The organism is Streptomyces sp. NPDC127177, assembly GCF_042672475.1.
Classification (GTDB): domain Bacteria; phylum Actinomycetota; class Actinomycetes; order Streptomycetales; family Streptomycetaceae; genus Streptomyces.
Genome location: NZ_JBHXUW010000001.1, coordinates 458076 through 515746, shown reverse-complemented (window position 1 = coordinate 515746; position 57671 = coordinate 458076). Strand labels below are relative to the sequence as shown.

44 protein-coding genes and 4 pseudogenes (2 of these 48 cut by a window edge) are annotated in these 57671 nt (G+C 69.1%); 21 read left to right on the top strand and 27 right to left on the bottom strand.

Annotated features, from left to right (window positions below):
• Positions 1–278 carry the 3' portion of a winged helix-turn-helix transcriptional regulator gene (locus ACFVJX_RS02250; protein WP_384124987.1) on the top strand. Its footprint begins 127 nt before the window's first position, so only the last 278 of its 405 coding nucleotides appear in the window; the start codon falls outside the window, past its left edge; its stop codon occupies positions 276–278.
• Positions 279–677: 399 nt separating this feature from the next.
• Here ACFVJX_RS02250 and ACFVJX_RS02245 read toward each other — a convergent pair whose 3' ends face one another.
• The 3 genes from ACFVJX_RS02245 to ACFVJX_RS02235 all read right to left on the bottom strand — a co-directional run bounded on the left by ACFVJX_RS02245 (position 678) and on the right by ACFVJX_RS02235 (position 3139).
• Positions 678–1691 (bottom strand): zinc-binding dehydrogenase, encoded by a 1014-nt coding sequence (locus ACFVJX_RS02245; RefSeq protein WP_384124989.1) that lies wholly within the window; start codon positions 1689–1691, stop codon positions 678–680.
• Positions 1678–2121, bottom strand: coding sequence for a MerR family transcriptional regulator (locus ACFVJX_RS02240; protein ID WP_384124991.1), 444 nt, complete (start codon positions 2119–2121; stop codon positions 1678–1680). Before ACFVJX_RS02240 ends, ACFVJX_RS02245 begins: the two co-directional genes overlap by 14 nt.
• A gap of 397 nt (positions 2122–2518) precedes the next feature.
• Complete coding sequence (locus ACFVJX_RS02235) at positions 2519–3139, bottom strand: TetR/AcrR family transcriptional regulator (protein WP_384124992.1); 621 nt, start codon at positions 3137–3139, stop codon at positions 2519–2521.
• Between the two features lie 50 nt (positions 3140–3189).
• Between ACFVJX_RS02235 and ACFVJX_RS02230 the strand changes: the two genes are divergently transcribed.
• A complete protein-coding gene (locus tag ACFVJX_RS02230) occupies positions 3190–3741 on the top strand; it encodes a GNAT family N-acetyltransferase (protein ID WP_384124994.1) in 552 nt (183 codons plus the stop codon).
• 85 nt (positions 3742–3826) lie between these two features.
• Complete coding sequence (locus tag ACFVJX_RS02225; protein WP_384124996.1) at positions 3827–5830, top strand: helix-turn-helix domain-containing protein; 2004 nt, start codon at positions 3827–3829, stop codon at positions 5828–5830.
• A gap of 610 nt (positions 5831–6440) precedes the next feature.
• Here the strand turns inward: ACFVJX_RS02225 and ACFVJX_RS02220 are convergent.
• Positions 6441–7403, bottom strand: coding sequence for a D-alanyl-D-alanine carboxypeptidase family protein (locus ACFVJX_RS02220; RefSeq protein ID WP_384124998.1), 963 nt, complete (start codon positions 7401–7403; stop codon positions 6441–6443).
• A gap of 257 nt (positions 7404–7660) precedes the next feature.
• Between ACFVJX_RS02220 and ACFVJX_RS02215 the strand changes: the two are divergent.
• Positions 7661–7915: pseudogene (locus ACFVJX_RS02215) on the top strand (hypothetical protein); the annotation flags it as partial.
• A 473-nt stretch (positions 7916–8388) separates the two neighbouring features.
• Here the strand turns inward: ACFVJX_RS02215 and ACFVJX_RS02210 are convergent.
• Together ACFVJX_RS02210 and ACFVJX_RS02205 are read right to left on the bottom strand one after the other, a co-directional pair.
• Positions 8389–8514, bottom strand: a pseudogene (locus ACFVJX_RS02210) (IS5/IS1182 family transposase); the annotation flags it as partial.
• A 237-nt stretch (positions 8515–8751) separates the two neighbouring features.
• Positions 8752–9675 (bottom strand): SDR family NAD(P)-dependent oxidoreductase, encoded by a 924-nt coding sequence (locus tag ACFVJX_RS02205; RefSeq protein ID WP_384125000.1) that lies wholly within the window; start codon positions 9673–9675, stop codon positions 8752–8754.
• A gap of 122 nt (positions 9676–9797) precedes the next feature.
• Between ACFVJX_RS02205 and ACFVJX_RS02200 the strand changes: the two genes are divergently transcribed.
• Positions 9798–10463: a TetR/AcrR family transcriptional regulator gene (locus tag ACFVJX_RS02200; RefSeq protein ID WP_384125002.1), complete on the top strand. Its 666-nt coding sequence runs from the start codon at positions 9798–9800 to the stop codon at positions 10461–10463.
• A 276-nt stretch (positions 10464–10739) separates the two neighbouring features.
• Here ACFVJX_RS02200 and ACFVJX_RS02195 read toward each other — a convergent pair whose 3' ends face one another.
• Positions 10740–11279, bottom strand: coding sequence for a hypothetical protein (locus tag ACFVJX_RS02195; protein WP_384125004.1), 540 nt, complete (start codon positions 11277–11279; stop codon positions 10740–10742).
• 469 nt (positions 11280–11748) lie between these two features.
• Here ACFVJX_RS02195 and ACFVJX_RS02190 point away from each other — a divergent pair, with 469 nt between their 5' ends.
• Entirely contained in the window at positions 11749–12129 is a 381-nt protein-coding gene (locus ACFVJX_RS02190; RefSeq protein WP_384125006.1) for an FKBP-type peptidyl-prolyl cis-trans isomerase, read from the top strand.
• Between the two features lie 62 nt (positions 12130–12191).
• Here the strand turns inward: ACFVJX_RS02190 and ACFVJX_RS02185 are convergent, their stop codons facing one another.
• On the bottom strand, positions 12192–13451 hold the full coding sequence (locus ACFVJX_RS02185; protein WP_384125008.1) for a cation:proton antiporter: 1260 nt from the start codon (positions 13449–13451) through the stop codon (positions 12192–12194).
• Between the two features lie 310 nt (positions 13452–13761).
• On the opposite strand from ACFVJX_RS02185, the pseudogene ACFVJX_RS02180 reads away from it, so the two are divergent.
• Positions 13762–14331: pseudogene (locus tag ACFVJX_RS02180) on the top strand (zinc-binding dehydrogenase); the annotation flags it as partial.
• 47 nt (positions 14332–14378) lie between these two features.
• On the opposite strand, the gene ACFVJX_RS02175 reads toward ACFVJX_RS02180, so the two are convergent.
• Together ACFVJX_RS02175 and ACFVJX_RS02170 are read right to left on the bottom strand one after the other, a co-directional pair.
• Positions 14379–14525 carry a hypothetical protein gene (locus ACFVJX_RS02175; protein WP_384125010.1) on the bottom strand — a complete coding sequence of 49 codons (147 nt, stop codon included), beginning with the start codon at positions 14523–14525 and terminating at the stop codon, positions 14379–14381.
• A gap of 79 nt (positions 14526–14604) precedes the next feature.
• Positions 14605–15546, bottom strand: a complete 942-nt coding sequence (locus ACFVJX_RS02170) for an SDR family oxidoreductase (protein ID WP_384125011.1) — start codon at positions 15544–15546, stop codon at positions 14605–14607.
• Positions 15547–16057: 511 nt separating this feature from the next.
• Between ACFVJX_RS02170 and ACFVJX_RS02165 the strand changes: the two genes are divergently transcribed.
• The 3 genes from ACFVJX_RS02165 to ACFVJX_RS02155 all read left to right on the top strand — a co-directional run bounded on the left by ACFVJX_RS02165 (position 16058) and on the right by ACFVJX_RS02155 (position 18628).
• Positions 16058–16237 (top strand): DUF6480 family protein, encoded by a 180-nt coding sequence (locus ACFVJX_RS02165; protein ID WP_384125013.1) that lies wholly within the window; start codon positions 16058–16060, stop codon positions 16235–16237.
• 268 nt (positions 16238–16505) lie between these two features.
• Entirely contained in the window at positions 16506–16769 is a 264-nt protein-coding gene (locus tag ACFVJX_RS02160; RefSeq protein ID WP_384125015.1) for a hypothetical protein, read from the top strand.
• A 620-nt stretch (positions 16770–17389) separates the two neighbouring features.
• Positions 17390–18628, top strand: coding sequence for a PP2C family protein-serine/threonine phosphatase (locus tag ACFVJX_RS02155; RefSeq protein WP_384125017.1), 1239 nt, complete (start codon positions 17390–17392; stop codon positions 18626–18628).
• Positions 18629–18809: 181 nt separating this feature from the next.
• Here the strand turns inward: ACFVJX_RS02155 and ACFVJX_RS02150 are convergent, their stop codons facing one another.
• The 4 genes from ACFVJX_RS02150 to ACFVJX_RS02135 all read right to left on the bottom strand — a co-directional run bounded on the left by ACFVJX_RS02150 (position 18810) and on the right by ACFVJX_RS02135 (position 22861).
• Positions 18810–19901 (bottom strand): DUF5954 family protein, encoded by a 1092-nt coding sequence (locus tag ACFVJX_RS02150; RefSeq protein ID WP_384125019.1) that lies wholly within the window; start codon positions 19899–19901, stop codon positions 18810–18812.
• A 423-nt stretch (positions 19902–20324) separates the two neighbouring features.
• Positions 20325–21302: an SDR family oxidoreductase gene (locus ACFVJX_RS02145; RefSeq protein ID WP_384125021.1), complete on the bottom strand. Its 978-nt coding sequence runs from the start codon at positions 21300–21302 to the stop codon at positions 20325–20327.
• Positions 21299–21736, bottom strand: coding sequence for a MerR family transcriptional regulator (locus ACFVJX_RS02140; protein WP_384125023.1), 438 nt, complete (start codon positions 21734–21736; stop codon positions 21299–21301). The genes ACFVJX_RS02145 and ACFVJX_RS02140 overlap by 4 nt, the downstream gene beginning before the upstream one ends.
• Before the next feature lie 318 nt (positions 21737–22054).
• Positions 22055–22861, bottom strand: a complete 807-nt coding sequence (locus ACFVJX_RS02135; RefSeq protein WP_384125025.1) for an SDR family oxidoreductase — start codon at positions 22859–22861, stop codon at positions 22055–22057.
• Positions 22862–22924: 63 nt separating this feature from the next.
• Here ACFVJX_RS02135 and ACFVJX_RS02130 point away from each other — a divergent pair, with 63 nt between their 5' ends.
• Positions 22925–23710, top strand: a complete 786-nt coding sequence (locus tag ACFVJX_RS02130) for a helix-turn-helix domain-containing protein (protein WP_384125027.1) — start codon at positions 22925–22927, stop codon at positions 23708–23710.
• Positions 23711–23884: 174 nt separating this feature from the next.
• Here the strand turns inward: ACFVJX_RS02130 and ACFVJX_RS02125 are convergent, their stop codons facing one another.
• From ACFVJX_RS02125 to ACFVJX_RS02115, 3 genes are all read right to left on the bottom strand, one after another.
• Positions 23885–24523 carry a TMEM175 family protein gene (locus ACFVJX_RS02125; RefSeq protein ID WP_384125029.1) on the bottom strand — a complete coding sequence of 213 codons (639 nt, stop codon included), beginning with the start codon at positions 24521–24523 and terminating at the stop codon, positions 23885–23887.
• Positions 24524–24700: 177 nt separating this feature from the next.
• Positions 24701–25441, bottom strand: a complete 741-nt coding sequence (locus tag ACFVJX_RS02120) for a class I SAM-dependent methyltransferase (protein WP_384125031.1) — start codon at positions 25439–25441, stop codon at positions 24701–24703.
• A 309-nt stretch (positions 25442–25750) separates the two neighbouring features.
• On the bottom strand, positions 25751–26155 hold the full coding sequence (locus tag ACFVJX_RS02115; RefSeq protein ID WP_384125033.1) for a hypothetical protein: 405 nt from the start codon (positions 26153–26155) through the stop codon (positions 25751–25753).
• Between the two features lie 52 nt (positions 26156–26207).
• Here ACFVJX_RS02115 and ACFVJX_RS02110 point away from each other — a divergent pair, with 52 nt between their 5' ends.
• Both ACFVJX_RS02110 and ACFVJX_RS02105 read left to right on the top strand, forming a co-directional pair.
• The gene (locus tag ACFVJX_RS02110) at positions 26208–27266 is read left to right on the top strand and encodes a phosphotransferase family protein (protein ID WP_384125035.1); all 1059 of its coding nucleotides are present in this window, start codon (positions 26208–26210) and stop codon (positions 27264–27266) included.
• 35 nt (positions 27267–27301) lie between these two features.
• Entirely contained in the window at positions 27302–27553 is a 252-nt protein-coding gene (locus tag ACFVJX_RS02105) for a hypothetical protein (protein WP_384125037.1), read from the top strand.
• A 445-nt stretch (positions 27554–27998) separates the two neighbouring features.
• On the opposite strand, the gene ACFVJX_RS02100 is transcribed toward ACFVJX_RS02105, so the two are convergent.
• Entirely contained in the window at positions 27999–29009 is a 1011-nt protein-coding gene (locus ACFVJX_RS02100) for an aldo/keto reductase (protein WP_384125039.1), read from the bottom strand.
• A 349-nt stretch (positions 29010–29358) separates the two neighbouring features.
• On the opposite strand from ACFVJX_RS02100, the gene ACFVJX_RS02095 reads away from it, so the two are divergent.
• Positions 29359–29892: a DinB family protein gene (locus ACFVJX_RS02095; RefSeq protein WP_384125041.1), complete on the top strand. Its 534-nt coding sequence runs from the start codon at positions 29359–29361 to the stop codon at positions 29890–29892.
• A gap of 312 nt (positions 29893–30204) precedes the next feature.
• Positions 30205–30720, top strand: a complete 516-nt coding sequence (locus ACFVJX_RS02090; protein WP_384125043.1) for a hypothetical protein — start codon at positions 30205–30207, stop codon at positions 30718–30720.
• A 259-nt stretch (positions 30721–30979) separates the two neighbouring features.
• On the opposite strand, the gene ACFVJX_RS02085 is transcribed toward ACFVJX_RS02090, so the two are convergent.
• Positions 30980–31147 carry a hypothetical protein gene (locus ACFVJX_RS02085; RefSeq protein ID WP_384125045.1) on the bottom strand — a complete coding sequence of 56 codons (168 nt, stop codon included), beginning with the start codon at positions 31145–31147 and terminating at the stop codon, positions 30980–30982.
• A 403-nt stretch (positions 31148–31550) separates the two neighbouring features.
• On the opposite strand from ACFVJX_RS02085, the gene ACFVJX_RS02080 reads away from it, so the two are divergent.
• On the top strand, positions 31551–32147 hold the full coding sequence (locus tag ACFVJX_RS02080) for an SRPBCC family protein (RefSeq protein ID WP_384314325.1): 597 nt from the start codon (positions 31551–31553) through the stop codon (positions 32145–32147).
• An 82-nt stretch (positions 32148–32229) separates the two neighbouring features.
• A pseudogene (locus tag ACFVJX_RS02075) lies at positions 32230–32310 on the top strand (MarR family transcriptional regulator); the annotation flags it as partial.
• A gap of 193 nt (positions 32311–32503) precedes the next feature.
• On the opposite strand, the gene ACFVJX_RS02070 reads toward ACFVJX_RS02075, so the two are convergent.
• The 7 genes from ACFVJX_RS02070 to ACFVJX_RS02040 form a co-directional block, all read right to left on the bottom strand.
• The gene (locus tag ACFVJX_RS02070) at positions 32504–33757 is read right to left on the bottom strand and encodes an amidohydrolase (RefSeq protein WP_384125049.1); all 1254 of its coding nucleotides are present in this window, start codon (positions 33755–33757) and stop codon (positions 32504–32506) included.
• Between the two features lie 117 nt (positions 33758–33874).
• A complete protein-coding gene (locus ACFVJX_RS02065; protein ID WP_384125051.1) occupies positions 33875–35017 on the bottom strand; it encodes a cytochrome P450 in 1143 nt (380 codons plus the stop codon).
• A 111-nt stretch (positions 35018–35128) separates the two neighbouring features.
• Positions 35129–36184 (bottom strand): MDR family NADP-dependent oxidoreductase, encoded by a 1056-nt coding sequence (locus ACFVJX_RS02060; protein ID WP_384125053.1) that lies wholly within the window; start codon positions 36182–36184, stop codon positions 35129–35131.
• Complete coding sequence (locus ACFVJX_RS02055) at positions 36181–37878, bottom strand: phytoene desaturase family protein (protein WP_384125158.1); 1698 nt, start codon at positions 37876–37878, stop codon at positions 36181–36183. The genes ACFVJX_RS02060 and ACFVJX_RS02055 overlap by 4 nt, the downstream gene beginning before the upstream one ends.
• A gap of 50 nt (positions 37879–37928) precedes the next feature.
• Positions 37929–39605 carry a phytoene desaturase family protein gene (locus tag ACFVJX_RS02050; protein ID WP_384125055.1) on the bottom strand — a complete coding sequence of 559 codons (1677 nt, stop codon included), beginning with the start codon at positions 39603–39605 and terminating at the stop codon, positions 37929–37931.
• Positions 39595–48975 (bottom strand): amino acid adenylation domain-containing protein, encoded by a 9381-nt coding sequence (locus tag ACFVJX_RS02045; protein ID WP_384125057.1) that lies wholly within the window; start codon positions 48973–48975, stop codon positions 39595–39597. The genes ACFVJX_RS02050 and ACFVJX_RS02045 overlap by 11 nt, the downstream gene beginning before the upstream one ends.
• 79 nt (positions 48976–49054) lie before the next feature.
• Positions 49055–49948, bottom strand: coding sequence for a sterol desaturase family protein (locus ACFVJX_RS02040; RefSeq protein WP_384125160.1), 894 nt, complete (start codon positions 49946–49948; stop codon positions 49055–49057).
• A 529-nt stretch (positions 49949–50477) separates the two neighbouring features.
• On the opposite strand from ACFVJX_RS02040, the gene ACFVJX_RS02035 reads away from it, so the two are divergent.
• From ACFVJX_RS02035 to ACFVJX_RS02025, 3 genes are all read left to right on the top strand, one after another.
• A complete protein-coding gene (locus tag ACFVJX_RS02035) occupies positions 50478–51071 on the top strand; it encodes a TetR/AcrR family transcriptional regulator (protein WP_384125059.1) in 594 nt (197 codons plus the stop codon).
• Positions 51068–51922, top strand: a complete 855-nt coding sequence (locus ACFVJX_RS02030) for an alpha/beta fold hydrolase (RefSeq protein ID WP_384125061.1) — start codon at positions 51068–51070, stop codon at positions 51920–51922. The genes ACFVJX_RS02035 and ACFVJX_RS02030 overlap by 4 nt, the downstream gene beginning before the upstream one ends.
• Before the next feature lie 75 nt (positions 51923–51997).
• Positions 51998–52744 (top strand): vWA domain-containing protein, encoded by a 747-nt coding sequence (locus ACFVJX_RS02025; RefSeq protein ID WP_384125063.1) that lies wholly within the window; start codon positions 51998–52000, stop codon positions 52742–52744.
• 127 nt (positions 52745–52871) lie between these two features.
• On the opposite strand, the gene ACFVJX_RS02020 is transcribed toward ACFVJX_RS02025, so the two are convergent.
• Positions 52872–56273 (bottom strand): CARDB domain-containing protein, encoded by a 3402-nt coding sequence (locus ACFVJX_RS02020; protein ID WP_384125065.1) that lies wholly within the window; start codon positions 56271–56273, stop codon positions 52872–52874.
• Between the two features lie 608 nt (positions 56274–56881).
• On the opposite strand from ACFVJX_RS02020, the gene ACFVJX_RS02015 reads away from it, so the two are divergent.
• Positions 56882–57671, top strand: the 5' end (the start) of a protein-coding gene (locus tag ACFVJX_RS02015; RefSeq protein WP_384125067.1) for an alpha-L-rhamnosidase. Its footprint extends 2420 nt past the window's final position; the window shows 790 of its 3210 coding nt (coding positions 1–790); it begins with the start codon at positions 56882–56884; the stop codon falls past the right edge of the window.

Genomic DNA, 57671 nt, shown 5'->3' with positions numbered 1-57671 from the left:
GCCGGAACGGTACCTCTCGGTTCGGCCGGCTCCGGCAGGCGCTGGCGGGCGTGAGCGAGAAGATGCTCACCCAGACGCTGCGCACCCTCGAACGCGACGGGCTGGTCAGTCGGACCGTCTACCCGGAGGTGCCGCCGCACGTGGAGTATGAGCTGACCGCGCTCGGCCAGACGCTGCGGGAACCCCTGAAGGCGCTCACGGAGTGGTCCGTGCTGCACATCGAAGAAGTCATCACCGCCCGCGAAGAGTACGACGACCGTCCTGAGCGCCCCCGGTAATCGGCGGCGGCCGGCGGTCTGCCCCAAGGCACCCCGACCGTCGCGGGCCGGTCCGGCCGGCACCGCCGACGACCCGGCGGCCCTCCTCGGCGACAAGGGCTGCGACTCCAACGCAATCCACGACGCCTTCGTGTCGCCTTCGTCTCGCCTTGCGGCCTCATCTGCTACCGACGCCTCAAGCTGGTCAACTCCTTATCGTGTCCCAAGCGAGGACGGGCAGCCTGCTCAGGCATGTCGGGCGGTGGGCCCACCGCTCAGACCTCACGGCGCGCCCTCGCCGCTGTCCATAGTCCGAGCGTCGCGGGCGGCATGCGGCCAGCGGCCAGCGGCCAGCGGCCAGCGGCCAGCGGCCGAGCATCACCGACGCGACACCTCAGATGGCAGTTCCTTTTGCGATCTCTAACGCCAGGGATCGAAAGCGTGCTTCCCATGAGTCAGCCCCCCTTCGAGTTGCCGGAGCACCGCGGCACCCTCGGCCAGAGCGTGGACTTGAGGGGTACCGGGCGGATACACACCTTGGGTAATAAGCTCCTCGATCTCGACGAGCAATGATCGATACAGGGGTGGTGCTGCCGCTGCGAGTGCGCCGATGTGCAGGCCCTTGATTTGAGCCCGGTAGTTGAAGACCAGGTCGTGCGTCGTGAGGCCGGCCTCGCCGGAAGCCGCACCGAAGACGACGACGCGTCCGGTGAAGGGCCTGGCAACCGACAGGCTGGCTTCGAAGGTGTCCCGTCCCACCGACTCCAGGACCACATCGACCCCGCCCGTCAGCCCCATGATCGCCGCAGACAGGTCGGGACGCCGACCATCCAGTACGACCTCGGCGCCGAGCGCCATGACAATGTCGTGCTTGGCGGGCGACGCCGTCGCGATCACTCGCGCTCCATAGTGACGAGCCAGACGGACGGCAGCCTGCCCCACACCCCCGGCCGCGGCATGGACAAGCACCACCTCACCGGTCTTGATCTCACCCAGCGGCTTGAGTGCCGCCAAGGCAGTTGCCCAGTTCAGCACCAGGCCGAGAGCCTCCGAGTCGCTCCATCCGGTGGGGACCGAGAGAGCTTCTGCCGCCGACATCGTCATGTACTGGGCGAAGGCCCCCGGGCCGGCGCCGACGACATGGGTGCCGACGGCCAGTGGGCACTCCACGTCCGGGCCCACCTGCACTATCTCTCCGGCGGCTTCGAACCCGGCCACATAGGGTGCTTGCGGCCCACCGCCGTAGGTTCCGCGCGTCTGCATCACGTCCGCGAAATTGACGCCGGCGGCGCCCACACGGATCAAGTACTCGCCGGGCCCCGGCTTTGGAAGAACATGGCCGGCCGTCAGCAACAAGTCCTTCGGTCCCTGATGCGAGTGCTGGACCAGTGCCCGCATCGTCGGCTCAGCAGTCTGCTGCTCATCGATCTTCATGCACCGAACGTAGAACCTTCGCACTTACGTCAAGGTCAAGCCAGGTGTTCACAGGTCCGGCAGAGCCGGATCCCGGGTCCCGGGTCTCCCTCAGGTAGGCGTCAAGAGCCGCACGCTGGTCACTGAGAACCGCGATGCGTGCTGCGAGTCGGTCGCGGAAGGCCTGCACCTCGAGGAGAAACTCCTCACACGCCATGCCCATATCGGGCTCAGACGCGCCCGTGAGGTGGGGCAGACCTTCTCTGATCAACCGGACGGGCAGCCCAGCCTCGAGCATCGAGCGAATGATACGCACCCGGTCGATCGTCGACTGGCAGTAGTCACGGAACCCGTTGCTGTGACGACCGGGAACGATCAGGCCTTCTTCTTCGTAGTGTCGCAGCGATCTCGCACTCACGCCGCTGGCCTTGGAGGCCTCGCCGATCCTCATACCGCAGAGCAACACCCAGGAGCACTGCGGTGTTCCAACACCCCTGGTCCCCAAGGCACATAGCCGTGTGCAGATCGCCGGGCCGATGATCCTTCGGTGGAAGGAGCGGCTCCGGGGTGGGTGGACACAGGACACCCCTGCGCCATTCCGTGCGCAGGGGAAGACTCTGCGCGAATCAGCGCCGAATCGGCGGATGTGAGATGGCCTGCGGTTCGGTCCGCGCCGCCCCGGCGTCGTACTCCGCAACCGGCGAGCGCGGGGCAGCCTGCTGCTGCTGACCGATCCGAGGGGGAAACTTCGACACCATTCATTTGACGGCGGCGCTTCGCGCGCTGCACACCCGCCGCGGACGAACCGGCAGACAGCCGCAGTTGGCCGGTCCCGGAAGAGTCGCCCCTCACGCGGGGGGCTCGACGGCGTTTTCGGGCCGGTGCGGTGCAGCCAGTGCGACCAGGTGGCGGTCGAGGAGCTCGATCTGGCGGGGAGGCGGAAACGCCGCTGGATCGAACAAGGCTTGCACCGTCAGCCCCAGGACGAAGGACTGCACGCCGGCCGCGATCCCAGCCGGATCACCAGGGAGGAGCTCACCGAGTTCCTGGGCCGCGGCCACCCGATCACGAAGTGCGTCACGGCTGCGGGCGTACTTGCCGGCGTAGGCGAGCGCCAGCTCCGGGTCGGACAGGACGTGGTCCCAGGAGGAGACCCAAATCAGGTTGCTGCGGATGGTCTCGTCGCCCAGCGGAAGCATGTCCAGTAGTGCAGCCCGCAGAGCCTCGGCCCCGTCGCCCGCAGGGCGCCGGGGTCGGGACACGGTCCGCTCTTCGAGTAGATCCAGAGCGTAGGTGACGAGTGCGCGCTTGGTAGGGAAGTAATGCGTCAACAGACCGGTGGTGGCCTGCAGTTGGTCGGCGACAGCGCGCAGCGTGAGACCGCCGAAACCGCGGGCGGTCATCACCCGCCATACCGCCTCGGAAACGTCGCGTCGGCGCGCCTCATGATCTCCCTTGGTGCGTGGCATGCTCCCACGGTATATTGTCGTAACACCTGTTATGCAAATGGAAGGTCGCCATGTTGTCCCTACCGTTGCGCGAGGGCGCTCGCCTGGGAGCGCTTGAGCTGTGGCACGCGGAAGAGTTCGCCGAGCACATGGACCGGGCTCGCGAGCACATCCGGCCATGGGTCGGGGCCGGGTTCGTGACCCACGATGTGGATGGCGCGCGGGCCACACTGAAGCGGTATGGCGAATGGCAGGCGGCTGACGGTGCCCGCTTGTACGGCATTTGGCGCGATGACGTACTGATTGGCGGCGTGATGTATGTCAGCTTCAACGTTGCTCTCGGCTCGTGCGAGATCGGCTGCTGGCTGGAGCCCTCCGGGGAAGGCCACGGCCTCGTCACGTTGGCCAGCGACGCTCTGCTGAACTGGGCCTTCACCTCGCGTGGGCTGCACCGGGCCGAATGGCACTGCCGTGCGGACAACGAGCGCAGTTCGGCAGTGGCCGAGCGGCTCGGCATGACGTTGGAGGGGGTGCGACGCGAGGCATGGCCGTACGGGGGCAGGTATCACGACAAACAGCTCTGGGCGGTTCTGGCATCGGAGTGGAAGAGCGTGAACGGATGACCGTCGGGGCCCCGGCCATCACCGCTGCGACGCCACAGGCCCGGTAGCAACCGCCACAGGCCGGTAGCAACAAGGAGAGGGCACCGTGCTTACTCTCAACCGTCTCATCGAGACAAGACCGGATCTGCGACTGCGCTGGATTCACCCCGCGCAGGCAAGCGCATACGGTGAGATCCGGGTCGCTGAGGTCACCGCTCTCGTTCCCGCCGAACAAACCGGGCATGACATCAAATCGCACCATCTCCCGGCAACCGGCGGCGGCCTTGCCCTGGTGGCATGGGGGCATTCACAGAGGGCGCGCGACGTCAGGGCACTCTGCGAGCTCATCACAGATCTGAGCCTGCGCAACGCTGCTGGGCTGGTTCTACGAACGCCCGCAAACTCCGTCGCCAAAACTCCCCAGGCGCAGGATCAGGCCCAGGCCCAGGCCCAGGCCCAGGCCAGAGCGGACGAGCTGAAGTTCCCGCTCCTGACGACAGGCGCAGACTCCGAGTGGGTCGGCGTCAACCACTTCATCCAGCAGCAGCGAGCCGTCCTCGCGGAGCGTCATGTCGAGCAACTTGAGAACCTGCTGAACCGGATACCGGCCCGTGTCAACCATTCCCGCACGGCAACGGACATCGTCACGTGGCTGTCCTCCGCTCTGCACGCGGATGTGGCTCTCGGATCAAGCGAGCGGGGCATCCTTGCTGCCGACCCTGGCGGCCGCACGAACCTTGCCCGTCATCTGGCCACCTCGGCAGGGGCCAGCGGTTCCGCGCCTGCCGAACACACACACGCGGTCAGAGTTTTCGGCGGGGGCGACACCCTCGTACTCGGCGTTGCGTCGCACCGTGCTCTTACCGGCACCGAGGTCCGGTTGGTTCGACACGCCGCGAAGCTCCTCGGATTCTCCGAACAGGCACGGAGCGAGCACCAGGCGGTGATCCTGGGACCGCGCTGTGTGAACCAGGCTGCGACACAGTTGCTGATCGGCTTGGAAACGGCGAAGGCACAGATCATCACCCACACCCTCGCCCCTTCCCTCGCGGACACGGAGAAAGCACGTGTTCGCATCGTCGACACCGGCGGACATGACCGAGAAGCGACCTTGCGATGGTGCGAAGACGAACTTGAAGATCGCGCTCTCGTTTCACCCTGCCCAGAAAATGCGACTCAGATCGTTGTCGTCACTTCCGCGCGACATGATCCGAGCGTGGGGGCCGACCTTCAGGCGCTTGTCGGGGGGCGTGGATGGATCGTCATGGGCGTAAGCCGCTTTTATGACGTTGAAGCAATCGGCCCCGCCCATGCCGAAGCCGCCAAGGCACTCCGGAACGCGTCTCGCCTCCCCGGCCGGATCAGTACTGGTGTGCACCCGAAGCTGGCCCCGCTTCTTCCACGCCTGTCAGCGCATGCCTGGGCCACGAACCTGTTGGAGCCTGTGTTGAGGCAACCCAAGCACCGTCAAATCCTCGACACCGTTCGTATCGGGTGCTCCTTCAAAGCTGCGGAAGCCTCCCGGGCACTAGGTATTCACCGAAACACCTTGCGTCAGAGGCTGGCGCGGGCGAATAGCGTGCTCGGGCTGGATCTCCATACCGGGAACGACCGGATTCTCGTTCTGCTGGCCCTGGACATCCTGTCCTTGCCGACCCCGCAGGCTGCCGCTCCAGTGCCCGTACCCAGCCTCGATGACCTGCTGGCTTACGAGATCGAGGCAGTCCGGTCCTGGGCCGAGAGTCGATTGAGTCCCTTGCTCTCCGACCAGAGAGATCTCGAAAACACCCTGTGCGTGTGGTTGGAAAACGATCTGTCGGTGAAGCGGACATCCAAGGCGCTGGGAGTCTCGGAAGTAACGGTTCGCCATCACATCAACGATGTCATAGTCCGCCTCAAGATCGATGTCGAGAAGGACCCGACCAACTTCTACGACACCAGCATGGTGACGATCGCGGACGTAGGAATTGCGACCCATGTCCTGCTGGGCCGTCCACAACTGCGCCAGCCTGAAACCCACTCGGCCCGGAATACGTTCAAGCTTCCTGCCGATTGCAACGTAAATGTGAGAATGCATTCGATGCCGAGGGCGAACACCGCTGCTTTCTGACGGGGGACGCCCCCTCGGAGGACGCCCTCTCGCCAACTGTCATCAACGGCGAGGCACGTGACTATGGTCTCTTCGCGTCCGAGTCTCGCCGTACCAGCTTCGTTCGCCCCTTCGGCCGGGCATTTCCTGGACCGCGTCCCCCACATCTTTCGTCGGCCATCCGGACGACGAGGCACCGCCGGGCCGTCCTGACGCGACCGGGACGCTCCTGTCCAGCGGCAGGAGTCGCTGGACAGGAGCCGACAAGTTCGCCTCGCCGGCCGCCCTCGGGGTCGTGCTGGACGGTTTCCTGGCGACGCCGAACAGCCTCCTGGGGCACTACGCCCGGGCCCGAGGCATTCACTGCCCGGGTCAGCGGCATCACAACAGCGCGCGTGTAGGCGCTGGCTCCCTGGGCTGCGGCTGCTCCCCCGCAGGCCAAGTGGAGGCCAAGGCGGCGCGGCGGGGCTGGCGGTGTGTTCCTTGCTCGGATTCCGCGATTCCTCTGACGGAGTTGATCCGGCAATGGGGGCGGCCGGCGCACGTTCTCTCCGGCGTGGGCAGAGCGGGTTGCTGTCGTGCCCGCAATGTACGTGGCCGGGGCTTCAGCGGACCGGTCGGCCGGAGACGGTCAGTGGGCGAAGCCCCAGTCGAGCATCTTCGCGGCGTCGGCGAAGACCTCTTGGTCGGCGCCGACGATCGCACCGACCAGGGTGCGGTTGTCCCGTTTGGCGGCGAAGACGAGCGAGTAGCCGGCCTCGGCACCGCTGCCGGTCTTGACGCCGAGGGCGCCGTCATAGGTGCTCAGCAGGTCGTTGGTGGTGTTCCAGGTGTAGTACCGGGTCCGGCCGTTGGCCGCCGGGGCCTCCGTCTCGAACTGCTGGAGCTTCACGATGTCGGCGAAGACCGGCTTCAGCATCGCGCGTTGGCCGAGCTTGGCGAGGTCGCGCGCGGTGCTGCGGTTGTCGCCGTGCGAGATACCGTCGAAGGAGTCGAAGTGCGTGCCGGTGAGGCTCAACTGCTGCGCCTGTACGTTCATCTGGTTCTCGAAGTCGGCGAGCCGCGCCTCCTGCGTATCCCCGACACCGAAGCTGTCGGCGAGTGCCATCGCGGCGTCACCGCCGGAAGGGATAAGCATGGCGTGCAGTAGCTGGCGGGCAGTCAGCTTGTCGCCCGTCTGGAGGTCGGCGGTGCTTGCCCCGTTCTCGGTGACGTAGTCCCGGTACTCCTGCTTCACCGTGATCTGCCGGTCCAGCCACTCCGGATGCTGGAGCACCACGAGCGCCGTCATGATCTTGGTGGTGCTGGCCATCGAGACGCTGTCGTCGGCCTTGGTCCCCGCCCACATCGCCCGCTCCTGACTGCCGTCGCGGGCGTCGAGCAGGAAGACGTTGTCGGTGGCGACGTCGGGCGCGGCCTGGTCTCTGGTGGTGGGTGCGCCGTCGCTCCGGTCGTCCGCGGAATGCGTGACGGTGGAGGTCGCCGCTTCGGCGAGGCCTCCTGCCGTGATCGGCAGGACGGCGCCGACCAGTGCGACGGTCGCGAGGCGGGCCCCGGTGCGGTGGATGCGGTTGGGACGGGCGTGCGAGCCCATGGGCCTGCCCCTCTCCCGGCGCGGAGCGCCGGCTCGTTACGAAGATCGGTGTGCAACGAACCTACTTGCGCACGAACAGCCGTTGTCAAGATCGACATGTCATAGCCGGGTAACAGGAATCACGGCCAGGGAGATGTCGTGCAGAAGCCTTGCGGGAACTATGAACCCGGTCATGCACTGTGGTCCGACGACCTCAACGCGTCACGGGCGGCGATTGCGCCACACCGCCCCGATTCGGAACCGGGCGGCTGGGGAACCGGGCGGACCGGTGGGCCGTGAGCGAGGTCAGCAACCAGTCCACTGGCTACTGCCCCGACATCGGCTCCTGGTCGGAAGTCGCTCGCGCTCTGGACGACGTGGGGCTCGAACGACCTTCCGGCTTCACCCACGAAGTGGTGTTCCGGCGATGTCCGGACTGCCAGGAGCTCAACATCGCGCGTGAGGGCGAGTTCGTCTGTGTCTTCTGCGGCAACGATCTGCCGGAGACGTGGAACGTGGATCCCACCGTGTGATGGCCGAGGTTCACAGCCACTCGTTGATGGCCGCGACGAGGCCGGTCGCCTCGTCGCGGACGGTCTGGCGATTGCGTACCTGGCCGGCCTTGCCAGGGATGGTGCAGGGGTCCCGCGACGGCGCAGGTGGGCGCGGTTCTTGCGGGAGGTGTACGCCTCGCCGGCCCGTGGTCGATCAGGCCGGCGGCGCGGCCGGCCCGGCCGGATGCGGGGCACGCGGACCTTTGCCAGCACTGGTTCGAACTGCGGCGAATCGCCGCGCTGCCCGGCCGTGCGGTTCCCTGCAGATCGACCCTGCTTGCGGGCCCCGGCCGCATGCAGGTGGGCGCGGCACCACCGTGAAGTCGACGCTCAGCTCCCATCCGAACGCGCCCTTCGCACCGGCCAGGGGCTGGAGCCGGCTGAGGATCCGGTGCCCAGGTGCCGTTCCGCTGCCACCGGCGAAACAGGTCATAGGCCCGGCCCCACGGCCCGTACTCGACCGGAACGTCCTCCAACTGAGCACCCGTCCGGAACCGTGGGCCGTCGATCAACTGCCGACGGGACCGGACCGGCGGCCGCCCGGCCTTCGCGCCCTTCGGGGGCAACACCTCCAGCATTGCCCACTATTCGTCCGTGAGATCTCCCCGGCCCATGAACCGTGATCATTCACCCCCCCCAAGATCCACTTTCGATACACGGCGTAGTGAGCCAGCGGGCCGTTGACCATCCACGTCCGGGTTCAAGTCCGGGCATCGGAACTCCGCCCGTCGTACCGGGCGGCCGGGTCGCATGCGCGGGTGGTCGGAGAAGGGCCCGCGGAAGTGATGCGTACCGGTTCGGATCCGGTTGCGCTCTCAGGAATCCGTCCGCTGCAGAGTCATCTCGGGGAACATCACCCCGGTGAGCTCCTCGGAGACGGTCCACAGGCGCCGTTGGACCGCCTCGTCGTGCGAGGCGGGGCTGGAGGTGACCAGCTTCGGATACCCCCGGATCTCCCCCCGGTTGCCGGGACCGTAGTACTGGCCGCCGACAACCGCCGGATCGATGGCGGCGCGCAGGGTGGGCAGGGCGCCCATCTCGGCCTTCTGCGTGAGCAGTGGCGCGAGCCAGGTGACGGGCAGCCGAAGTGCGGTGGGTGTGTTGCGGATGAGTTCGGTGTTGGATACGCCGGGATGAGCGGCCACCGCGACCGTAGTGCCGTGAGCCGCGAGCCGGCGCTGCAGTTCGTAGGTGAACATCAGGTTGGCGAGTTTCGCCTGACCATAGGCGGCGGCGCGGCCGTACGAGCGCTCCCACTGCAGATCGTCGAAGTGGATGGCGGCCCGGATGCGGTGGCCGATGCTGCTGACCGTGACCACGCGGGAGCCAGGGACGGGCAGGAGCCGGTCCAGCAGCAGGCCGGTCAAGGCGAAGTGGCCGAGGTGGTTGGTGCCGAACTGCAGCTCGAAGCCGTCGGCCGTCGTCTGCTTCGGGGTGTACATCACGCCCGCGTTGTTGATCAGAAGGTCGATGCGCGGGTGAGCGGCGCGCAGGTCGGCTGCCGCGGACCGGATCGAGTCCAGGGAGGTCAGGTCGAGTGCCTGGACGGTGACGTCGCCGGTGATGCGGGCGGCTGCCAGCCTGCCCTTGTCGATGTTGCGGACAGCCAGCACCACCGTCGCCCCGTGCTCGGCGAGTATCCGGGCGGTCTCGAAGCCCAGCCCGGTGTTGGCGCCGGTCACGATCGCCACCCGGCCGTGCTGGTCGGGGATGTGTTGCTCGGTCCAGTTGCCACTCATGACGCACTCCTAAAACACCATCGGTCTGTTAATGCCCAACCTAAGAGACCGTCGGTCTCCTGTCAAGGAACCGACGGTCTTTAAACTGGATTCGGTCTGTGAGCTGGGGTTAGGGTGAGGGCGTGACATTTCAGCGGGCGCGCAGCGAGGAGCAGCGGGAGATCCGCCGCCGGGCGATCCTGGACACGGCGGCGTCGATGCTCGATGAGATGCCCGTGGCCGATATCAGCCTCAACGAGCTCAGCCGGCGGGTGGGCCTGGCGAAGTCGAACGTCCTGCGGTATTTCGAGTCACGTGAGGCCGTACTGCTCGAACTGCTGGACTCTTTCCTGGAGAGCTGGCTCGCCGAGCTGACGGACGAGCTGGCCGCGGGAATCGAGGCGCACGCGGCACCGAAGGTGCGGGCAGGCCAACTGGCCGAGATCCTCAGCCGGTCACTGGCGGACCGGGTGGTGCTGTGCGACCTGTTCGGCGCGCAGGGCGGTGTCCTCGAGCACAACGTCTCCGTCGAGGTGGTCAAGCGACACAAGCGCTCCTCCCTCGCGCGGCTCGCGGACATGGTCGAACTCGTCCGTCGCCATGTGCCCGAACTCGGCGAAGGCACCCAACTGTTCTGCCTGATGAGCCTGGTCTCGGCGGGTGCCCTGTCGGCCTACGTCCCACCGCCACCCAGCCTCCTTGCCGCCTACGCGGACGAGCCCGCCCTGGGCGTACTCCATCTGGAGCTGCGTGATGCTCTGCGGGCCGCCTTCACCTCGGCGCTTCTGGGCGTACTGCCGCGCGCCTGAACCAGTCCGTCCACTGCGACGCGTATGAGACGCATACGTACGTCCCGAAGACCGGGCAGCCTGAGCTGTAGCCCCGCCTGAGCCGTGGCCCGCCGGATCATGCCGATTTATCTCCCGCAAGGCCGCCGCGCCCGACCGTAAAAGAACCGGCATGTCGTTCCCCGGCGGAACCGAGGGTCGGCGGTCGTCGGCCTGCCGCCGGCCTCGGCGCGGCCGGGAGCTGCTGCGCCGCACATGAGACAGGCGTGTGCACATGGGAAATGATTCGCGTCCTCGCTATGCGTCTCCGGCTTCGGGGGCCAGGGGCACAGGCGGCCGCTCGATGGTGAACGCGCGGGTGACCGGATTGACCCGGGCCGGCAGCACCGTCCCCTGCGTGGCGCTGCCGAACCGGTACTCGGGGACTTCGTTGCCGCACTCGAAGGGTTCGAAACCGGGGCCGCTGATACGCATCAGGAGCCGGACTTGATGGTAATCGTCATTGGTCGGCCGGGCGGATGCGACCGACAGGACCAGGGCGCTCGCATCGACGCCGTGAGCGGCGAGCTGGATCGTGGCCCGCCGTTCCGCACGGGCGAAGAGGATGGTGGACAACCCGACGCAAGCGATGAACGCCGCGGCCAGAGCGAGGCCGGCGCCGGCCCACGCCCACCCATAGCCGGTATCGTCGAGGTCGGCGACAGTGCGTACGGTGACATAGACGAAAGCCCCTCCCCCGCCCAGGAACAAACCCGCGCCCACGACGCACGCGATCGTCGTGATCACAGGGCCCTTGGGGTCCAGCAGGACGGGTTCGTGGGCGCGGGCGATGGCCATCGTCGCACCCTAGCCGAGCAGCAACCCCGTGCCTGCCGAGAAGGCGAAGGCAGCGGCTACGAGCACAGCGAACGGTTCGCATCAGGAGACGGCCCGAGACCGGGTGTCCCTCACCGCGACCTCGCCTACACGCTGACGGTGGGAGCGCCTCCGGTGCCTCTCCCCCGGCTGAGCACGTACTCGACCAACCGGGCCTGCTACCCCTCGTCGCACCTCGGTCGTGACTGAACGCTGGGTCCGTCCGATGAGCACAGTCATGGTCATAGACATGGGCACGGGCATGGGCATAGGCATAGGCATGGGCATGGGCATGGGCATGGGCATGGGCATCGTGCACCGTAGGGCTTGAATCACTCCAGAAAATCAGCGTTACGTCAGCTTGATAATCCATGATGATCTACTGCATGGAGTGACCATGCGCCTGGGCGGTCCGGATGAGGGCTTCCGGTGGCGAGCGAGTGAGGCTGCGATGAGTGAAGTGACCAAGCCCGAGATCGACCTTCCGGAGGGTGACGCTCCCACCGAGCTGACCATCCGCGACCTGGTCGTCGGGGACGGGCTCGAGGCGAAGCCGGGCAGGGTTGTCCAGGTCCACTACGTCGGGGTCACCTTCGAGTCCGGAAGGGAATTCGACGCCTCCTGGGACCGGGGCCGGACGTTCAAGTTCGCCGTGGGAGGAGGCAAGGTCATCAAGGGCTGGGACCGCGGGATCCGGGGGATGAAGGTCGGCGGCCGGCGCGAGATCATCGTTCCTCCACGCCTCGGCTACGGCAACCAGTCACCCTCGCGGTTGATCCCGGCGGGCTCGACACTCGTCTTCGTGGTCGACCTGCTCTCCGTCGCGGTCTGAGGCCTTCCGCTGCCCGCCCTCGCCGCCCGGAACCGAGGTCGGGCAGTCGCCGGCATCCGGCCCTAGGTCCACGGGACCCGGGAACGCCGCTGGTCCAGGTACCTGATTACCGGCGTGGCGGTCGCACCGTGCAGGAGCACCGAGGCGAGGATCGTGAACGCCGCGACTGCCCACAACTCGTCGGCGTACCGGGCGAAGGGCCCTTCCCCGAGTGCGTACGCGAGATAGAAGAGCGATCCGATCCCTCGGATGCCGAACAGGGCCGTGACCGCTCGCTCGCGCCGCCCGGACGGAAACCCCAGCTGGGCGGCGGCACCCGCGAGCGGACGGATCACGATGATGAGGGCGATCCCCAGAAGTACGTCTCGCGGGCCGAGAACCGACAGTCCGTCGGCGACCAGGTAGCCGCCCAGGAGGAAGAGCAGCACAGCGGTCAGCAGACGCTCGATCTGTTCACTGAAGCCGTGCAGCACTTGGTGGTATCCGTGGTTGCGTTCGGCGGCGCGGATGGTGCATGCCGCGACGAACACCGCGAGGAACCCGTATCCGTGTACCAACTCGGTGATCCCGTAGGCGGTGAAGGTGGCGCCGAGCGCGGTGAACCCTTCCATCTGGTGCGAGAGGCGAACATGGGAGGAGCGGAAGAACAGCCAGCCGAGGAGGCGGCCGACGGCGACTCCCGCGATCAGCCCGATGGCTGCTCGCAGCAGTACGTCGGCCACCAGCCAGTGGCCGATCCAGTCCGCGGACCAGCCGTCACCGGCCGCGGTCGCCAGCGCTATGGCGGCGAGTACGAACGGCAGCGCCAGGCCGTCGTTGAGGCCCGCCTCGGACGTCAGCGTGAAGCGCACCTCCTCCTCGTCCTCCTCGTCCTCTCCGCTCGTGGGCTCCCCGACCCGCACTTCCGCGGCCAGGACCGGATCGGTAGGCGACAGTGCCGCAGCCAGCAGCAGGGCCACCGCCGGAGGCCAGTCCATGAGCCACCAGCCCAGCACCCCCATGGCTGCGATGGTGAGCGGAAGGGCAACCCCCAGGAAGCGCCAGGCTCCTGCCCACGCGCGCCATCCGAACGGCCTGTCGATCGCCAGCCCGGCGCCCATCAGCGACACGATCACGCAGACCTCCGTCACATGCTCGACCCATACCCGGTCACGTACCGGGTCCACGACGGGCACGTCGAGCGGCAGCAGGGCGATCGCCGCGCCCGCGGCGAGGAACACCATGGGCAGTGAGAAGGGACGCCGATGGACCACCGGTGGGAGGACGGCAGCCAAGAGGATGCCTATGCCTGCTGCCATGTATATGCCGTGCGCCAACGTCATCCGGTCCCAGGCCTTCTGTCGTTTCTGGCCGCAAGCGGACGAGTGGAACAGTCGCGGTGACTGAGATTGCGGCGGGAGGAATACCCGAATACCCCGCTGCTCGGCGCCCACGCCCGCTTCACAGGACGCGCTCCTCCCCCACGTCCTCCGGCCCCCGCACCGGGTGTCGACCTCCGGCACCGACGCCTCGGAAGCCGAGGGCTTGCGGGCGGACGGTACGGGGGCGTAGGCGAGGCGGACTGGACGGCGGCCGTCGGCGGGCGCCGCAGCACGGCCCGGTCGTAGGACGCCCGGCGTGTGGTCCGTCCCCGGCGCCGCAGGCCTGCCCGTCGCCCTGGAGACCGCCACCCGCGACCTCGACCAACTCGGCGTGTCCGACGGCACGTCCCTGTTCATCAACGGCGCTTCCGGAGGCATCGGCAGCACCGCAGTCCAGCTGGCCGTCGCTCGCGGCGCCCGCGTCATCGGCGCGGCCGGTGCCGCCAACCAGAACTACCTGCGCCTGCTCGGCGCGGAGCCCATCGCCTACGGCGACGGAATGACCGAGCGGGTGCGCACCCTCGCCCCCCACGGCGTGGACGCCGCACTGGACGTGGCCGGAAACGGCGTCCTGGCCGAGCTGATCGACCTCACCCCCGGAGCCGCCGATGTCATCACCCTCGCCGACTTCCGAGGCGCCGAGGACCACGGCGTGCACTTCAATAACGGATTCCGGGACGGGAACGCCTTCCACGCGCTTCAGACGATCGGCGACCTGATCGAGACGGGCCGGTTCTGGCTCCCTGTCGACAAGACGTTCCCTCTCGCCGACATCGCCGAAGCCCACCGGATCAGTGAACAAGGGCGAGTCCGCGGCAGGCTGGTCCTCGTCGTCAACTGACGTCGTCAACTGACAGCCGAGTTACCGAAGGACCGGTTCCGGTCAGGTCAGGGGTGCCTGCCCGGATCGTCGCCTGCGGCGCCCGTCTGCGCGGCGAGGATGACGGCGTCGGTTCGGGCTGCGGACGCGTTGGCCTCCGCCCCCGGGGGGGCCGGGTTGTCGCCGACGAAGCCGGTGGCCCCGACGGCCGCCATGCTCTCGGCATCGCTTTCCTGTGACGCTCAGCCGGGCAGCGAGCAGCACTCACCGGCGCCGACGAACAGCGATGGCGGTTCACCCATCGGATGGCGGGCGGGAGCGGCGGGCCTGGTAAGCCTCCCAGTCGGCACGTCCTCCGATGCCCAGGACGTCAACGGAGGACGTCAGCATGTTGCTGGGGCCGCGCAGTTCGCGGCGGGTGGTACGGGCTACGAGTGCGGGGAAGAGGGGGCGCAGGGGCTGGCACCAGCGGAGCCACGGTGGGGCGTAGATCTGCGGGGTGCGGTGGGTGATGCCCTGGGTGAGCCATCGGGCGACCTGCTCGGGAGTGTGCACGTGGCGGGCGAAACCGGGCTGGTTGCGTCTCAGGGCTTCAAGGACGGGGTGGTCGTTGATGCCGGTGAGCATGTCGGTTCCGGTCCAGTGCACATAGGCGATGCCGACCTGGACTCCTTCGGGCTGAACCTCGCCACGTAGTGAGAGTGCGAACGATTCCGCTCCGGCTTTGGAGGCGCAGTAGGCGCTCATCATGGGCGCGGCGCCGAACGCGGCGGTGGAGGCGATCTGGAGGAAGTAGCCGCGGGTAGCCGTGAGCTGGGGCAGGAAGGCACGGGCGGTGTTGGCGGACCCTGTGAGGTTGACGTCCACGACCCGCTGCCACAGCTCGGCGGCCGTCCGGTCGAACGGCCCGCCCACAGCGATGCCCGCGTTGGCCACGACCACGCTGGCGGGACCGAGTTCGGCGTCCACGCGGTGTGCCGCGTCCGTGAGCGCTCCACGGTCGGTGATGTCTGCCTCTACGCAGATGCTTGGGCCGGGCAGGGATGACGCAGCCTCCTGCAAGGTCGAAGCCTCTCGCCCGAGCAAGGCCACGTGCATCCCGGCATCGGACAAACTGTGCGCGAGTGCCTCCCCGACTCCGCGGGCGGCGCCGGTCACGACCGCTACCCGGCCGCGCAGAGCGCCGGGGCCGGCGGGAGCAGAGGAGGTACGGCGTCGGCCAGGGGTGAGGTGCATCGGCTCTCCTCGCTCCCGTGCCGCGCCGCTGCGGCGAGTCGCCCCCGCACCACTTTCAGCCCGCGAGTCGGCCGCTGCAACCCAACCGATCCCGAGCGCGACGATGACGGCGTACCGGCGCTACAGCGCGAAACCGTCCCTACGCAATCACGCGTGAACCGCGCCATTCTGCGGGGAACGCACGACACACGACCAGCTCCGGACGCGCTGGCTGGACGGTCCTCGTCCGGCAGCACGGGCCGGACACCGGATTCTGTTCGGACCGTCGGCCCGTGGGTGCGCTCACCGGCTGGGTCCCGCTCTCCCAGCGGCGTGCTCGCACCCGCACTCGTCGCGCTCCTCGGCACGTGAACCGTTCGCGCACCACCCGCCACGGGCGAAGAGATGCACCACCGCAGGCCGGCTCGCCCCGCCCTCCCCCAGCAGTCAATCAGCGACTCCCCCACGGTTCCGCTGCCACCCCGGGCAGGGTGAAGATGCGCGAACGGGTGTATGGCACCACCCTTGAAGCATGGCTGACCACCTCGTACCTCCCGGGGAGACCCCTCCGGTGGAGGGCTGCATCGCGGAAGCCCACGAAGAGCGCGCTGACGGAGGCGTGTGGGAGCATCCCGGAATCTGGCTCGGGCTCATCGTCCTCGGCGCGGTCCTCATCGCCGCCTTCTTCATCGCCCGGATATTCGCTCTGTGATCCGAACACCTCCTGGAGCCCGTCTCCGGTTGTGATCATTGAGCTTGCAGAAGGCTGCGCTCGGACACGTGCGCAGCCTCTCCGGTTTCCGACTTCGCGGCGCATCCGCAGGATCCGGGCGTGCACACGTAGAAGCAGTTGCTCCACAACCAGTGATCTTCGACCGATCAGGTGGACTCGAGAGAACTACAGCGCGGTTGCCCACTGCAAGGGCTGCTGGATGTGAGGGTTTGCCTTGCCCCACTGCCATTGCACAGAAGGAGCACCCATGCTTCGTCGCATCGTTATCACCGTGGCCACCGTCACGGCAGCAGGATTCATCGCTGCCGCGCCCGCCGCCGCCCACAACTCTGACGGCGGCCGGGAGGGCGGCAAGATCGGCGCCAACTACACCAAGATCGAGGGAAGCCGCCAGAGCGGAGAGTTCCTGAACCTGGGCGGCCCTTACGGGATCACGTACGCCAAGGGCCACAAGGCCGACTTCGAGGCTGAGCACGGCGAGCTCTACGCCGAGTACCTCCAGAGCCGCTGATTCCCCCATCGCACGTTCCGAAGGGCCCGCCACACGGTGCGGGCCCTTCTTGCGTCCGCACGCGCGCCGCGGTTGGTGACCGGCGTGACCACCCTGTGCCCACCGCGGGTGTGGCTCTCGCACCAGCTTCTGGGTGCGCAGGACCCCGTCGTAGATGCTGCCGGCCAGAGGCATCAGGTCCGCGCCGCGGCCCCGCTGAGGGGCGGCCTCCTCGGTGACCCGCACCACCCGGCGGCCGACAACATCGACGAAGAGGAACCTGACGTGCCGCGCGCCGAACCGCTCGCGGAGGTAGGGCGCGACCGTGTCCACGGACGCTACCGCTGCCGCGCCCTTCGGCCGCGGGCATAGGCCACGCCGGCACCGCCTGCACCGTTCGATCATCCGCCACCGACATCTCCCCAGTCCCTTTCCGCTTCCGCACATCTCCACCCTGACCACACGCACCAGCCGCACGGGACCGCGCGGCCCACTCGCTCCTCACAGCGATCACGAGGGCCCTGCGCCTGAAGGCGCCCTTCCGTGGTGCGGGCCGGCCCGAGGGCATCGCCTCCGACAAACCGTGCGTGTTCACAGCCGGGTGGGCGGGCAGGAGGACGCCTGACGTGGAGGAGGCTGTTGTGACGAGTGACCGGGTGGGACTGGCCGAGGTACTGGAAGCGGCGGAGAACGCCGCGCCCGTCGCCTCTCTGGATGTGGTGGCGGGCAACCTCCGCGACCGGTTCGGCGCGCAATACGTATCGTTCCTCTTCGTCGACCTCGTCGGTCAACGACTTCTGCGGGTCACCGACACGGCGCCGCACGCGCGCCGTCTCGGGCACATATCGCTGCCCGGCAGCAGTCTGTACGACGAGGTCCTGCGCACCCAGAAGTCGGCGCAGGCGCCGGAGGACGGCCACGGCCAGCGGGTGCTCGCACCTGTCACCAACCGCGGCGACACGATAGGCGTCCTGGAACTGTTCCTGCCCCATGTCACCGACGATGTGCTGGAACAGATCGAGGACGCTGCGCACGCGCTGGCCTACATCGTCGTCACGGACCGCCGGTTCACGGACCTATACCACTGGGGCAACCGCACCACAACGGTCAGCCTCGCCTCAGAGATCCAGCGACAGCTGTTGCCGTCGGCGCCCTCCTGCGAGGCAGCGGAGTTCGCCCTCGCCGGCGCCCTGGTACCGGCATCCGACATCGCCGGTGACACCTACGACTACAGCCTGGACCGCGACACCCTGCACCTGTCGGTCACCGACGCCATGGGCCACGACGTCGACGCCTCGCTCATGGCAACCCTCCTGGTCAACGCCTCCCGGGGCGCACGCCGCGCGGGGGCAGACCTCGCCGAACAAGCCCGTCGGACCCACCAGGCGCTGCTCGACCACGGCAGACACACCTTCGCCACGGGCCAGCTCGTCCGCGTCGATCTCGGCGGAGGCCGTGCCCAGGTCGTGAACGCCGGCCACCCCAGACCGCTGCTGCTGCGCGACGGCGGAGTCGCCGAGATCAGCCTGTCGGTGAACCTTCCGTTCGGCGTTGTCGGACAAGGACCGTATCTGGTGCAGGACATCGATCTGCGGCCCGGCGACCGCCTTCTGCTGTACACCGACGGCATGCAGGAACGTGAAGCAAAGGCCGTTGACCTGCCCGGCCTCATCCGCGACACCGCCTCCGAGCACCCGCGCGAAGTGGTGCGCACGCTGGTTACCGCGGTGACGGGCGCCTGCGACGGCCATCCGAAGGACGACGCCACCGTCCTGTGCCTCGACTGGCACGGCCCCCGAACCAACAGCAGCTATGCGGGCGCCAACATCAGCACTTGGTCTCGCCGTGAAGCCCCCGAGCGCGCGTGCTCGGCGAACTGAGCGGCGACACGGGCGCCGCCACACGGCCGCTGATCCGCCGCATCGGCCTGGTGCGCGCCTGGGGCGTCACCGACAAGTCGGAGGCAGCTCAGCTCTCCCACGTCGCCTCGCCCCAAAGCGGCACGAGGATCCTCCCTGCCTGCGGGTCACGTGACCCGCAGGACAAGTCCAGGACGGCCCCTCACACGGCGCTGTCGAAATGGACGGTCCCGTCCTCGTCGAGACGTGGATGCAGTGCTTCCGGGGGGTGGGTGTTGATGTCGGAAGGGCGGGGGCCCTCGGGCCCGTCGGGGCCCCAGCGCAGCAGGCGGCGGGTGCGGACGATCCGGGAGGTGGTGCCGTCGACCTCGATCTGGTTGACGCGCCCCGCCCGGAGCTGGGCCGCGGCCTTGGCGAACACCGTCAGCTCCGCAATCGCGGGGCTGGTGCCTTCGGCGACGGTGGTGTGCGCATCGACATCCGCGTTGGAGTCCAGAGGGATCAGTCCGCGCCTGCGGGGTTCCAGCCAGACCAGGGAGAAGTGCAGGGTTCGGCGTGCGCCGTGTGGGGTGGCGTGCAGGCTGCTGCCCGACGTCCAGGGCTCGTCGCCGGACCGCTCCACGATCTGGAACGCCGCCGGAAGGAGCAGAACATCGGGGTGGCTGTCCACGGCCCGCGCGGAGTCACGCAGCACGGGGGCAGGGAACCTGGTGCCGGTGTAGACCAGGGAGCGCAGAGACAGACGCTCCGCGGCTTGGACGGGAGACAGGGCTGCGTCCGGGTCCAGAATCAGATCAGCATCGACTCTCAAGCCGTCGGCGACGGCGCGGGGACTCCCATCGGCGGTGAGTGGTTCGGGGTCGGTGGGCCGCGGCAATTCGAGGTCTCCGTGCGCGTCCATGCCCCCGTATTCCTCGGCCCGCACCACTCGGTAGCGAGTATCGAGCACGGTGAGTTCGTCGACGCACTCCGTCTCCAGCCGGGTGACCGCCGCGAGCAGTGCACGCCGTTCCGGCCGGTCCTCGGCATCGTCCTTCGCCCGGAACCAGAGCAGGGAGTTCAACGCGTCGCGTGCCTGCTGCGGACAGATGTGGGTGATCTGGACGGCCACCCGCCACCGTGCCCCGTCCTCCTGCCTCTGCGAGGCCACTCCATACAGCGGGCCGCGTACGGCCACGGCACCATTTCGCAGCGCCGCGTCGAAAGCGTCGGCCTCTATCGCGGCCTCGACAGGCTCCACCGGAACCCTCACCACCACTGAACGCCCTGCCGACCCCACACCCTCATTGCTCATGACACCATCCTGGAGGCAGCCACGCACCGGCATCATGGGTTTCACCGGAACATCCACCGTCCGTGCGGTCCAGGACTGGAGTGACCGCAACACGCCGTCACCGGCAAGGCCGGAACCGGCCGACGCCGCAACCGGCTGATCGGCCTGAAAACTCACCCGGTGCCGGCAGCCCTTCCCTCTGTCCGCTGTCCGCACCGCCGGAGTCCGCGGGGCGGAGAACACCCGGCGTCAGTGCAGACAACGCCCGGCGTCAACGCACCGCTCCCCCGGGCCAGTACGCGGCCACATCGCAGACCTCGGTTAGTAGCCGAAGGAGTTGAAGGCCTGTGCCGCGACCTGCGTCACGTCCGCCTGGATGGTCGGTGCCACGAGGGCAGGGAGACCGAGAGCACCAGCCTGGTGGCGCGCTACGCCCGCACCCGGTCAGCCCGTCACGTCCAGCAAGCCCAGGAGCCGCAGGCTTTCGACCGTCTCGATCAAGGTCGTCTCCAGGGGGCGGGGACGCCAGCCGAGTACCTCACGGGCCCGGTCGTTGTGGATGACGGGGCGCGGAATTTCCTCACCCGGTGCCTCCTCGGTCGGTACGCGCCGGGCCAGGGGGCCAAGGTTGCGGCGCAGGGTCCGGGCCACCTCCAGGAAGCTGGTCGTCGGGCCGTCCGCGACGGCCAGGAACCGGTGGCCCGCGGCCTGCGGCGTGGCCATCGCCCGCAGATGCAGGTCCGCCACGTCGCGGACATCGACGACTCCGAAGCGGTGCCTGGGCGCGACCGTCATTGTCCCGTCCAGCATCGCCTTGATCAGCTGGGTCGAGGAGCGCAGTTCCGTGGTCAGCGTCGGCCCGAACACGCCGGTGGGGTTCACGACGACAAGCTCGGTGTCACCGCCCTCCTGTTCCATCAGCTCCCAGGCGGCGCGCTCGGCAACCGTCTTGGACCGCGGGTAGGGTGCCAGTCCAGGCGCTTCGGGGTCGGTCCAGTCGTCCTCGGTGTATTCGGCGCCCGGCTTGGGCGTGTAGCCGACTGCCGCGAACGACGAGGTGAGCACGGTGCGGCGGGCTCCCCCGTCCCGAGCGGCCCGCAGCACCCGCAGCGCGCCGTCGCGGGCGGGGACGATCAGCTCGTCGGGGTCCTCCGGCTGCACCACGGGGATCGGGGAGGCCACGTGATGGACCTCGTCGCATCCGGCCACCGCGGCCGACCAGCCGTCGTCCGCCATCAGATCCGCCGGGACGACCTCCAGGCCGGTGTCATCCGCCTCTCCGCGCCGAACCGCCGCACGCAGTGTCTCCTCGCGCGCCATCGACCGCACCGTGGTGCGCACCTGGCGGCCCTCCCGCAGCAGAGCGGCGATCAGATGGGTCGCCACGTAACCGGACCCGCCGGTGACAAGAACGGGATTCATCTCAGTACCTCCAAACGACCGACCGTCTCCATCAGACCGTCGGTGATGTCCTTCTCCGCGGCGCTGTCACCGCGGTGGCGTGCGTCCCACAGGGCGGCCTTCTCCCGCAGGTAGGCCAGCCGCGCTCGCTGGGCGGCCAGCTCGGCCTCGACGCGCTCTGCGTGCCGCAGCAGCAGGTCTCGCTGCTCGGCCGCCGCGGACCGGCCCCTGGCCCGGTTGGCCAGGTAGGAGCGCATGTCCTCAATCCCGACGCCCACCGCTCGCAGGCACGCCAGGATCTCGATCGCATCGAGATCCCGGTCGCCGTACCGGCGGTGACCGCTGCGCTCGTCGCGCGCGACGGGGCCGATCAGCCCGACGTCCTCGTAATAGCGCAGGGTCGGCTCACTGAGACCGCTGCGCCGGGACATTTCCTGGACGGTGAAGGTCGCCATGCACTCACCACAACACACTTCAAGCGCTTGAAGGCAAACAGCCGCCACCGGCTCCGGAGCTGTCTGCTCGGCCCCACCAGCGGGCCGGAACTCCACGTGGCGGGGGTCAGAACTGGTTCTCGCCGCCGTTGACATGCAGGCGGGCAATTCCTCGCCAGCGGCCCTGCGCCCGGCCCGCGAGCATCCGCGTGCGGCCCCCGCCGCGCGCCCGTGCACACGTGGCTTCAGTGGCGGACGTGCCGGCCGACACAGATGTGTGTCAGCAGGTGGTGGGCGGAGCCGCCCGACGCCCCGGAGCGTCCGGCGGCTCCGTGCCGGTCACGCCCGGGACGCGAGGTGCCGCCAGTCCTGCCAGGTGTCGAGCCGCTCCCGATAGGCCGCCTCGACGACCGGGTAGGGATAGGTGCCCAGGAAGAGCCTCAGGGGTGGCGCATCGGTGTCGACGAGCTCGAGGACGACGGCGGCGGTGGCCCGCGGGTCCTGGGGCGCGCGGGCGGACGCGCCGGCCCGGCGCGCGGAGCGGACGGGCTCGTAGGCAGGGAGCGGCTCGGTGTGCACCGCCGAGGCGCCTGACCAGTCGGTGCCGTAGGGGCCGGGTTCGACGAGGGTGACGTGAATGCCGAACGGGCCGACCTCCTTGGCGAGGGCCTCGCTCATACCCTCCAGGGCCCACTTGGAGGCGTTGTAGAGCCCGAGCGTGGGGAAGGCGGCGAGGCCGCCGAGGCTGGATACCTGCAGGATGTGGCCGCTTTCCTGAGCCCGCAGATACGGCAGAGCCGCCTGCGTCACCCACAGCGGGCCGAACAGGTTGGTGTCGAGCTGGGCGCGGGCCTGCTCCTCGGTGGTTTCCTCAACCATGCCGAACAGTCCGTAGCCCGCGTTGTTGACGACCACGTCGAGGCGGCCGAAGGTCTCGGCGGCCCGCCGCACCGCGGTGGTCACGGCGGTGCGGTCGGTCACGTCGAGGCGGAGTGGGAGGACGTTGTCCCCATGGGCGTCGAGGAGGGGGCGCAGGGTCTCGGGATCGCGTGCTGTGACGGCGACACGGTCGCCGCGGTCGAGTGCGGCTTCGGCCCAGATACGGCCGAAGCCTCGGGACGCGCCGGTGATGAACCAAGTCTTCATGTCGTCGAGCCTGCGCCGCCCGCACACCTTCAGCCAGCACCCCCGCAGGGTTACCCTCGCACCATGGCCGCCGACAACCTCCTGGGAGATTTCCTCAAGGCCCGGCGCGGGCGGGTCGCTCCGGCGGATGTGGGAGTGCCCGCCACCGGGCAGCGCCGGGTTGCGGGGCTGCGCCGGGAGGAACTGGCCCGGCTCGCGGGAATCAGCGAGCCGTACCTGGTCCGGCTCGAACAGGGCGTCGACCGGCACCCCTCGCCCCAGGTGCTGCACTCCCTCACACGCGCGCTGGAGCTGGACGCCGACGCCTCGGCGCACCTGTTCGCCCTCGCCTCTCCAGGCCTCGCACCAACGTCGCGGACCGAGGTCTCCGCAGACGTGCACCGGCTGCTCGACGCGTGGGCGGACCGCCCGGCGTACGTCCGCGACCGCCGCTTCGACGTGCTCGCGGCGAACAAGCGGGCTCGCGCGCTCGCCCCGATGTACGAGCCCGGGCACAACCTGGCCCGGGCGGTGTTCCTCGACCCGGCGTCCCGCCGCCTCTTCCCCGCCTGGGCGGAGGTGGCCGCGCAGACCGCGGCTGCCCTGCGCGCCGAAGCCGACCCGCGCGACCCCAGGACCACCCACTTGGTCGCAGAGCTGGAGACGGACGAGGAGTTCCGCCGGCTGTGGGCGCGGCACGAGACACGGCCCGCCCGTGACGAACTCAAACGCTTCACCCATCCGGTCGTCGGCGACCTCGCCCTGCGCCGGCAGGCACTCACCGTCGGCGGCGCCGAGCAACAGGTGATCATCGTGTACCAGGCTGCGGCAGGAAGTCCGTCCGAGGAGGCCCTGGCCCGGCTTGTGTGACACGCCGGGCGCCACATACAACCCGTACGGCTCGGCTGACGACCCGAGCCGGCCGCACACCCGCCCGCCCTGAGCGATCCGCGTCACACGCACTCGGTCGGCCGAAGCCACGGGGCGAGGGCAGGGGCCGAGGCCGAGGCCTCCCATCTGGCTGAAGCGCGCCCGGGCCGGTACTCACCCGGGTGGGAGCCGATGCCGGTAGCGGCCGAGGACGTAGTGAGCGGGGATGAGCGTCAGCCAGAACCACATGGATGCTTCCGTGTTGACGAAGGCCAAAGGAACGGAGAGGCCAAAGATCAGAACACTTGAGGCGAGCTGCGAGGTGAACCGGCGGCGGGCCACGGCGGCGGATGACGCGGGCGAGGGGTGCACCTGGTGTTGCGTGAGCAGCAGCAAGGTGGCGTGCACCGCATGGATCGCGGCCATGACACCCGCGTAGAGGGCGACAGCTTCGGGCTGAGAGGCGTACTCGGCCAGCAGCCCGGTGGGAAAGGGCAGCAGAGCTACGAGGCCGAGGCCGAGAAGGGTCAGCCGGGTGACCACGAGCGTCTCGATGGGCAGCGCGGTGAGGATGCGGCGGTGGTCGCGCCAGAATCCGGCGATGAGGGTGAAACTGAGCGCGAATGCGCCGAGGCTGGGCAGCGCATCGCTCAACGCCTTGTGAAATGCGGCATCGTCCAAGTGCCCGGGAACCGCCACATTGATGACGAGCAGTGTCATCGCGATGGCGTATGTGGCATCGGACAGTGCGATCAGGCGTGCCACGCCCGGGGCGCTCTCGTGCGAGCGCGTCTCTGCCGCTGGGTCCGTCATGTCGACGACAGTAGGGCTTTCCGCCCTGGCTTTGACGCATCGGCAGGGCTTGGGCGACCGGCATCCGTGGCCCACGAATTCATGATCGGGCCCGAGGGGCGGGTTCGGGATCGACGGCTACCGCTGGACACCGCTGCACGTCTGAGGTCAGGGCTGCGCGGCGACCGGTGGCGGTACTTACGGTCGGTGGGTCACCCAGAGCATCTCTGCCGGCCAGCGGTGTGCCCAGTCGGACGGCTCGGTTTGGTTGTAGCCGTTGGCTGTTCCAGGTTCGGGGCGCGGCTCGATGAGGTCGTCGATGACGAGACCTGCGCCCCGCAGGACCTTGATCCAGTCGCCGTAGGTGAGCTGATAGCTGACCGCGCCCCGGCCTTCGGCGATGGTGTCCAGCCCGAAGTAGTCCTGGTGCAGCGTCGTGGTTGCGCGGCCGGCGGCTTCGTCGTAGCAGGCTTCGAACCATGGGCTGGCGACGTTGAACACCAGGCGCCCACCACGGCGCAGGATGCGTGCCACCTGCGGGACGGCCAGGCGCGGGGGCGCCCAGCTAAGCCCGCCGTAGTCACAGAACACCAGGTCGAAGCTGTCTGCGGCGAACGGGAGCTGTTCGGCGGCGCCTTGCACCAGCGGGTAGCGGGCCGCTCCCATCGCACGAGCTGCCGCGGCGAGCTGGGCTTCGGACAGGTCGAGTCCGACGACGGCGGCGCCCTCGGCGGCGAGCGCCCTGGACCACTGTCCGGCGCCGCAGCCGAGTTCGAGGACGCGCTTGCCGGTGACGTCGCCCAGGGCGTGCAGGTGCGTGTCGGGGATGGCGTACGTGCCCCACAGCCGGGGCGTCGCGCCGATCTGCGGGTCGTGCTCGTGCTGGTAGGCGCTGCTGATCTGGTTCCAGAACCGCCGGTTGGCGGAAATGCTGTCCACGCGCCGACTCAAGCACTGCCTGCCGGGGCGGTCAACACGATTGCGCTGCGCCCGGGAAGGCTCACCGGTGCACAGGTCTCCCGCTGACTGCCGATGCGATTGGGGCAAAGCCTTGGTGGTGTGGTGCACGAAGGTGAAGGATGTGAGTGCTGCCATGTCTTTCGGCATCGTATGGGCCTCCTGTGACCACGCATCAGCGCCGGAGCGGCGGCCAGGGCTCCTGGACCACCTTTCTATGAACGGCGTCGCCGCTGCTCGGCGGACTGCACGTGGGACCGGATCCCGCTTCGTCGTCCACGACGGAAACACTCAGCAGGCGTCAAACGCGGCCTGGAGCGCATCAGCTGTGGAGGCTATGACAACCGCCTCCCCCTGGATGTCCGCAGGAAGATGACGGCGGTCGTCCTCATGGAAGATCAGCGCCTCACCGCCCTGGGGCACGATCGAGGCCCCTAGGGCTGCCGCCAGCCGAGCAAGCACGCCGAGCATCGCGCCGCGGGCGAAGTGCGTCGCCGTCACGCAGGTCATCCCGGTCTCACTCCGGGATTCGTGGTACACGTCCGCCTCGCCCCCGTCCTCCGCACGGAGCTGGGAGAAGCCCTCCTCCAGGCCGCCCGCCACCACGTAGGGCTCCGTCACCTGTCGGAACCGTTCGGCGTCCAGGGCGGCGACCTCGCCGTCCACGAACCGGAGCAGGAAAATGCTGTAACTCACGGGCGTACTGTGCCACGACCATGATCCGCCGGACAGGCCTAAGCTGATCCGCATGGTGAACCAGCTCCCGTTCGACGAAGTGCTGCGCTCCACCGTGGGCATCCCCAAGCAGAGCAAGCTTCTGGACAGCAGTCCGCGGTCACGGGTGTGGCGGGTCCGGCTGGCTGACCGGAGTCTGGTGATCGTCAAGCAGATCGTCGACGGCGGCGACACGGGCGCGGACGCGGACACGCGCTTCGCACGGGAGGTCACCGGTCTGCGCCTGGCGGAGCGGGCGAGCAGGCCCGCCGTGGCTCCCGCCGTGCTCGCCACTGACCTGCCCGCGCGGGTCCTGGTCCTCGACCACCTGGACGACCTCGGCAGGACGGACGACTGGATGCCGGGGTACGCCGCCTCGCTCGCCCGACTGCACGCCCTGACCGGACCCGCCGACACGGGCGCACTTCCCGCCTGGTCAGGGCCCACAGCCGCCGACGCGGAGTCCTTCCTTACCCTGGCCCGGGCGCTCGACGTGCCCGTCCCGTCGGCGGTGACCGATGAACTCACAGCCCTCCTGGACCGGTTGGGGTCCACTTCGCATCATGCGCTGCTACACGGCGACCCGTGCCCCGGCAACGACCTGCGCACCACCGACGGTGTCCGCTTCGTCGACTTCGAACGAGCCTCACTGGGCAACGGACTGGTCGAACTCGCGTACTTCCGCATCGGCTTCCCCACCTGCTGGTGCGCGATGTCGGTTGCCCCGGCCCCACTCGCGGAGGTCGAGGAGATCTACCGGACCACCTGGCGCGGCCTCACCGGCACGGATGTGCCGGGCGACCTCGCCGACGCGTGCACCGGCTGGCTGATCCAGGGAGACGCGCTCGTCGAGCGGGCACACCGTGGGACGGTCGACCAGCTCGCTCGGATACCCACCGAGGACTTCGAGTGGGGCTACGTATCCGCCCGCGAGCGGCTCGTCCACCGCCTCGGCGTGGTCGCCGACATGACCCGCGACCACGACCACCTGCATGCGGTGGGCCGCCTCAGCTCAGCCCTGGCCGTGCGTCTGTTGGAATGCTGGCCGAATCTGCGGCCGCTTCCCGCGCACGACACCCGCCCTTGGTACTGAGGGCAGGACGACAGCGGTTTCGGGTGGTGGAGAACGTGAGGAGAGCCGTACGGGTTGGCACCTGGCTGCGGACGGCTCAGCAGGACTTCCGGCTGCGTGAACGCCGTGGCCATGAACGCCTGCGGGCCGAGGGCGAGCGGGCCGGATCTCAGCTGGTCTTCACCGACCGGTTGATGGCGACCCTGGTGGTGCTGACCACGGTCCACGACTGGAGTGCAAGGGACGCGTCAGTGCAGGTTCCGTTCGTCCTGCGCGAAGCTCTTCGGCGGCCGTGGAGAGCAAGGTAATGGTGAGTCACCCGTCGCCAGGCGGGACGTGCCTGCCAGCATCGCCGTACGGCTTCCGCTTTCACGCACCCTGATGTGTGAGCAGACGTCCCGGCACCCCCGCGGTCGTCGAGGCTCCGTCCCGTCCCGGAGGGTTCCGGAGAGTTCCGCCGGAACAGGCGAGAACGTTGTGCCCAGCGCCTACGGCAGGTTCAGTTTCGCCGAGGCTCGGAGACTCCGCGGGTAGGGGCACAGCGTCATGGTTGACGGGCCGGCCGTGCGTCCCAGCGTCGGCTGGTCCAGGCTTCGTGGACTGGGCGTCGGACCAGGTGGTCGCGGTCGTCAACGCGAGCAGTGCGTTGACGACGACTGCCCGACCGTTCCGTGCAGGACAGGGTGAAGTTGAAGCCGCGGCCCGGTGCAGGCCGAAGGCCGAGGACTCATCGAAGGCCGGCGGTAGCACGGACTACCGGGAGCCCGCCACAGGATGCGGCTTGTAGAAGGACTCCTCCAGGTAGGCGACCTCGTGCGGCTGGTAGGGCTCCTCCAAGTAGGCGGCCTCGTCTTCGTCGAGTACGACGTCCACCGCGGCGACCGCGTCGGCCAGCTGAGCCGGCTTGGTGACCCCGACAATGGGCGAGGTCACCGTCGGGTTGCGCATGACCCAGGCCAGGGCGACCTGGGCCGGGGACAGGCCCCGCCTGCCCGCGATCTCGTGGACGCGCTCGGCCACTGCCTGGTCCTCGTCGCGGTAGAGGATCTTGCCGCCCTCGTCGGTCCCGGCACGCGCCGTGGCGGTGTCCCGGACCCGCGTCAGCCTGCCCCGGGCCAACGGGCTCCACGGGATCACGCCGATGCCCTGGTCGGCGCAGAGCGGGAGCATCTCCCGCTCTGCTTCCCGGTGGATGAGGTTGTAGTGGTCCTGCATCGACACGAACCGGGTCCAGCCGTTCAGGTCGGCCAGGTACAGGGCCTTGGTGAACTGCCAGGCGTACATGGAAGAGGCGCCGATGTAGCGGACCTTCCCGGACTTGACCGCGTCGTGAAGCGCCTCGAGGGTTTCCTCGATCGGGGTGTCGTAGTCCCAGCGGTGGATCTGGTACAGGTCGATGTAGTCGGTCCCCAGTCGCTTCAGAGAGGCGTCGAGCTCGGCGAAGATCGCCTTGCGGGACAGCCCGGCGCCGTTCGGGCCGGGGCGCATCCGCATCCAGACCTTGGTGGAGAGAACGACCTCATCGCGCCGGGTGAAGTCCTTGACCGCCGCGCCGACAATCTCCTCGCTGCTTCCGGCGCTGTACCCATTGGCCGTGTCGAGGAAGTTGACGCCGGCCTCGATGGCCTGCTTGATGATGTCCCGGCCGGCGTCCGCTCCCAGCGACCAGGGCTCGCCGCCCCTGTCCGGCTCGCCGAAGCTCATGCAGCCGAGGGCGATGGCGGAGACTTCCAGTCCGGTCGTTCCGAGCTTGGTGTATCGCATGCTTCCGAACCTAGGAGTTGGTGTGCGCTCTAACGCAAATTCCGAGGCGTGGGCAATGCTGGACCTGCCGGGCGACTAAAGCTTGTCCCGTTAAGTGATCTCGTGGTCGATGGGGATGCGTTAGCACCTCGCACCGAAGCTCGCCCTCAACGGATAACCGAGCGGGGCACGCTCCAGCCGGGCGAGCCGGCGCATCGTCAAGTTTGTGCGCCAGTGGACCGCGACCAGACCCCGCGGCCGTCCGCGGCACGCTTCTTCCGGGATCCTGCGGCGCACCACAGTCACCAGCTTGCTGAAACTGCGCGGAATCATCCCGGTGAACGCTCCGCACCCACGCTACGTTCGGGGGATGCAGCAGCCTCCGGAACAGGTCCCCGCCCTACTCGATGGCCCGGGCGTCGAGGTTTCCGACGCCCGGGAACTGCTCCTGGATTACCTGGAGTGGTATCGCGAAGCCCTGATGCGAAAGGTCGAGGGACTCTCCGACGACAAGCTCCGTACGTCGGTCGCACCGCTCGGTTGGTCGCCGCTCGGCCTGGTACAGCATCTTGGCTGGGTCGAACGCCGCTGGATGCGCTGGGGGTTCGCAGCCCAGGACGTCGTCGCCTATCCGTCCGGCGGAGACGCCGAGGAGTGGACGGTGGCACCCACCACGTCCACCGCCCAGGTCGTCGCCGCCTACCAATCGGAGGTGGCCATGGCGAACTCCCTGACGGCGTCTGCCGTTTTGACCGAGAAGTCACGCCTCGGGGGCCGTTTCAAGACACCCGACCAAGCGCCCTCGCTCGGGCGGATCCTCTTCCATCTGCTCCAGGAGTACGCCCGGCACGTCGGGCAGCTCGACATCGCGCGAGAACTCATCGATGGCCAGACCGGCGAGTGAGCCACCTGTGACTGCCGAGCCATTGCGGGACAAGCTTTAGACCGGCCGACGAATTCGGATCGCCGACCGTGACTCCGCCCCCCTGCCCGCGGCACCCCGAAACTGATTGCAGCCCGGCCTCCCGTTTCCGACGGATCCGGTGTGGCTTTTACCGTCGACCTCTTCCTTCTCTCCGGATTTGCTCGCCCCGTCGTGCGCTGCTCCATTTCGGCGAATTATGAGTGCGAAGCGATCCGTTCCGTTATGGAGGGCGGTTATCTGGGGGGCGCAATCGTGCCCGGACACACGACGGACAAAGGTGTGAGGCAGGCGATGACCGATATGGATCGCAGGAGCATTCTGCAGCTGACCTCGGCGGCGACGATCGCGGGGGGACTGGTCGTGGGAGCGGGTGGGTCCGCTCACGCTGCGCGCAAGGCCGCCCGTCAGATCGTCCTGAAGGGTAGGCGTACCGGTGCGAACATCCCGGACGTGCTGACAGCCGGAGTGCCATACTTCGTTCGGTACGACCTGTCCGACGAGCAGGGCCGCAGCGTGGGCACCGAGAACGCGCACTGCCTGCCCGTCGCCGTGGGGCTGGACGGATCCTTCGTCATGGCGACGCTGGTCCTGAGCCTGGACGACGGCATGATCACCGCTGCCACCGCCTTCCAGCGGCCACTCCCCGCCCTGACCGAGCCGCCGGTCAACGCCCAGCCGTGGTCCCACAATTTCGCGGTCACCGGAGGCACCGGAGTCTATGTGGGCGCCGCGGGCTCGATCACGATCCAGCATCCCGCGAGGGACGAAGACGTACTCACCATCGACCTGACCGACGATTCGCTGTAAGCGGACCGAGCCGGGCGAGGCGGGTCGGCGGAGTACGGGACCGTGGTTGCGGCAGGGCGGGGCAGGGCCGCGTGCCGTGACGCGTCGGCGGCCCGGTCAGAGCCGCCGACACGCTCTCCCCCGGGCCCGTTGACGCCCATAGGCCGAGGGCGAGCCGCCCACTGCCCCGCCCGATCTCCAGGGCGCCCGCACCACCGAAACGCGCGGGCACGACCAGTTCCCGCTCCTCCGCCGTGCAGGTTCGTCGGTGAGGGCGGTTTCATGCGGCGGGCCAGGGCAGCACCTTGTGTTCCAGTTTGCCGCTGGCGGTCAGGGGCAGTTCGGTGATGGGGACTACCGCGTTGGGAAGCATGTAGTCCGGGACCCGGTCCTGGAGGAAGTGGCGCAGGTCCTTGAGCGACGGGGACCTCTCCGACCGGGATGACATGGGCGACGACCCTCCGGGAAGTCGGTGTCCTGGCCGTGTCGCTGTTCGGGGGTGGGATCAGACCCGTCCGGGTAATACAGACGACGGGATCAGTGCGTCTTCAGACGGGCAGCAAGAACTGGACAGGCGCGGCGCATGTTTTCCCCGCACGTGTCTCTGTTATGGACGTGCAAACGATTCCCCCTCGGTTTGGTCCCTCAAGGGGATCCGGCATGTACTCAAGTTCTGGGTCCCCAACTGACGTCGGCGTCACAGGCGAGACCCGATCACACATGCGCGCTAATCGACGGCGTGTCTGTTACTGGCAATTTATCAACACAGGTTGCCAGGGGGTGAGGTGAGGGCCGCCGTGACTACTGACGTGCGAGGGAGCAGATTGCGACTCCCCACGGTCGGCGACCGAATGGATACCGGGAACGATCGACACCATCACCGCACGGAACGTCATCTCTCAACTGTCGTCATTCCAGCTGCTGTTCATCACGAGGGGCGGCGATTCGGATCACCTGTCGGCTGCCACGGCCGTCAGTTGGGCTCGACGACGCTCCGGTTTTCCATGGAACCGCACGGACAGGAGGGAACGGCCATCGCAACCATCGTTCAGGACACCGTGATCGAATCCAGTGCCGAAGATGTCTGGGACGCGGTCCGGGACGTGGAGGCGGTACACAAGCGACTCATTCCCGGCTATGTACTCGACGCCCGTGTGGACGCCGACACCCGGTACCTGACCGTGCCCGGCGGCGCGGTCATCCGCGAACTCATCGTCAGCATCGACGACGACCTGCGCCGGCTCGCGTACCCGGCGGTCGAGGGCTTCAAGATCCCGCTCACCCATCACCACGCGTCGTTCCTGGTGGTCCCCGAGGGTGCTGACCGCTGCCGGCTCGTCTGGACCACCGACGTCCTGCCGCACGACATGGCCGAGCAGGTCCGGCTCCGCGTCGTGCGGGGCTCCCAGGTCATGAAGGAGACACTGGAGCAGCAGTCGACGACCTGACCGAGGCGCGGGCCGTGAAGGCGAGTTCGCCGGGCGGGCCCCTGCGGCGGATCCTGGGCGAAGGGCCGGCCGCTACCCGGGGGTGGTGCGAGCCGCCGACCTGACCACGGAGGCGGCGGCGAACGCGCCCACGGAAGGGCGGGGCTTGTATGCCGGGATGCGCGCCCTTCCGGTGCCGAGCGCCCCGGTCGCCCGTTCGTGGCACTCCGCGACCATGCCGCGAGTACCGCTGTGGCGGGCGCGTCGCCACTCCTGTCGGCGCGCGCATCAGCGGCACGGAGGCGCACCTGCTCGACGCGCCGGCGCGGGGCATCCACCCGCCGGAGTCGCCTTCTCCGGCGGGTGGCGCACAGTCCTCACGCCTCGTCGAGCCAGGTCAGCGCGGCGACTACCAGGGCCTCCACGCCTGTGCTCAGCGTCGGTTCGACGACGGGCGCGAAGAACGGGGAGTGGTTGCCCGGCAGCTCGTCCAGGCGCCCCTGGACGAGCGCGGCGGTCGTGGACTCCGCTTCCAGACCGCCCCAGAACCAGAACACCGTCGGCACCCCGAGTGCCTCGCCGAACACACCGACGTCCTCACTCGCGTTCACCTGCGGCATCGGCAGGATCCGCTGTCCTCCGAAGTGGCCGGAGAACGCCGCCACCGTCGCTTCCGTGGCCTCGGGATCGCTGACGAGCGCCGGTGCGGAGCCGAACCACTCGAATTCCGGGGGCCGCCGCGCGCCGCTCGTCTGCGACTCGCCCGCCACGATGCGTTCGATCGCGGTGCGGACCAGGTCACGTACGGCCGAGGTGAAGGTGCGTACGTTGATGCCCAGTTCGGCCGTGTCCGGGATGATGTTGTCCTTCGTGCCGGCCTGCAGGCGGCCCACGGTCACTACCGCGGTCTCCGCCGGGGGCACCTCGCGGGCGACGACGCCCTGCAGCCGGGTGACCACGTTCGCAGCCATCAGCACCGGATCGGTCGTGGCCTCCGGGCGGGAGCCGTGGCCGCCCCGGCCGTGAAGCGTGACGTTGAGGGAGTCCGCTGCCGCCATCACCGGCCCGGTGCCGTAGCCGATCATTCCTGCCGGCAGAGGCCCCACGTGCTGGCCCAGGACGATGTCAGGCCTGGGAAACCGCTCGAACAGGCCGTCGTCGACCATCGCACGGGCACCGACCGCCAGCTCCTCGGCCGGCTGGAAGACCACCAGCAGCGTTCCGCCCCATTGCTCGCGGGCCCGGGCGAGCAGGGCGGCCGCGCCGGTCAGGCAGACGGCGTGCATGTCGTGTCCGCAGGCGTGCATCACCGGCACTTCGTTGCCGTCACCGTCCACGGCCCGTGCCGTGCTGGCGTAGGGCAGGCCGGTCTTCTCCTGCACAGGCAGCCCGTCGAAGTCGGCCCGCAGCATGACCACAGGACCGTCCCCGTTCCGCAGGACACCTACCACCCCGGTGCCACCGACCTGTTCGGCGACCTCGTCGAATCCCGTGTCCCGCAGCCGTCGGGCCAGCAGAGCGGCGGTCCGGGTCTCCTGCAGCGACAGCTCCGGGTTCTTGTGCAGGTCCCTGTAGAGGTCGGCGAGGTCCTCGCGAAGCTCCGCGAGACCCGCTGTCACCGTCTTGACCATGTTCCGTCCCCTTCCGCGTGCCGACCCGGGCACCGTACCTCCCGGGCATATGGGAACGCGTGGCGGCAGCCCGGGACGGGGGCGAGGCACATTGCGCGTACGTTCTCCGCCCGCGCCCTACCGAGCCACCAGAAGGCGTACCGGGCTCCGCGAGGTCGTCCCCACACGCCACTGCACGGACTCGGGGAGTTGTGCCAGGCGGAGTCCCGGGAACGCGGCTGCCAGACCGTGCAGAGCCAGTTGGAGTTCCAGCCGGGCCAGCCAGGCGCCGAGGCAGTAGTGCGGTCCCGCGCCGAAGGACAGGGTGGGGGCCTCCAGGGGTGCGAAGAGATCGTCCGCCGTGCTTGCCGGGAAGACGTCGGGGTCCCGGTTGGCCATGCCACAGTCGGCGAGGACCACGGCGCCGGGCGGGATCAGCACACCGCCGACCTCGACGCCCTCGTAGGCGCGGCGGGTGCTCCCGCGGTCGTCGCCCAGCGGAATGCGGTGGAGGAGACGGTCGGCGGCCACGCCGGCCGCCTCCTCGCCGACCGCGAGGAGCGGCCAGGACTCACGCCGCTCCGTCAGCAGATAGAGCAGCGAGTTGCCGAGCATGGTCATCGTGCTGTCGTGTCCCCCCACCACCAGCCCGCACACCAGGCTGACCAGTTGGGCCTCGGGAATGCCGCCCTCCTCGTCGGCTGCACGTACCAGGCCGCTCACCAGGTCGTCCCCCGGCTCGTTCCTCCGGGCGGCCAGCAGCTCGGCGCCGAACGCGGAGAACTCGGCCATGGCCGCACCCACCTCCTCACCGCCCCGGGAGCCGTCGGTGAAGGCGTGCTCGCTCCAGTGACGCATGCGCTCGCGCGCGGCCCCGTCGAGTCCCATCAGCCGGCTGATCACAGCCACGGGCAGCGGCAGCGTGAACCTTTCGACGATGTCCACCGGCTCCCGCTCCAGGGCCAGTGTCTCCAGCAGCTGCTCCACGATCGACGCGATCCAGGGCCGCCACCGGGCAACGGCCCTCGGAGTGAACGCACGGCGCATGGTGCGGCGCAGTCGCAGATGGCCGGGGCCGTCCTGGTTGAACATCAGGTCCGGGTCGTTCACCAGTCCCGGCGCCTGTGACAGTGGGGGCCCGTCCGCCGCGTAGAGCTCGGCACGGCCGAACCGGCTGTCGCTGAGCACCTGCCTCACGTCCGGGTACCTGCTGACCAGCCAGGCCGGGGACCCGTCGGTGAGATCGGTGAGCCGCGGCGGGCCCGGGAGCCCGAACTCCAAGCGGTGGAGGGGGACCAACAACGGCTCGGGAGCAGCACTTTCACTGACTGCGGCGGACACGGTACCTCCAGGCTGTGTACACGTTCGGCGGAATGGGCGGGGAGGGGTTGCTCAGAGTTCGACCAGCACTTTCCCCAGGTTGGTGCCCCGGTCGTGGTAGAGGCTGCCGTAGGCCGTGGGGATGCTGTCGAAGCCGTGGTGCACGGTGTGGTCGCAGACCACCTCCCCCCGCCTCACCCTGCCGCCCAGCTCCGTGTGGAGCGCCTGCCAGTTCGCATCGGTGAACCACTCCAGGGAGAAGATCCCGCGCACCGTGGCGCGCGGGAACATGATGTAGGGCAGGAGCCGGGGCCCCACCGCGTCCTGTCCGACCTGGGTTGCCCACTGCCAGCACACCGCTACTTGGCTGCCGACGTTGAGCAGTGAGAACACCACGTCGGTCACCGCGCCGCCGAGGTTGTCGAAGTAGCGGTCGACGCCCTCGGGAGCCGCCCGGACGAGCGCGTCCCGCACGCTCTCGGGGCTGTCGCCCTGCCGGTAGACGACGACCGCGTCGAAGCCCAGCCGTGCCAGGTACTGCGCCTTGTGCGGACTGGATGTCGTCCCCACCACGCGGGCACCGGCGAGCCGGGCCAGCTGGCCCACCAGGGTGCCCACCGCGCCGGAGGCGCCACTGATCACGAGGGTGTCTCCCGGCCCCGCGGCCAGGAACGTGGACAGGGTGCCCCAGGCCGTCATGCCCGGTCCGCCCATCGCGCTCAGCGCAGTCGACAGGGGCAGCGCGTCGTCGTACCAGGACGGGTCCAGACGGCGGAAGGCGGGGAAGACCATGGGGAAGGTCCCGGTCTGCCACAGCGACTCTTCGCCCGCGCTGACCAGATGGGACCGCCAGCCGCCGAAACCCTGCACCAGATCACCGGGGCGGTGCGCGGCCCGCGGGCCGGCGTCGAGCACTTCCATGATCGAGTCGGCGCCCATGTGACAGCCCAGTGGGGTGTCCAGCGCGATCCCCTGGAGGTAGGGGTCCACCGACACGTAGAGGGTCTTCAGCAGCATCTCTTCGGGGGCGAGGTCCACGTCGATGTCGTGGACGATCTTCTCGTAGATCCGCCCGACGTCGGGAGTACCGCCGATGTGTTCACGGACGACCCATTCCTTGATCTTCACTTCTGCTCCTGTTCCGCACCGGCGGAGTCGAGGGGTGCTGCCGCAGGGGCTCGGTGGGGTGGCCCCACCGCGATGACACGGTGGGTGGGCGGCGGTCCGGACTCGTCGAGACTGGCGGTGAACGTCCTGCCGTCGTCCCGGCAGACGAACTGCATGACGTGGCGGCCGGCGGCCGCGGCCCGGATCAGGCCGCCCGTCGTCGCCCAGACACCTGACAGGTAGAAGTTCTCCAGTCCGGGAAGTCCGGGGCCGTGCTTCTTGACGAGTTCCTCCAGCGTCTCGCCGCTCTCCACGAACGGCTGCCATCCCAGCACCGTCCCGTCGTGGTTGCCGGTGTAGCGGACGTGGGTGAGCGGGCTGGAGACGTCGCGTACCGCGATGGCGTCCTCGATCCCCGGATAGCGCTCCTCCAGGAACTTCACGAGGGCCGTGCGTGCCCGCCGTTTCGCCGCGTAGTAGCCGCGGCCGTGCCGCACCGGCAGGGTGTGGAGCTCCTGGCCGCCGCGCGTGCGGGTGACCCGTTCCGGGCCGTCGTCCAGGGCCCGCCAGGGGGCGATGTCGCAGAAGTAGGTGGCGTACACGACCGTCGTCCCGTCGGGTGAGAGCTCCGGGTAGTGGCGGTTGCGGAACTGCACGTTGATGCTCGGGTGGCGGATCCCGGTCAGTTCGGCGGCCTGTCGCCCGGTCAGCAGGTAGGTCGTGCACGGGTCACCCTCGGGAAAGGCGCGCTTCAGCCCCAGGAAGAGGGTGAAGTAGCCGGGGAACACCATGCCCGGTTCGTTGATGGTGCTGGTGTAGAGCCGCCGGTAGGCGTCGTTCAGATAGCGCCCGTGCAGGAGTTTCATCATGGTGGTGGGTCCGTCGCACGCGGACACGATGATGTCCGCGCGCAGTTCCCGCCCGTCGCTCAGCCGTACGCCGACCGCACGGTCGTCCTCGACGAGGACCTCCTCGACCTTGGTGTTGTACGTGACCCGGCCGCCGAGCCTGCGGTAGCGGCGCTCGATCGACTCGGCGAGACCGAGGGATCCGCCCTCCGGCACTCCTGCGGACAGGTTGGCGTGGGAGGCGAGTTGGAAGTGCGTCGGCAGTACGGGGAAGGCCGGGTGTTTCTCGTACAGGACGAAGTTGAACGCCTCCCGCAGCAACGGGTCCTTGAACCGGGCCGAGTAGTCCGCCATCAGCACCGAGATCGACTTGCGGACCGCGTTGAAGTACGGGACGAACGACGCCAGCATCCGCCAGCGCTCCATGCGCCCCATCAGCCCCACCGGTTTGAGGAAGGGGTAGACGGCCAATGCTCTGCGGAAGGAGCGCAGCTGCCGGCAGAACTCCTTGATCTGTCTCGTGTCGGCGGGCGAGAGCCGGGTCAGGTGGTCCTGCAGCCGGTCGGGGTCGGAGTAGAAGTAGACCGCTCTGCCATCACGTCCGCGCACGATGTTGAACACGTCGAAGTGGCGGACCTCCTTGCCCTGCAACGCGCCGAGCTCCAGCCAGATCTGGTGCATCTCGTTGCCCGGACCGCTGCCGAGCAGCCAGCTCACACAGGCGTCCAGTGTGAAGTCCCCGCGCTCCCAGGCCGTGCAGCAGCCACCGGGGATCTCGTGCATCTCCAGTACCTGTGAGCGGTAGCCGTTCATCTGCGCGTAGCAGCCGGTGGACAGGCCGCCGAGCCCGGCACCGATGATGATCATCGACTTCCTGTCGCGCGATCGACGCGCGGTGCGGCCGTTCTTCTGTGTCGTCACGCGCCGGTCCCCTCGCGGGAGGACCACCGGTCGAGCTGAGGCAGGTGCCCCAGCATGCCCGGGTGCCAGGGAGAGGTGCCGGTGCTCTCCCACGCCTTGAACACGAGGCCCATCTCCTCGCACAGGTACTGGACCGCGAAGCGTCCCGTCGACGCGGCACGGATCAGGCCGCCCATGCCGACCCACTGTCCGGCCATGGAGAACCCGCTCAGACCGGGCAGTCGCATCCGGTCCTTGCCCACCAGATCCGAGGCCACGTCATCGGCGTCGGAGAACGCCTTCCATGCCAGGATCGAACCGTTGTGGTTGCCCGTGTAGCGCCGGGTCGTGGCCGGCGAGGCCACCTCCACCAGATCGATCCTCCCGGCTGTGCCCGGCCAACGGTTGTCCAGGAACCGGCGTACGAAGTCGGCCACCTTCCGCTTCCGCGCCCAGTAGGCCTTGCGGTCGGTGTCGCGCAGTTCCTTCCAGTAGGTGTAGTCGCTGAAGTAGGTGCAGTGGACCACCGACTTTCCCGGCGGGGCGAAACCGTCCGCGTAGCGCGAGCGCAACTGGACGACGAGGCTGCTCTGCAGCGCGCCGGGCAGTTCGGCAGCCTCCCGCGGCCGGAGCAGGTAGGTGGTGCTGTGCGCGTCCTCGGCCGGCAGCGGACCACTGATGCCGACGAACGCCGAGACGACCGCCGGGAACAGGGCACCGGGACGTTCCAGCAGCTCGGTGTAGAGCCGGTCGATCCTCGGCCCCGTGTGGCGGCCGCCCAGGAGGCCGTAGACAGTGGTGTGTCCGTCACAGGCCGAAACGATGTGCTCCGCGTAGTACCGGCGGCCGTTGCGGAGTTCGATCCCGATCGCGCGCCCGCCCTCCACGAGTACCTTCTCGGCACGCGCCCGGTAGGTCACCGCGCCGCCGAGCCCGGTGTACCGCTCCTCCACCGAGCGGGCGAGGCCCAGCGATCCGCCCTGCGGGAAACCGGCGTTGCCGTGGTAGGCGCTGGCCATGTTGAACAGGTACGGGAGCAGTGGGAACCCCTCCGGATCCTGGAAGAAGATGTTCCGGAAGGCCCTGCGCAGCAACGGGTCCTCGAACCGGTCCGCGAACCGGTGCATGGGTGTGGCCGCGGTGCGCCAGAACAGACGGAACGCCGGCAGCACGGTGCGCAGCGTCGCCGCCTTCTCCCGTGCGGTCCGCAGTCCGGGGGCGGTCAGGAAGGGGTACAGCTCGATCTCCGTGAACCGGCGCAGGTCGCGGCAGAAGGAACGGATCAGCCGTGCGTCGGCCGGCGAGACGCGCAGCAGGTGTTCCTGCAGCCGGGCCGGGTCGTTCCAGAAGGTCACGGACCTGCCGGTCTCGTCGACGACCTTGTTGAACAGGTCGAAGTTCCTGACGGACTTCCCGTCCAGTGCCCCCAGTTCGCGCCAGACCTGGTTGGCGTCGTTGCCCGCGGCGGTGCCGATCAGCCACTCGATGCAGTAGTCGAAGAGGTAGCCGTCCCTCGACCACGCTGTGCAGCAGCCGCCGGGCAGGACGTGCTTCTCGAAGATGCGTGTCCGCAGTCCGCTCATCTGTGCGTAGCAGCCGGTGGACAGTCCTGCCATGCCCGCGCCGATGACGATGACGCGGGGTGCGCTGCCGGGCTCGCGACGCCTTGAGCCCCAGTCGTCCTCATCCCGCATGGTCCGCCTCCCCCGTGAGAAGGGCCCGCACCAGGGCGGCGTTGCGCGGGAGGTGTTTGCCGTCGAGCATGTCGGCGTGCGTCCCGGAGCCCCGCAGGACGTGGGTCCGGCCGGTGGAGCTGCCGTGCCAGGCACCGGGGGCACCGGCGGTGTAGAGACCGGCCTTCTCCTGGTCGGTCACCACACCGACCGAGGCGGCCACCGTCCCGGTGTTGGGGGTTCTTCCGCAGAAGCTCAGATACTCCGCCGCGTGTTCGAGCACTGTCCGGGCGACGATCTCCGACCCGGTGTGCTGGTACAGATGACGGCCGAGCTCCTCCTCGAACGCCCTGATGCCCTCGTCGCCCGGCTCGTACGTCTCCAGGGTGCGGCGGGAGTCCAGCACGACGACGTGCGAGACCTCGTGTCCGCGTGATTCGAGTTCTTTGGCCACCTCGAACGCGAGATTGCCCCCGAGCGAGTATCCGAGCAGCCTGCGGGGGCCCGGGCCCCCGACCGACTCCACGAGGTCCGCGTAGCGGGCAACCTTGTCGTCACCGGGAAGGTAGTTGAACGCGACGATCGGGTAGGGGCGCAGCTGCTCCGCGAGACCGCGGTAGACGAGTGCGTGGCCACCGGCCGGCGGGAAGCAGAAGACGGGCCTGCCCGGGCCCGGGTTGAATGTCAGGAAGGGAAGCTCCTCGGACGAGGTGCTGTTGACGAGGTCCTCCACGGCGGCGGCCATGCCGTGCAGGGTCGTGGCGCGGTACAGGCGGCTGACGGGGACGCCGATGCCGAACTCGGTCCGCAGGTGGTGGAGGAGTTCGATCAGTTTGATGGAGCTCCCGCCGCATTCGAAGAAGTCGTCCCCGAGGCCTGCCCGCTCCATGGGCAGGAGTGCCTCCCAGTGCCGGGCCATGCTCAGTTCGTAGAGCGTCACCGGTGCTTCGTAGGACTGCTGACGATCCTGCCCCGATGGCGCGGGGAGGGCGTTGACGTCGACCTTTCCGTGTGCGGTCAGCGGCAGCCGGGGCAGTTCCACGATGTGGGAGGGCACCATGAAGGCCGGGACCGTTCCCGCGAGATGACGGCGCAGAGCGCGCCGGTCCAGAGTGTGGCCCGGCTCCGCCACGCAGTAGACGCACAGGGTCGCTTCGCCCGCCGCGTCGGGGCGGACGGCCACGACCGCCTGGGCCAGGCCCGGCCGGCCCGCGAGGTGGGACTCGATCTCCGCCGCCTCGATCCGATGGCCGCGCAGCTTGATCTGGTGGTCGCTGCGTCCCAGGAGGTGCAGGCGGCCGTGGGTGTCCCAGCGCGCCACGTCACCTGTGCGGTACAGGCGTGCGGGGGCGGCGCCCGGCTCGCGGCTGAGAGTCCGCGTCACGAAGCGCTGCGTGGTCTGCTCCGGATCGCCCGCGTACCCGATCGCGACTCCCTCACCGCCGATCCACAGCTCACCCGGTACACCGGGCGGCACGGGTTCGCCGTGTTCGTCCAGGACGTGGAGCGTGCTGTTGGCGAGTGGCCGGCCGATCGGCACCATCAGCCCCGGATCAAGGCCGTCCGGGGGCCCTTCGAACAGGGCGCTGTCGATGGTGGCCTCGGTGACGCCGTAGGAGTTGACCACCCGGGTGCCCGCCCCGCACAGGTCGCGCAGCCGCCCGTACTCCGCGACCTTCCACGCGTCCGAGCCGACCACCAGCAGTCGCATGAAGTCCAGCCGGTCTCCCTCGCGTTCGCAGTGGTCCATCAGGCCCCGGACGACGGCCGGGACGAACTCCGCGCAGTCGACCCGTTCCGTCCGCATCGTGCGGTACAGCCGGGCCGTGTCGAAGATCAGGTCCCGGTCGGCCAGGACCAGGCGGCCGCCCGAGCACAGGGCGCGCACCCAGTCGCCGGTGAACACGTCGAACGACGGCTCCGCCATCTGCAGATGGACACGTGCCTCTTCGGTCAGCCGGTACTCGTGGAGCCACGCCCGGTACGTGGAGGCCAGGTTGCGATGGCTGACCCGGACCGCCTTCGGACGGCCGGTGGAACCTGAGGTGTTGATGACGTAGGCGGCCGAGTCGAGGCCGCCCTCCGCCTGCGGGGCCGGGCCCTCGGTCTCCGTGGTCCGCAGCCCGTCCAGGGTCACCACGGTGGCCGGCAGGCCCTGGGCCCAGTCGCTCCGCGAATCGTCGACGACGACGAGTGCGGCATCCGCGATCCGCAGTACATGGGCGGCCCGGGCGGCGGGCTGGTCGGGATGGACCGGCAGATAGGCGCCACCCGCACGCAGGACGGCGAGCAGGGTGGTGATCAGCTCCGGCGACTTCTCCAGGCAGATCCCCACCACCGACCCCGGGCCCACCCCCAGTTCACGGAGCCTTCGCGCCCTCGCGTTCGCCCCTCGGTCCAGCTCCCCGTACGTCAGCCGGGCCGTGTCACCCCGCAGGGAAGGCATCGTGACGGCGACGGCCCACGGGTGTGCGGCGGCGACGTCACCGATGAGGTGATGGACCGGCCGGTCCGTACCCGGCTGCTCCTCCGGCACATCCGGCAGCCGTGAGGCACCGCTCCACTCGGTGACCAGTTCCTCCCGCTCCCGAGCACCCAGCATCTCGAGCCTCGGAGTGGGCAGCTCAGCGGGCGCCCGCGTCATGCTCTCGAGGAGTTGCACGTAGTGCGCGCCCATGCGGCGCACGGTCCTGGCCAGGAACAGGTCGGTGTTGTACTTGAGGACACAGTGGAAGCGCCCCTCCGCCTCGTCCTCGTAGACCGACAACGTGATATCGAACTGTCCTTCCTCTTCCGGGAGTTCGATGTACTCGAGCCGGTACCCGTACTGCTCGGTCGCCACCTTGTGGGTGAGGAGGATGAACATCGCCTGGAATACCGCCGAGCGGCTTGGATCGTGGCTCAGGCCCAGCTCCTGGACCAGCAGGACGAATGGGTACTCCTGGTTGTCCAGTCCGTTCAGGACCGTTCCGCGGACCTGCGCCAGCAGCTCCGCGACCGTGGGGTCCGCCGACAGGTCCGCGCGCAGCGGCAGAGGGTTCACGAAGTAGCCGTAGACGGAGGAGAACTCCTGCTGGGTGCGGCCGGTGACCGGACTTCCGACGATGACGTCGTCCTGGCCGGAGTAGCGGTGCAGGAGAACGTAGTAGGCACTGAGCAGCACCATGAACGGAGTCACACCGTGCGCCAGCGCCAGCGCGTGGACCCGGGCGCTGAGCTCGGCGTCCAGCACGAAGAACTCCGACGCGCCGTTGTGCGTCTGCACCGCGGGGCGCGGCCGGTCCACCGGCAGGTCCAGGAGTGGGACGTCGTCCGGGAGGTGGGAGCGCCAGTACGCGAGCATCTCGCCGGCCTCGCGGCCTGCCAGGAACCGGTTCTGCTCGTTGAGGAAGTCCAGATAGCGGGCGCCGACCGGCTCCAGCGACGGCTCCCTCCCCCACCGCAGGGCCTCGTACACAGCCAGGAGCTCTTCGATGAACGTGAACGTCGATACGGCATCCGAGACGATGTGGTGGACGGCCTTCATGATGATCCAGCGGCCCGGCCCGCGTTTGAACAGCCGGAACCGGACCAGCCGGTCGCGTTCGAGATCGTAGGGCTTGCGGTATTCGCGGATGATCGCCCGCTCGATCTCCTCCCACGGCCGGCCCTGCACATCGAACAGGCCCAGGTCCGGTTCCGTTTCCGTGCCGGCCGTCGTGTGCTGCACGGGCACGCCGTCCACCAGGGAGAAATTGGCGCGCAGCGCCGGATGCCGGGCTACGAGCCTGCGCACCGCTTCGAACATCAGCTCCGGTTCCAGCTCGGCCCGCACCTCCACCGCGCCGCCGATGTTGTAGGCGTATCCGTCGGGATTGAGCTGCTTGAGGAACCAGAGTGCCTTCTGGTTCTGCGTCAGCGGATGGCTCCGCTCATCGGTGAACACCTCGACCGCTGCCGCGTCACGCTCCCCCGCGCTGCCGGCCGCGAGCCGTTCGGACAGGCTGTCGTACAGTCGTCCGGCCAGCTCACCGACGGAGGTCCCGCTCAGCAGGGCGACCACCGGCAGGGCGACTCCGAGGTCGGCCTGCGTCCTGGCACGCAGCTCCATGGCGAGCAGCGAGTCGAGCCCCAGCCCGCTCAGTCCGGCTGCTGGGTCGATCTCGTGGGCCGCGGTGCGCAGGACGGTCGCGGCCAGTGCCGTGAACCGGTCGGTCACCAGCGAACGGCGCTCAGTCTCTCCGGCGTCACGGAAGGCGTCGAGGAATCCGCCGCCGTCCTCCACCGCGTGCTCCTGAGCGGCCGTGACCAGTTCGGTCACCAGCGGCGGCGGGGTGTCGTACCAGGCCAGGAATGTCGGCCAGTCGACGACCGTGGCGACGAGCAGCTGCGCCCGGTTCTGCCCGATGACACGCTCCAGGACGCTCATTCCGGCCTCCGGGGACAGCGAACTCATCCCCCGGCTGTGCAGATAGTGGCTGACCAGGCCCAGCTCCTCGATCATGCCCGTCGCCCAGGGGCCCCAGTCCAGACTCAGCGCGGGCAGGCCCTGCGCCCGGCGGCGGTGGGCCAAGGCGTCCAGAAAGGCGTTTCCCGCGGCGTAGTTGGTCTGGCCTGCCGTGGTGAGCAGCGAGGCGATCGAGGCGAAGAGCACGAAGTGGTCCAGCGGCTCGTCCCGCAGGTGCTTGTCCAGCAGGTACGCGCCCACGGCCTTCGGGTCGAGCACCGCGTCGAACGTGGGCCGGTCCATTTCGGCTACCAGTCTGTCCCGCACCTGGCCGGCCAGGTGGAACACCCCGCGGACCGGCGGCGCACCGCCCCTGCGGTACTCGTCCAGCCAGGCGGTCAGCGCCGTCTCGTCCGTCACGTCGACGGGTGCCAGGACCGCCTGTACACCGGCGGCCTCCAGCTCCCGGAGCAGGGCGACGGCCCTGCCCTGCGCCGTCGCGGGGTCGGCCGTGCGCCATTGGCCGCGTCCCGGCACGGGGGTGCGGCCCATCAGGATGAGCCGGCGGGCACCGCGCTTCGCCAGTGTCCGGCACAGCAGCCGGCCCAGTGCTCCGAACGCACCCGTCACGAGGTAGCTTCCGTCAGCCCGCAGGCGCAGCGGCAGCGGCCTCGTCAGTTCCTCGGCTGCCCGGAGACGGCTCGTCGCCCTTCGCGGGCCACGCAGGCCGATCTCCTCCTCGTCGTCGGTGAGGAACTCCCGCAGCAATGCCTCCGCATCCGCACGCACCCCGGCCGGCCCCGGCTCGCGTCCGGGGTCGAGGTCGACCAGTTTCCCGCGGTGGCCTGCCAGCTCCTGGTGGCGGAGGACCCTTGTCACCCCCCATGCGGGGGCCCCGAGCGGTTCGGTCGCCTCTCCTGGGGACACGGGCTGGGCGCCGCGGGTGACCACGTGCAGCCGCCCGCCGCTGTGCCGGGCGAGAAGGATTCTGGCGAGTGCGACGAGGGAGTACGCGCCGGTCTCCGCAGCCCGCGTCAAGTCCTCCCGCTCGCTGACAGCGATGCCGGGCCGGTCGAGGTTCCACAGGTGCACCACCGTCCCGTGGAACTCCTCGCCGGCGCGGTCCAGCTCCGCGAAGTACTCCTCCAGGCGGGTGGCGCAGTCCGGTTCGCCCGATAACTCCCCGGTGGTCGCCGCCCGGTCGCCGAATCCGACCGCCCGTAACGTGCGGCAGCGCTCGCCGCGGGCGATCACCAGTTCCGCGAAGGCGTCACCGACTCCCCCGTTGTCCGCGAGGACCAGCCAGTCCTGCCGCTCCCCGGAACCGGGGTCAGCCGCCGTCCCGGGGCGGTCGATCCAGACGGGCTCGGCGAGCCAGGAGTCGACGGTGCTCCTGGAGACCGCGCCCGAGGCCTTCTCCACGTCGGCTGCGCGGAATCCGCGCAGCCGCCCGAGCGCCGTCCCGTCCTCGGCGTACAGCGCGAGATCACCGGCCAGTTCGTCCCCGTCGTGACGGGACACCGTGCCGTGTACCCATAACGCCCGGTCGCCGACGGGCGCCACGCTCATCTCGTCGAGGGACAGGGGCAGCAGGATGCCGGCACCCGGCGGCGACTGCCCGGCCAGGATCTGTGGGGTCAGCAGGGTCTGGAAGCAGGCGTCCAGCAGGACCGGGTGGATGTGGTGGCTCGCCGCGGCGTCCCCGATGGACAGGGGCGGACGGATGCGCGCCAGCACCTCGTCGGTGCCGATCCAGACCTCCTCGATGGCCTGGAAGGCGGGACCGTACCGGTAGCCCAGCGCCGCCAGTGCGGCGTAGCACTCCTGGCTGCCGAGGTGTCGCCGGCTCCGTTCCCTGATCGGGCCGGTGTCGAGCGCCGGTCCGGCCGCACGGCGCTGCGCGGTACGGATCGCTCCGCTCGCGTGCACGACCCGTTCCGGCTCGGGCCCGCCGCCCGCGGACGCCACGACGAAACCGCCGTCCTCCAGGGACACGGACAGGTGGACGGTGCGCGCGTCCTCCTCGGTCAGGAAGAGCGCCTTGCGCAGTTCGATGTCCGCCAGCACGACGTCCGTGCCACCGGTCAGTCGCCGTACGGCCTGCGCCGCCATTTCCAGGTATCCGGCCGCGGGGAACACCACGGAGTCCTGAATGCGGTGATCGGCGAGGTACGGCAGCCGCTCCGTGTCGAGCCGCGCCTGCCAGGTCGGGTCGGCGTGATCCGTACGGCGGCCCAGCAGAGGGTGGTCCAGCAGCCCGAGACGGACCTGTGCGACTGTGCCCGGCTCCGTCCAGTGGCGATCGCGCCGCCAGGGGTAGCGGGGCAGCGGAACCGTCTCACCGGCGGGCTGGAGCACGTCCCACGCGATGCCGACGCCGAGGTTGTGCAGGGTGGCCAGGGACAGGGCGAAGCGTTCGGCCTCGTCCTCCTCGCGGCGCACCGAGGGCACCGGGAATCCCGTGTGTCCCTTGGTCTCCAGGCATTCGCGGATCGCGTGTCCGAGTACGGGGTGGGGGCCGACCTCCAGGAACACCCGGTGGCCGTCGTCGGCCAGCCGGTCCACGGCCGCGTTGAAACGCACCCGGTCCCGGACGTTCCTCCACCAGTAGTGCGCGTCCAGCACGACGTGTTCGGCGGTGCCCTCCTGGCCCGTGAGGTGTACCGGCACCGTGGCCGGGCGCGGCTCGATGTCCGCCAGCGCGGTCAGCAGTTCGTCCTTGATCCGGTCCATCGCGGCACTGTGGTAGGGCACTTCCACCGCGAGGAACCTGGTGAAGACCTGTTCGGCCCGCAGTTCCTCGTCCAGCGCGGCCAGTGCCCGCCGGTCGCCTGCGAGAGTGACCGATGTGGGGCTGTTGACGGCGGCCACGGAGATCTGGTCCCCGAAGGGTCGTACCCGGCGGTCCGCTTCGGCCTCGGGCAGGCCGACGGCGAGCATGGTGCCGGTTCCGGACAGGGTGTGCTGGAGGCGGCTGCGGTGAACGGCGATGCTGACCGCGTCCTCCAGGGAGTAGACGCCCGCCTCGTAGAAGGCCGCGATCTCGCCGGTGCTGTGCCCCACGACCGCGTCCGGGTGGACACCGTACGAGCGCCAGAGGGCCGCAAGGCCGATCTGCACGGCGAAGTTGGCCGGCTGCGCGAGCCAGGTCTCCGACATCCGTGAGCGGCCTTCGTCGGCGGCCATCTCGTCCATGAGTGACCAGCCCGCGATCTTCCGGATCTCCCGGTCGCAGGCGGTGACCGCGTCCCGGAACACCGGCTCGCTCTCCAGGAGCCCGCGCCCCATGGCCCACCACTGGGGGCCCATGCCGGTGAACACCCAGACCGGCCGGCGGTCCGCGGCGTCCAGCAGTCGTCCCTGGACAACCCGGGGATGCGGTTCACCCCGCTGGTACGCCTCCAGGGCCTCGGTCAGGGCTTCCTGCGAGGAGTAGACGACGGAGAGTCGCGATTCGAGGTGCTGGCGCCGGTGCGCGAGGGTGTGGCCGAGGTCGGTCAGGGCGACCGCGGGCCCATGCCCTCCGGCGAGCTCGCGGCTGATGCCTTCGGCCAGCTGCGGGAGGGCGTCCGGGTGGCGGGCGGTCAGGGGAAGGATGCTCCAGCTCCGCGCCTGCGGCCGGGACGGGCGGGGGCGCACCGGGCGCGCGGGGGGCTCCTCCAGAACGACATGGGCGTTGGTGCCGCCGAACCCGAAGGCGTTCACCCCCGCGCGCGCCGGCCCCTCGTGCTCCGGCCAGTCCGTCACCCGGGTCGGGATCACGTACGGCGAGGAGTCCCGGTCGATCGCGGGGTTGACCGTGTCGAGGTTGATGTGTGGCGGGATCCGGCGGTGTTCGAGAGCCAGGGCGGTCTTGATCAGTCCGGCGATCCCGGCGGCGGATTCCGTGTGCCCGATGTTCGCCTTCACCGAGCCGACATAGCAGGCGGCACCGGGCGCGCGCCCGACGGCGAGGGCGCGGGACAGCGCGTTGGCCTCGATCGGGTCGCCCACGGGCGTCGAGGTGCCGTGCGCCTCCACGTACTGCAGGTCGCCGGGGGTGATGCCGGCCTCGGCGCAGACCCGTCGCACGAGTGAGACCTGGGCGTCACCGTTGGGGACGGTTATGCCGTTGGTACGGCCGTCCTGATTGACACCGCTGCCGAGGATCACCGCGTGGATGGGATCGCCGTCCCGCTGGGCGTCCTCCAGCCGCTTGAGCGCGACCAGGCCCACGCCCTCGGCGCGTACGTAGCCGTCGGCCGCGGCGTCGAACGTGCGGGAGCGTCCCTCGGGCGACAGGAATCCGCCCTTCGTCTCGGCGATGGTGTACTGCGGAGCCATGTGCAGCAGCACCCCGCCGGCGAGTGCGAGGCCGCTCTCTCCCCTGTTGAGGCTCTGGCATGCGAGGTGGACCGCCACCAGGGAGGAACTGCACGCCGTGTCGACCGAGAGGCTGGGGCCGCGGAAGTCGAACGAGTGCGAGATCCGGTTCGACACCATCGTCATCATCGTGCCGGTCGCGGTGTGGGCGGCGAGTGTCCGGAAACTCGGATCGGCGAACTGGAGGATCTTGTAGTCCAGGGTGAACGCGCCGACGTAGACGGCGGTGTCGCTGCCCGCCAGGTCGGCGGGCCGCTGCCCGCCGTCCTCCAGCGCCTCCCAGGCCACTTCCAGGAGCTTGCGCTGCTGGGGGTCCATGTGATCGGCCTCGCGGGGGCTGATGCCGAAGAAGGCCGGTTCGAACCCGTCGAAGCCGTCGATGTACCCGCCCCTGCCGCCCGCCAGCCGGCCGGGTTTGTCCCGGTGGCGGCTCTTGAGGGTGGTGACGTCGTAGCGGTCCGCGGGCGTGGGGATGACGCAGTCCTTGCCGTCCAACAGGTTCTGCCAGAAGGCCCGGTGGTCGGATGCTCCGCCGGGTAAGCGGCAGCCGATACCGATGACCGCCACTTTGCCCGTGGAGGCGTCGTTGATCGCGTCAGCCAAGTTCGCACACTCCTCATCAGGTGGTCGCGCTGCCGGAAGGCAGCGCCGAAGTCGGTGGTGCAGGGCCGGGGCCCGGGGGTCAGACGCTTGCGCTTCCCGGCCGTTCGGCGCGGCGCCACGGGTGGAGAAGGCTGCCGAGAATCTCACCGGTCGCGGGGAACGACGCGGGATCGTGGAGACCGACCGCGGCCGGTTCTCGCCCGGGCCGCCAGGTGAAGCTTCCGAAGAGGTGGTCCCAGCACGAGAGGTCGGAGCCGTATTGGCCCGCCTCGGACAGATCCGTGCTGTGGTGCAGGCGGTGCTGTTCGGGGCTCGCCAGGACATGGTTGAGCGGGCCGATGCGCACGTCGATGTTGGCGTGGACGAAGTAGCCCTGCGCGGCCACGAACAGCCCGGTGGCGAGCACGGACTCCCGGGAGAAGCCGGCCAGTGCCAGGGTGAGTTGGACGGCTCCCTGAGCCAGGACGATATCGAGGACGTGGTTGACACCGTTGTTGGCGACGTTGACCTTCTGCGGTACGTGGTGCACTCCGTGGAGCCGCCACAGCAGTGGGTTGGTGTGCCCGAGCCGGTGCACCAGGTAGCTGGCGAGTGAACCGCTCAGCAGGGCGGCCGGGATATCAGCCCAGAGCGGGAGCGCCGGATCGGCCGGTGCCAGCCGTCCGACCGCCGTGGTCACCCCGAGTTGTGCCAGCGCACTGCTCACCATGGTGAAGAGGAAGTAGATGCCGTACCAGCGCCATTCCGGGCCGCTGGGGTGCCAGTCGCGCCGGTGCGGGATGAGCCGTTCCAAGGCGGTCAGGTAGAGCAGCGTGCCGACCAGGAAGAGGGGGCTGACCCGGCCCGGGTCCCAGTGCAGAATCAGCGAACCGGCCGCCACGAGGAGGGTGGCCGTCAGGAGAAGAGGATAGGCGAGGAAACGGAGAATTCTTAGGCACCGATATCGCGCCGATAATCGCCGCACGGGGCGAATGCGACCACCCGCGCGCCGTCCGTATTCGTACACCCGAAACACCTCCGTGAAAATGGTGACCGACCGCTCGTCGCGTGTGTCGCGGCAAGGGGACCAAGGCCCACCGGCTTCAGGCAGAAGCGGAGAGCCCCGGAGGCGTACGGAATTTGAGCACCAAGCACCCACCCATCCCCTGAGGATGCATATGGGTGCGCGAAAATGTGAGCCACTTCGATACAGTGAGCCCGCATACGACGTCCTGCGCAAGCTCGATAGATTCTTTTCCGCTTTCAGCGGCTTCAATCCTCGACCGGTGACTTTATCGCTCTCCCCCGAGCACCGTGGCTGGCCTCATAACCATTGAACCGGACGTAGAGACGAAATGAAATAGGGGGCGGGGCAGCTGTCGCCGGTGTGGGTTACTTAGTATTCTTTTCGTTTCATTTTCGCCCGCCCGCAGGCCCTTCAAAACCGAACCTCTTCGGCGGCCCGGTTGCCTTCCTAGGATCCCTAGGATATAACTAGGGGTCCTAGGAACTCGGGAGGGCGCATGGCACGGGCCGGTCTGACAGGCGAGCGGGTGACGATCGCGGGCGCGGAGCTCGCGGACGAGGTCGGGCTCGACCGGGTGACCATGTCTCAGGTGGCCCGGCGACTCGGGGTGAAGGACGCGAGCCTCTACACCCATGTCCGTGGCCTCGACGATCTGCGCGGGCGGATCGCCTTGCTGGCGGCGGACGAGAAGACGGTGCGCATCGCGGAGGCGACGGCCGGCCGGGCAGGCAGGGACGCGCTGGTCGCGTTCGCGGACGCCTGGCGGGAGTACGCCCATGAGCATCCGGGCCGCTACATGGCGACACAGACACCCATGGAGATCGATCCTGAGCTGGTGGCGAAGGCGCCCGGGCCGCGCCGGGCGGTCGAGCTGACCTACGGCATGCTGCGCGCCTACGGGCTGGCCGAGCCCGACCTCACCGACGCCGTCCGGCTGTTGCGCAGCACGTTCCACGGCTTCGTCGCCCTGGAGGCCGCGGGTGGGTTCGGGCGCGAGCGTCCACCACAGCGCTCCTGGAGCCGCGCCCTCGAAGCCCTGCACACGCTCCTGGAGCACTGGCCCGCCTCCCGGGAAGGGGACCCGGCATGAGTGAACCGACCACCGGCAGCCTTCGGGTGGACGGCGCGACCTTGCACTACGAAGTGCGCGGCCGTGGCCCGCTCCTGCTGCTCATCCCCGGAGGAACGGGCGGCGCCGCCTCCTTCGACGGCATCGTCGAGGACCTGGCCACGGAGTACACCGTCGCGGCCTACGACCCGCGTGGCATGTCACGGAGCACGCTGGACGATCCCGCTGCCGAGCAGCGGGTCGCGGAGCACGCCGATGACGCGTTCCGGCTCCTGGAGCTGCTCGCACCCGGTGAGCCGGCCCGCGTCTTCGGTGCCAGCTCGGGTGCGATCGCCGCGGTGCACCTGCTCACCGCCCATCCGGACCGCGTCGAACGCGTCGTGGCGCACGAGCCGCCGATGGTGGAGGTACTGCCGGACGCCCCCGAACACCGCGCGCTCATCGCGCGCGTGACCGAGACGTTCCGCACGCAGGGGCTCATGCCTGCGATGGCCGTGTTCGCCGCGGGTCTGAAGAAGGAGGGCGACACCACCGGGCCGAGGGCCGAGGGCGACATCGAGCTTCCGCCGCAGGCGGCGGCGCGGGCGGCGGCGCGGGCCGAACGGACCATGGCCGACCTGCCGTACTTCGTCGGACGCATCGTGCCCGGCTTCATGTCCTACGTCCCGGACGTCCACCGACTCGAAGCACTCTCGCACCGTCTCGTGCTCGCCTGCGGCGAGGACTCACGCGGCGAACTGCCCTACCGCCCGGCCGCCTTCCTGGCCGGCCGTCTCGGTACGGAACTCCTCCACTTCCCCGGCGGGCACACCGGCCTGACGACTCGTCCCACGGAGTTCGGCGAAAGCCTCCGCAAGGCCCTCCGCGCCTGAGACGTTCACGGAGCGCGTGCGGGCCGGTGTGCGGTTCGGCACCCCCCGGACGGCGAGAGGCCCCACCATGAGGGAGTGATCTCGACGAGCAGCGGTGGGCGTACCCCGGCGATCAGTCTGACGAAGGTGCAGGAACGTGCACCCGACCTGGTGAGCCTGTACGAGGCGGCGGGCGACAGCCTCCGCCGACGGGGACTCGAGGGGGTACGTGCGGCGGTGTACCTGGTGCTGGACCGCTCCGGGTCGATGCGGCCCTACTACCGGGACGGCACCATGCAGCACCTGGCCGAGCAGGTGCTGTCGCTGTCGGCCCATCTCGATGACGACGGCATCGTGCCGGTGGTCTTCTTCTCCACCGACGTCGACGGATCCACCGATCTGACGCTCGGCCGGCACCGGGCCCGTATCGACAAACTGCACCAGAACCTCGGTCACATGGGGCGTACGAACTACCACTGGGCCATGGACGAGGTCATCGACCACTACACAGCGTCCGGCAGTCACGCCCCGGCCCTGGTCGTCTTCCAGACCGACGGCGGGCCCACCAGCAAACTCGCCGCTGAACGCTATCTCTGCAAGGCGGCGCGGCTGCCGCTGTTCTGGCAGTTCATAGGCTTCGGCGACCCGGACGACAACGAGTTCGCCTTCCTGCGCAAGCTGGACACGCTCTCCGTACCGGACCGACGCGTCGTGGACAACGCGGGGTTCTTCCACGCCGGCCGTTCCCCACGGTCAACCACCGGCCATCAGCTCTACGACCGGCTTCTGCAGGAGTTCCCCGAGTGGCTGGCCGCCGCCCGCACCGCCGGCATCGTGGTGTGACCGCCGGGCAGGACCACCGGGCCCGTCAGGCGTGAACTCTTCCAGATCCGGGCCGCTCCCCCGGCCGGCGCGCGCTCCGACGGCGCGCCGGCCGGGGGCCGGGCCGTGCCCGGTCCCGGTGCCCTGCCTACTTCTTCGCGGACGCCTTCACGGCGCTGCCGTTGATGACGAACTGTGACCCGGGTTCGACCACGACGTCCCCGTCGGCCGAACCGGTGATGGTCACATCGGTCAGGGTCGCGCTGCCCCGCGCACCTCCATGGGCAAGGATCCCCGACCCGTTGACGGAATTGTCGATTCGGACGTTCGAGATCTGCGCTCCGGGCACGGACCCGCCGCCCGACTTGAACTGAATGCCGTCGTAGGTCGAGTCGTGTATGTCGGTGTCCCGGATCGTGACGCCCGGAATGTCCTGGCCGGCCGCGAACAGGGTGATGGCGCCGAACTCCTGGGCCTCACCCCAGAACGCCCCGCCCGTGCGGTACAGCTCGTTGTTGGCGATCAGCGTCTGCCCGGAGAACGGCAGCGGATCGTGGTCCGTCGCCAGCATGATGCCGGGGTAGTTCATCGTGTCGGAGACGATGTTGTTCTCGATGGTGTTTCCGTAACCGCCGTAGACCGCGATGCCGTTGGCGCGCCAGGGCAGCTGGATCGTGTTGTTGCGGAAGTGGTTGTCATGACCGACGTCCACCGACGGGTTCTTCACGTACTTGCTCGACCAGACGGCGAGCGAGTCGTCGCCGGTGTTCCTGAAGGAGGAGTTGAACACCGTCGAACTGTGTGTGCCGTTCGCGAAGTTGATGCCGTCCGCATAGGTGTCGCGGATCCGCATGCCGGTGAACTCGACACCGTCGCCGGGCCCCCAGAGATCCGGAATGTTGTCGTAGTCGCGGCCGACCCACACGCCCACGTTCGCATGCTCCAGCCATACGTTGGTGATCTTGGTGTCCTTGCCGAAGCGGCCGTTGAGTCCGACACCGCCCTCGGCGTTGCCGTCGCCGCCCCGGATGGTGCCGGAGCCGAAGATCGCGATGTCCGAGATCTTGGTGTTGTCGTCGATGTCGAAGCCGAAGTTGCCCTCGTGCGGGTGGTTGATGCCGCCCGCGTCCTGCGGCGGGGTGAGGGTGTACAGCTGCGAGTGCCACATGCCGGCGCCGCGGATCGTGACGTCCCTGATGCCGACCTGGTTGTACTGGCCCCGGTTCAGCGGGTCGTCTGTCAGGATCTTCTGCTCCTGCCGCCACTGGCCCGGCGGGATCCACACACAGCCGATGTCGCCGTTCTGATCGGCCGTCACGGCCCGCTGGATGGCGTCCGTGTCGTCGATCCCGTCGTTGGGGACAGCTCCGTAGTCGGTGATCGAGGTGCATCCGGCCGGCTGGGCGGCGGGCGGGGCCACCTGTTCCAGATCGACGAGGTCGATGACGTAGAAGGAGGCCGAGTCGCCCGCGTCGCGCTGGAGACGGAACTTCGTGCCGGCGGGGTAGGTCTCGCCGAGCAGGGCGTTGGACTCGTCGAACAGCCTGCGGGCGTCGCCTCCCGGAGTGTTGGTCAGGCCTTCCGGACTGTCCGTGTCGCCGTACAGCCAGCTGTGCTTGGAGGAGAGAGTCAGCTTGCGCACGAAGGTGTCGTCGACGTACAGGCTGATCGTGGCCTCGGCCCCGCCACCGCCCGAGGCGTCCGGGACCGAGTTGCGGACCACGATCGAGTTGGACGGGACGGTCGAGGTGACCTCGACGTACTCGCCGGTGGAGTCCAGCCGCACGGACCGGCGGCCCGAGGACTCGGTGGCGAAGTTGGTGTGACCGAAGGTGCGCTTCTTGTCGGACGTCAGCAACGTGCCCCGGTAGTCGGCCTTTTCGGCCTCGTACTCGGTGTACGGGACAGCGGCGCCCCGGCCGACGACGATGGCGCGTGAGAAGACGTTGTTGTTCTCGTTCGTCTCCTCGACGACATCGGTCGCGTCCGCGGTGGCGGTCAGGTTGGCCCCACCGCTCTTCGCCGTCCAGCTCCCGCTGATGGGCACGGTGACGGTGCCTCCTGCGGGGACCGCCCCGGTCGTTCCGTTCAGCGTGGCGCTCTCCACGAGAAGACGGGTGACCGTCGAGGAGTTCACCGCCGTGGTGCCGCGGTTGTGCACGGACACGGTGAAGCCGACGGACGCACCCACTGCGGGATTGGCCGGGGTCGACGTGATGCCGAGCACCTCCAGGTCCGGGCCCGGGCTCTGCGCGACCACGAGCTCGGACTCCGCCGTGCGGCTGTTGTTGCTGTTGTCCTGCTCGCCGACCGTGTCCGTCGGGTCGACCACCGCGGAGACGCTGTAGGTGCCCATCGGCCGCTTGCCGACGTCGACCCGCACGGTGGCGGACGCGCCGGCGGCAAGGGCGCCGACCGGTGCGCTGCCGGCCACCACGCCCCCGATGCTGACGTCGACCGTCGTCGCGGCGGCCGGCGCCGTACCCGTGTTGCGTACCATGGCGTTCACGGTGACGTCGTCGCTCTCCGACGGCGAGGCGGGTGACCAGGTCAGTTCGGATACGGTCAGGTCCGGATTGGGTGCGGCGGTGCCGACGACCTGGATCTCGGCGACCTGGGCGCCCGGGGCGCCGGTGTTGGAGAAGAACTTGAGCTGGACGTCCGCGTACCGGCCGCTCACGGGAATGGTCACCGTGTTCTGGTTGCCGGTGGGGCTGAAGTCGTAGTCGGCCCGGTCCTTCATTGAGCCGAAGTCCGTGGCGGACTGGGCGCGGCCGAGGATCTGGAGCCCCTGTGTGCGGGCCGCCCAGGCCTGGTCCGGGGAGAGCTTGATGACGACGGCCTCGACATCGGCGTCAGCGCCGAGCTTCACCGTCAGCGTCGAGGGGTAGCCGTTCGACTCCCAGTAGGTGCCGGTCCTGTCGTCGTTGGCGTTGGCCGCCACGAAGTCCTGGACGGCCGAGGAGGCCTCGATCGGTTTGTTGAGTGCCAGGTTGGAACCGGCGGCGGCCGGCGGCGCCGGGTCGTCGCCGCCGTCCGGACCGTGGACCGCCACTTCGGAGAGCTGCGCGGCGTTCCAGCCGGTGTTGGCCGTCACCCGCACGCGGATGTACCGGGCCTGCTTCGCGGTGAAGCCGATGGTGACGGTGTTGGTCGCCGACGGGGTGAACTCATGTGCGGCCGGGGCGGACAGGGCGCTGAAGCTGTCGCCGTCGGTACTGCCGGTGATGCCGAGCGTCTGGGTCCGCGCCTCCCACGTGCTGGGCAGCCTCAGCACCACCTGGTCGACATCGAACCGGTTGCCCAGGTCGATCTGGACCCACTGGGGGAAGGCGCCGTCAGGACCTTCCCAGTACGTCTGTTGACTGCCGTCGGTGATGTTCGAGGCCGGGTAGGCGGCGTTCGACCCGCTGGCTGTTGCGTGTTTACCGAAGGCGAGGTCGGGGCCGGGTATCGCTGCCGAGGCGGTGACCGGCAGGAGCCCGACCGCCATCAGCGCGGCTGTCACCGTCCCGACGAGGAGCCGCCATCCGTGTTGCTTCCATCTCATGCTGTCCTCTGTTCCGTGGGGCTGTGGGACCGGGAGAGCACGGCGGCGCGTCACCCACCGCACGACGCGTTCGTTCCGCGTCACACGGCCGGTCTGAGCCAGGTGTGGACTGCCGGTGCACCGATGGGGGCGAACAGGTACGCCGACAGGAGGGAGTTCGAGCCGGCTGCCGGAAACTCACGCTCAGTACCTAGTATTTTGAGTGATCTGGTCAATTTTTTGCGGTGTTGAGGTGACAGGTTTCTAGCAGGTGACGCTTTTGTCAACGGTCCGCGCATCGGCAGCATCGAGTGCGGCAGCCCGCTCGAGCCTTGTCCGCACGTCGCCCGACCGCTGCGCATTTCGCACATGGCACCAGCCGGCGGGTGTTCGGCCCCGAACAGTGGACGAGTTCCGGACGGTCCCTCAGGGCAGCACTGCTGGCACGTGGCATTGAAACCGTTCAATCCAGCAACTCTACTTATCTACGACCCACTTCAGGCCGTCGGCGGTATATGGCGAACCATCCAGAAACCCCCTGCATACTCATTGACCCTCCCCTGCCCTGCCTTTACGTTCGGCTACGTCGCACTGTGAATCGATTCATCATTTCGATGTGAGGGGCCGTAATGATCAGCAGGAGGAACATCCTGACGAGCGCGGCTGCCACGGTGGGCGCCGTCGCAGCGGGAGCCGTACCGGCCATGGCCGCACCGACGACGTCGCCTTCCGGGCCACCTGCGCCGGGCAGAGCGCCGCGCGTCACCGCGCCGACCGTCGAGTACGTCCGGAATCCACTCGGACTCGACGCGCGACACCCGCGACTGAGCTGGCCGATCACCTCGGACGGTTCGGATGTGCGACAGAGCGCCTACCGGCTCCGGGTGGCCTCCAGCGAGGCCCTGCTTTCGCACCCGGACGTCTGGGACAGCGGAAGGGTCGCGTCCGGCGAGTCCGTTCTCGTTCCCTACGCCGGACCGCAGCTCAAGCCTCGGACCCGCTACTTCTGGTCCGTTCGAGTGTGGGACACGAACGGTGGCGAGTCCGGCTGGAGCGCGCCTTCATGGTGGGAGACCGGCCTCATGGAACCCGCCCAGTGGTCCGCCACCTGGGTGTCAGCTCCCCCGGCCCTCACGGACGCGCCGTCGCTGGAGAACAGCGCCTGGATCTGGTTTCCCGAAGGTGAACCCGCCGGCAGTGCCCCGGCCGGCACCCGTTGGTTCCGCCGTACCGTCGATGTCCCGGACGGGGTGAATGCCGCGACGCTCGCCATCAGCGCGGACAACGTGTACGCGGTCTCCGTGAACGGCGCCGAGGTCGCCCGTACCGATCTGGCGACCGACAACGAGGGCTGGCGCCACCCGGCGGTGGTCGACGTCCTCGCGCAGCTGACTCCCGGCGAGAACGTCCTCGCCGTCG

Bases quoted from the DNA above. Each gene is read 5' to 3' on its own strand.
- ACFVJX_RS02245 (WP_384124989.1), bottom strand. From the start codon at position 1,691: ATGAAGATCGATGAGCAGCAGACTGCTGAGCCGACGATGCGGGCACTG.
- ACFVJX_RS02240 (WP_384124991.1), bottom strand. From the start codon at position 2,121: ATGAGGATCGGCGAGGCCTCCAAGGCCAGCGGCGTGAGTGCGAGATCG.
- ACFVJX_RS02235 (WP_384124992.1), bottom strand. From the start codon at position 3,139: ATGCCACGCACCAAGGGAGATCATGAGGCGCGCCGACGCGACGTTTCC.
- ACFVJX_RS02230 (WP_384124994.1), top strand. From the start codon at position 3,190: ATGTTGTCCCTACCGTTGCGCGAGGGCGCTCGCCTGGGAGCGCTTGAG.
- ACFVJX_RS02220 (WP_384124998.1), bottom strand. From the start codon at position 7,403: ATGGGCTCGCACGCCCGTCCCAACCGCATCCACCGCACCGGGGCCCGC.
- ACFVJX_RS02205 (WP_384125000.1), bottom strand. From the start codon at position 9,675: ATGAGTGGCAACTGGACCGAGCAACACATCCCCGACCAGCACGGCCGG.
- ACFVJX_RS02195 (WP_384125004.1), bottom strand. From the start codon at position 11,279: ATGGCCATCGCCCGCGCCCACGAACCCGTCCTGCTGGACCCCAAGGGC.
- ACFVJX_RS02190 (WP_384125006.1), top strand. From the start codon at position 11,749: ATGAGTGAAGTGACCAAGCCCGAGATCGACCTTCCGGAGGGTGACGCT.
- ACFVJX_RS02185 (WP_384125008.1), bottom strand. From the start codon at position 13,451: ATGACGTTGGCGCACGGCATATACATGGCAGCAGGCATAGGCATCCTC.
- ACFVJX_RS02175 (WP_384125010.1), bottom strand. From the start codon at position 14,525: ATGGCGGCCGTCGGGGCCACCGGCTTCGTCGGCGACAACCCGGCCCCC.
- ACFVJX_RS02170 (WP_384125011.1), bottom strand. From the start codon at position 15,546: ATGCACCTCACCCCTGGCCGACGCCGTACCTCCTCTGCTCCCGCCGGC.
- ACFVJX_RS02165 (WP_384125013.1), top strand. From the start codon at position 16,058: ATGGCTGACCACCTCGTACCTCCCGGGGAGACCCCTCCGGTGGAGGGC.
- ACFVJX_RS02160 (WP_384125015.1), top strand. From the start codon at position 16,506: ATGCTTCGTCGCATCGTTATCACCGTGGCCACCGTCACGGCAGCAGGA.
- ACFVJX_RS02150 (WP_384125019.1), bottom strand. From the start codon at position 19,901: ATGAGCAATGAGGGTGTGGGGTCGGCAGGGCGTTCAGTGGTGGTGAGG.
- ACFVJX_RS02145 (WP_384125021.1), bottom strand. From the start codon at position 21,302: ATGAATCCCGTTCTTGTCACCGGCGGGTCCGGTTACGTGGCGACCCAT.
- ACFVJX_RS02140 (WP_384125023.1), bottom strand. From the start codon at position 21,736: ATGGCGACCTTCACCGTCCAGGAAATGTCCCGGCGCAGCGGTCTCAGT.
- ACFVJX_RS02135 (WP_384125025.1), bottom strand. From the start codon at position 22,861: ATGAAGACTTGGTTCATCACCGGCGCGTCCCGAGGCTTCGGCCGTATC.
- ACFVJX_RS02130 (WP_384125027.1), top strand. From the start codon at position 22,925: ATGGCCGCCGACAACCTCCTGGGAGATTTCCTCAAGGCCCGGCGCGGG.
- ACFVJX_RS02125 (WP_384125029.1), bottom strand. From the start codon at position 24,523: ATGACGGACCCAGCGGCAGAGACGCGCTCGCACGAGAGCGCCCCGGGC.
- ACFVJX_RS02110 (WP_384125035.1), top strand. From the start codon at position 26,208: ATGGTGAACCAGCTCCCGTTCGACGAAGTGCTGCGCTCCACCGTGGGC.
- ACFVJX_RS02100 (WP_384125039.1), bottom strand. From the start codon at position 29,009: ATGCGATACACCAAGCTCGGAACGACCGGACTGGAAGTCTCCGCCATC.
- ACFVJX_RS02095 (WP_384125041.1), top strand. From the start codon at position 29,359: ATGCAGCAGCCTCCGGAACAGGTCCCCGCCCTACTCGATGGCCCGGGC.
- ACFVJX_RS02090 (WP_384125043.1), top strand. From the start codon at position 30,205: ATGACCGATATGGATCGCAGGAGCATTCTGCAGCTGACCTCGGCGGCG.
- ACFVJX_RS02085 (WP_384125045.1), bottom strand. From the start codon at position 31,147: ATGTCATCCCGGTCGGAGAGGTCCCCGTCGCTCAAGGACCTGCGCCAC.
- ACFVJX_RS02080 (WP_384314325.1), top strand. From the start codon at position 31,551: ATGGATACCGGGAACGATCGACACCATCACCGCACGGAACGTCATCTC.
- ACFVJX_RS02070 (WP_384125049.1), bottom strand. From the start codon at position 33,757: ATGGTCAAGACGGTGACAGCGGGTCTCGCGGAGCTTCGCGAGGACCTC.
- ACFVJX_RS02055 (WP_384125158.1), bottom strand. From the start codon at position 37,878: ATGATCATCATCGGTGCCGGGCTCGGCGGCCTGTCCACCGGCTGCTAC.
- ACFVJX_RS02050 (WP_384125055.1), bottom strand. From the start codon at position 39,605: ATGCGGGATGAGGACGACTGGGGCTCAAGGCGTCGCGAGCCCGGCAGC.
- ACFVJX_RS02035 (WP_384125059.1), top strand. From the start codon at position 50,478: ATGGCACGGGCCGGTCTGACAGGCGAGCGGGTGACGATCGCGGGCGCG.
- ACFVJX_RS02030 (WP_384125061.1), top strand. From the start codon at position 51,068: ATGAGTGAACCGACCACCGGCAGCCTTCGGGTGGACGGCGCGACCTTG.
- ACFVJX_RS02020 (WP_384125065.1), bottom strand. From the start codon at position 56,273: ATGAGATGGAAGCAACACGGATGGCGGCTCCTCGTCGGGACGGTGACA.